The sequence below is a fragment of the Rhodococcus sp. B10 genome (assembly GCF_011770055.1).
Classification (GTDB): domain Bacteria; phylum Actinomycetota; class Actinomycetes; order Mycobacteriales; family Mycobacteriaceae; genus Rhodococcoides; species Rhodococcoides kyotonensis_B.
Genome location: NZ_JAAFYV010000008.1, coordinates 1 through 57120, shown reverse-complemented (window position 1 = coordinate 57120; position 57120 = coordinate 1). Strand labels below are relative to the sequence as shown.

Sequence of the window (57120 nt, the reverse complement as noted above, 5' to 3'; positions counted from 1 at the left end):
CGAAGCAGACGGCGTCGCCCGGGCGATCAAGCGCTTGATCGCCAAAGGCGTCGAACCCGCCGAGATCGCCGTGCTGTATCGCATCAACGCGCAATCCGAGGTGCACGAGCAGGCGTTGACCGACGCGGGTATTCCGTACCAGGTTCGCGGCGGGGAAGGCTTCTTCAACAGACCCGAAGTACGCCAAGGTATTTCGGCATTGCGCACTGCGTCCGGCCGCGACGACCTACCCGAGGAATCGAAGTCGGGTGCAGGCCTGCCGTCGCTGGTGCGTGCCGTGCTCGCGCCGCTCGGGTTGACGGCCACGGAGCCGACCGGTGCCCAAGCGCGGGAGAAGTGGGCGTCACTCGGCGGTCTCGTGCAGGTCACCGAGGAGTTGATCGGTCAGGACCCCGAGCTCGATCTCGGTCGTCTGCTGCACGAGCTCGCCGCTCGTGCCGAGGCGCGTCACCCACCCGTCGTGCAGGGCGTGACGTTGGCATCGCTCCACGCGGCCAAGGGCCTCGAATGGGACGCGGTGTTCCTCGTCGGGCTCGCGGACGGCACGCTGCCCATCACGCACGCGCTCGGCAACGACCCCAGCGCCGACAACGAGGCGGCCGTCGAGGAAGAGCGTCGACTCCTCTATGTCGGCGTCACCCGCGCTCGTGAGCACCTGCAGCTGTCGTGGGCACTGGCACGCAACCAGGGTGGCCGCAAGTCGAGGCGCAGGTCGCGGTTCCTCAACGGGTTGATTCCGGACGACTCGCCCGCGTCGCGCATCGCAGCGCCTGCAGCCAAGAAGTCCGGCCCCAAGTGCCGCCTGTGCGGTAAGCCGTTGATCGGAACGGGCGCCACCATGCTCGGGCGGTGCGAGTCACACCCGTCCGACGTCGACATCGCGCTTCTCGACGCGTTGAAGTCGTGGCGTCTCGACAAATCGCGCGAGATGAAGGTCCCGGCGTACGTCGTCTTCAGCGATACGACGCTCACGGCCATCGCGGAGCAGCAGCCGCAGGACGACCGTGGGCTCGTCGCCATTCCGGGTATCGGTGCCAAGAAGTTGGAGCGGTTCGGAGAGGACGTTCTCGCCGTCGTCCGGGAATCGTCGACCAGGTAGTCGAAGTGGTGCCTCGATGACACGAAACCGCAGGTAGAAAATAACTTGTGCGGTGTCGATCACGGGGTTTAGTCTGTTTTCACCGCTCACGGGAAGCCGCGAGCATGCAGTGTGTCCGTGTCGAGTCGAGATGAGGAGGTGGAGAATCGTGAAGAATTCGATCGTTGCCCAGTACGCAGGCGTTGTCGCTGCTGACCTGTCCACGTGGATGGTTCAGGATTCCGCTCACCTCCTCGCGTCCGGTCGCGTCGCACCCGCAGCAGCCAGCACGGCTGTCGTAGGCACCGCCGCGTTCGCCGGCACCGCAGCAGCAGCGAAAAGCGCAATTCCAGCTACACGTCTCCGCCGCGCATACAGCGCGTCCGTGATCGACAGATATCGAGAGCATTCTCGGTAGACCACGTCGATTCAGCCACCACAGGCCACGGACCCGCAGACGCGGACCGTGGCCTTTTTCGTTCGATGAGTCCCCTCGGATTCGAACGTTCGGCCTCCGGGTTCGCACCAGTTTCAGAAACCGTGAATACGCCGCACGAAAAGTAGAGGAGACCGACGTGTCAACCGCCACGATCCGGACGACATGCCGATTCGAGACCGAGAACACCACCGCGACAACGGTTTCGATCACGTCGCTGACCATGGGCGCGCAGCGCGGAACACGCCCCGCCGACGAGATGGCCGTTCCGTGCCGAGCGGCGGATCCCGACCTGTGGTTCGCCGAAACCCCGGGGGAACTCGAGCAGGCCAAGGCACTGTGTGCCGACTGCCCGATCCGCCGGACCTGTTTGAGCGCGGCCCTCGATCGGGCCGAGCCGTGGGGCGTGTGGGGAGGCGAGATCCTCGATCAGGGTGTCGTCATCGCACGCAAACGCCCGCGTGGCCGCCCCCGTAAGAACAGGGCCGATCAGCAGGTTGCGTGATGCGAGTCCACTTGTGATGCCCGGCTTTTCGACGACGATCGGGAAGATCAGACGTCGTCGGTGAAGCCGGGCATCCATTCCGTCAGGATGGCCATGTAGGGGGCGTACGCGTCGAGCTGCGCACAGATGCCGACGAGACCTCCGAGTACCCGGAAGATCATGATGTGTTCGGCGGGCATGTTCAGAGCTCGCGCCGTTCGGAACTGCGCGCTGTCGAAGTCGGCTGCTGTTCCCGCCGCTTTCTGTAGCCACGACCGAGTGAAGTGGAAGGAATCCGTGCGGATCGGGTCCGTGAACGGGCGCAGATAGTCCGCGATCTCCTTCGCGGTGACCGTCCGGCCGGGAATGACGAATCCGCTCTCCACGCACAGTGCGACCAATTCGTCGAACCGTTCCTCGCGTGCGAGTCGCACCATCCTGCCCAGAACGGGAGGTAGCCCGTTCGGCATCGGCGCCGTAGCTCCGAAGTCGATGACGCCGAGGCGTCCGTCGGGCAGCAACATGAAATTCCCTGGATGCGGGTCCGCGTGCAGCAGACCGGCGCGAGCAGGCGCAGCGAACGCGAACAGCGCGAGCAGGGCGCCTGCGTCGTTGCGCTGGTCGGCGGTTCCCGACGCGATGATCGACGACAGGGGGGTACCCGTCATCCATTCGCTGACGAGCACCTTCGGAGCACTCGCGACGACACGGGGAATCGCGAACTGTGGGTCGTCGGCGAACTCTTTCGCGAATGCGCGCTGACTGTCGGCCTCGATGCGATAGTCGAGCTCGTCCTCGGTCCGTGCGATCAGCTCGTCGAGCACGGGCTTGACGTCGGCGCCGGTGAAGATCGCGCTGAAGGTGCTCGCGAAACGTGACATCGTCTTCAGATCCGCGCGCAGTGCGTCGTCGGCGCCCGGGTATTGAATCTTGACGGCGACATCGCGACCGTCCGTCCACACCGCGCGGTGGACCTGCCCGATACTCGCCGATGCGACAGGGGTGTCGTCGAACGACTCGAACCGTGATCGCCAGGCCGTGCCCAGCTGGCGATCGAGCATGCGATGAACCTTGGCTGCCGGCAGTGGCGGCGCGGACGACTGAAGCTTGGTCAGTGCTTCCCGATACGGCTCGGCGAACTCCTCCGGAACGGCCGCCTCCATGACGCTCAGCGCCTGGCCGAACTTCATTGCGCCGCCCTTGAGTTCGCCGAGAACCGAGAACAGTTGTTCGGCGGCCTTGGCCGCGAGATCCGAGTCGATCTCCTCGCGATTGCCACCGGCGAGCTTCTTGCCGAAACCGACCGCGGCCCGTCCTGCGATACCGATGGGGATTCGAGCGAGCTTGGCGGTTCGGGCTGATCCCCGACGAGGAATGTCTGGCACGTACCCATCATGGCTGACGGACGACCATCTCGCCCATAGTGCAGGTAAGAGCGCCGGCACTCGGACGAACGCCCGTCATTCGTGCGCGCAGTCGCACCTGGGGTGGCGGGACCATCGCCGCGTCGTCGTACGGTTCGACGCGAGGTCGATCTCGAGCGTCGTGTCGATCATCGGCGTCGAGTCACGCTTCGTGCAGGCGTCGATCTGAGCCAACGCGAACGCCGCGGTGGCGAGAACGGTCGGTCCGCTCGCGTCTCCCGTGCGTCCGAGCAGCTGCGCCGACACGTAGGGCCACTGCGGATCCAACGCGCTGCGGGTGAGTTCCAGACAGCGGAGGCACGTCGATACTCCGGGTAGGACGAACGGCCCGACGATCCCGACCCCGTCGCGCAACCGAATCTGCAGATGGGGGGTGCGCGTCGCAGCCAGCGCCGTGATCGTCTGCGGGTCCGCCACGAGATCGTCCGCGAGCACGACGAGATCGTTCTGCCAGTGGCCCTCGTCGTAGCGCAGAAGACGACGAGGAGGGTTCGACGATCGTGTCACGGCGATCGTCGACGCGGTGAGACCGTGCTGGACGGCGTCGGCGAGCGGGCCACGTCCCACGATGTGCAGTGTCGACACTCGAGGTTCGGGGGTTGTCGCGCAGTCGACGAGAAGCCCGAACTCGGCGAGTTCGGCCAGAAGCGTGGATGTCGTGGGCGCGGACATTCCCCGCGTTCCGGCGTACCAGACGATGTTCGCTCGCGAGGCTTTGCCGTCGAGGCGGGACAGAACGTCGAGGACGACGTCGGGCGGCACGGTGGGAAGAGCCGTGAGCACGTACGAGCGATCGGGATTCAGCCCGAGCCGGATGGAGCCGTCTCGGAGGACGAACGCGCCGACACGCAGTTTCGGTCTGCGCACGAGTGCACCTATGGACATGAAAGAACGATGACACGGTGGTGCTCGGCGTTTCCGCCCTACGACACGAGTTGTCCACAGGCAGCCAACCCGCTGACCTGGCATTCCATCGAAAAAGAGGGGTGGATCCGACAACGTCGGATCCACCCCTCTTCTTCCTGCGATCAGGCCTGTTCGTCGCCGCCGTCGCGCTTGTCGCGTTCGGAGCGTTCCTGCTCCTCCGTCGCCTTCAGCATCGCGATGGGATCGTCGAACTCGCTGGTTCCGCCGCCGACGACACCGTCGATGAACGATGCCGGATCGTCGAGGTCGGACGACGTCGGAAGCAGGTCCGGGTGGGCCCACACGCCGTCGCGTCCGTCGATGCCTGCCGCTGCAGTCAGTCGGCGCCACAGTTCGCTGGCTTCACGAACGCGACGAGGACGCAGTTCGAGGCCGATGAGTGTCGCGAACGTCTGCTCGGCCGGACCGCCGGACGCGCGCCTGCGGCGGATCGTCTCGCCCAGCGCCACGGCACCGGGGAGTCGTTCGCCGAGAGCGTCCGCGACGACGACCTCGACCCATCCCTCGACGAGGGCGAGCATGGTCTCCAGACGTTCGAGTGCCAGCTTCTGCTCCGGGGTGGTCTGCGGTTCGAACGCACCCTGCTGGAGAATCTCCTCGATCTTCGACGGGTCCGTCAGCGACGCCGGATCCAGTCCGGACGCCGCTTCCTCGATCGCCGAGAAGTCCATCTTGATGCCACGCGCGTACTCCTCGACGGTCGCGAGCACCCGTTGACGCAGCCACGGAACGTGGCTGTAGAGACGCTGGTGGGCGGCTTCACGTGCGGCAAGGAAGACGAGGACTTCGCGTTCGGGCTGCTCCAGCCCGTCGGTGAAACTCGCGATGGCGTCGGGAAGCAACGCGGCGACACCGCTGGGCCCGAGCGGAATTCCGATGTCGGTCGAGGTCAGAACCTCTTTCGACAGCTGCCCGAGCGCCTGGCCGAGCTGCGACCCGAACGCCATTCCGCCCATCTGCGTCAGCATGCCCATCATGGGACCGGCCATCTGCTGCGCCTCGGCGGGCATTCCGGACGTCCACATGCTCGAGATCTGGGCTGCCACCGGGTCGCACAGACGCTTCCAGGTGTCGATGGTGTTGTCGAGCCAGTCGCCCGGCGTCCAGGCAACGGTGCGCGACGCACCCGCGGGAAGCGTCGTCGATCCGTCGAGCCAGAGCTCGGCGAGATGTGCCGCGTCGGCGATCGCGTCGGTCTTGCCGGCCGACACGGGAGACACCGTGCCGATCTGCTGTCGGGCGAGCTGGGTGGCCAGGTCGTAGTTCACCGGGCCCGCGCCCGCGGAACCCGCGGTGCCCATGCCGCTCAGCATCTGACCGAACTGTGTGAGCATCTGGCCCAGCGCGGCGGGGTCGAAGCCTTCGGCGCCGAAGCCGAAGCCGCCCGGCATGCCGGCCTGGCCGCCGTCTCCGCCCTGATCCTTCTTCTTGTCCGGATCGTCGTCGGGGCCCTGAAAACCGAAATTGCTCATGGTTCAACGGTACAAGGCATGCAGGCCGGTGGCACCGCTGGTTCTCACGCTGACCGCGAACACGATTGCCGCTGCGAAACACCGCCTGGCACGCCAGTGGGAGGGGTCTCACATCCGCTGCACAGACATCGGTTCTAGTCTTTGTCGGGTGAATCGTAGGATCGCCACTCTCGTGGCCGCTCTCGTGCCGGTCGTCGTACTCGGCGTCGCAGGAACCGTCGTCACCGTCCCGTTCGCTGCGCTCGGCCCGGGACCCACCTACAACACTCTCGGCGACGCGGACGGTCGCCCGGTCGTACAGATCGACGGCACCGACGTCGACCCCACCACCGGGCATCTGAACATGACGACCGTGGCGGTCCGCGACCAGTTGAACATCTTCGAGGCGTTCGGCTTCTGGGCGAGCGGACGGCAGGGCCTCGTTCCTCGCGAAGAGGTGTACCCGCCGGACAAGTCGAAGGAAGAGGTTCAGCAGAGCAACCAGGCGGACTTCGAACAATCCGAGGACAGCGCCGAACTCGCCGCACTGCGACACCTGGGCTATCCGGTGGTGCTGACCGTCGGAACCGTGGCGCCCGACGGTCCTGCCTCGGGCTTGCTGAACGAGGGCGACCGTGTGGTGTCGATCGACGGCGCTCCGATCGACACCGTCACGGGGGTGCGCGACGTCGTCAGCGCCCACTCTCCGGGCGACGTGATCGTCGTGCGGGTGTCCACCGACGGAGTCGAACGCGACGAGTCCGTCACGTTGGGCGCCCGGCCCGACGACGCCGAGAAGGGGTACCTCGGTGTGACACCGACCGAGGAACCCGACGTTCCGTTCGACGTCACGTTCAACCTCGCCGACGTCGGCGGGCCCTCGGCGGGCTTGATGTTCAGCCTCGCCGTCGTCGACAAGCTGAGTCCGGGGGAGCTGAGCAACGGTGAGTTCGTCGCCGGCACCGGCACGATCGCCGACGACGGGGCGGTCGGACCCATCGGAGGCATTCCGTACAAGTTGATCGCCGCGCGTGATGCGGGTGCGACGACATTCCTGGTGCCGTCGCAGAACTGCGACGAGGCCAGTGCGAACACGCCCGACGGTCTGCGTCTGGTGAAGGTCGACTCACTCGACGGCGCGATCGACGCGCTCGAATCGATCGGAGCGGGCGGCGACGCGCCGTCGTGCAGCTGACCGCTTGCGAATCAGGCGGCGTCGTCAGTCATCGGATTCGTTGTCGAAAGTCGCGTACAGGGCCTGCACGATGTTCGGCGCCAGATCCTCGTAGGTGAGCAACTCGGCGGCACCGAACGGGTCTGCGTCGTCGTCGGGCTGCATCTGCAGCAGTGCCAACGACGGACCGTCCTTGACGACGGCCGCGATCAGACGGCCGTCCTTCCGTTCGGGATGCGCGTGTGCAGTCAACCGGGCGGCCTCGTCGGCTGCGTCGCGATCGGCGAGCAACGGCGTCAACGCCTCGTCGAGGTCGGACTCCGCCGTCGGCGGCAGCACGACGATCTCCTGAACGAGCGCGCAGCCGACGACGCCGTCGGGCCAGCTGGTGGTGGCGAGAAATTCCTCGAGCGCGGGTGAACCGCCCTCGATGTCCTCGGGAAGCGAGTGCTGCTGGATCGGCGTCAACGCCGAGCCGTCGGCGATGTCGTCGAGCAGGCCCGGCTCCGCCGCGGCGAGGACGGACGTCGGCACGAGGGCGAAGATCTGCGGAGATTGGCCCCACCCCTCGGCGTCGACGAAATCCGCGACCTCGCGCGCACAACGCGCGAGTGCCGCCTCGAGCTCGTCGGGGCTCATGTCCATGTCACTGCCGTCGAATCGGTGGTCGTCGAAATCGCTCACCTGCTCATCCTCGCATCGACGTGCCGATCGACGTCCCCCGGCCACTGCCGACAGGACGGGTGTGGCCGGGCGACCGAGCGGTTCCGTACAGTGGTTCACAAATCGGACAGGCGACGCACGTTGTGCGTCGCCGAAGCCATCTGCGGTACACGCTGTATCGCCCGAAGTTGGAGTGTGGCACGTGGGCATGAGGGCCCCCACCGGTCTACCGTCGTTGTCGCGGCGGAGCCGGATTCTGCTCGTATTGGCATTGGTCCTCGCAGCGTTGCTGCTTGTCGGTCCGCGCCTCATCGACACCTATACGAACTGGCTGTGGTTCGGGGAAGTCGACTTCCGCCAGGTGTACACGACGATGCTGGTCACCCGGGCGTTGTTGTTCCTGATCGTCGGCGTGCTCGTCGGCGGTGTCGTGTTCCTGGCACTGCTGCTGGCGTATCGCAATCGCCCGGTGTTCGTACCCGTTGCAGGCCCGAACGATCCGATCGCTCGGTACCGGACCACCGTCATGAGCAGGCTTCGTCTGTTCGGAATCGGAATCCCGGTCGCGTTCGGCGTCATCTCCGGTTTGATCGCGCAGACCAATTGGGTTGTCGTGCAACTGTTTCTGCACGGCGGCGACTTCGGTCGCGTCGATCCGCAGTTCGGTCTCGACGTCAGCTTCTACTCGTTCGATCTGCCGTTCTACCGCTTCGTGCTGAACTGGTTGTTCGTCGCGACACTCATCGCGTTCTTCGCCAATCTGTTGACGCAGTACGTCTTCGGCGGAATCCGCCTCGCGGGACGCGAAGGTGCACTGACGCGTGCTGCGCGCGTACAGCTCGCAGTCCTGGCGGGCGCCTTCGTTCTGTTCAAGGCCATCGCCTACTGGCTGGACCGCTACTCGTTGCTGTCGAGCAGCCGTAAGGAACCGACGTTCACCGGCGCAGGCTTCACCGACATCAACGCGGTCCTGCCGGCCAAGCTGATTCTGCTGGCGATCGCATTGATCTGTGCTGCAGCGTTTTTCGCTGCGATCTTCCTGCGTGATCTACGCGTCCCCGCGTTGGCGACGGCGTTGCTCGTGCTGTCGTCGATCCTCGTCGGTGCCATCTTCCCGCTGCTGATGGAGCAGTTCTCGGTGCGCCCCAACGCGGCGGAGAAGGAAAGCGCCTACATCGAGCGGAACATCGCCGCGACGCGGGACGCGTACGGCATCGGTGACGACGTCGTCGAATACCAGGCCTACTCGGGAGAGGGTTCCCAGAACCCACGCGAGAGTCAAGCCGACATCACGACGATCGCGAACACCCGGCTCCTCGACCCGAACGTGTTGTCTCGCACGTTCACTCAGCAGCAGCAGCTGAAGAACTTCTTCGGCTTCCCGGCGACGCTCGACGTCGACCGGTACGAAATCGACGGCCAGCTGCAGGATTACATCGTCGCGGCTCGTGAGCTGTCGCCCGAGAGCCTGACGGGCAACCAGACCGACTGGATCAACAAGCACACGGTGTACACCCACGGCAACGGCTTCGTCGCTGCTCCGGCGAACCGCGTGAACGCGGCCGTGCAGGATCCGACGGCCGAGGGCGCCAACAGCAACAGCGGTTACCCGATCTACACCGTCAGTGACATCGCGTCGCAGGGAACCGAACAGGTCATCCCCGTCGATCAACCGCGCATCTACTACGGCGAGGTCATCGCACAGTCGGATCCCGACTACGCGATCGTCGGCACCGGCGGCGAGGGCGAGGACCGTGAATACGACACCGACACCTCTCGCTACACCTACACCGGTGCGGGTGGCGTGTCGGTGGGCAACTGGTTCAACCGGTTGGCGTTCGCTGCGAAGTACGCCGAACGAAACATCCTGTTCTCGGGTGCGATCGGCGACAATTCGAAGATTCTGTTCAACCGCGATCCACGTGAGCGTGTACAGAAGGTCGCTCCCTGGTTGACGACGGACAGCGACTCCTACCCGGCAGTGGTCGACGGCAAGATCGTGTGGATCGTCGACGGCTACACCACGTTGAAGGACTACCCGTACGCGCAGCGCGCGTCGTTGGACGGCCTGACCGTCGACAGCTTGGAACCCACTACCGGTCGCCCGCTTCCGAAGGAAGAGGTGTCCTACATCCGCAACTCGGTGAAGGCCACGGTCGACGCCTACGACGGAACCGTCACGCTCTACCAGGTCGACGACAAGGATCCGGTGCTGAACGCGTGGATGGGAGTGTTCCCCGACTCGGTCAAGCCGTCGTCGGAGATCCCGGACGATCTGCGGTCCCACTTCCGTTACCCGGAAGACCTGTTCAAGGTCCAGCGCGAGATGCTCGCCAAGTATCACGTCGACGACCCCAACGAATTCTTCACCAACAACGCGTTCTGGTCCGTCCCGAGCGACCCGACGGTCGACGGTGGAACGGATCTGAATCAGCCGCCCTACTACGTGCTGATCGGTGATCCGGAGACCGGTGAACCGTCGTTCCGGTTGACGAGCGCGATGGTCGGCTTCAACCGACAGTTGCTGTCCGCGTACATCTCGGTGCGATCCGACCCGGAGAACTACGGCAAGTTCACGGTGTTGCAGCTACCGACGGACACGCAGACACAGGGTCCTCAGCAGGCGCAGAACTCGATGACATCGGACTCTCGTGTGGCATCGGACCGAACTCTGTTGCAGCAGTCCAACAACATCCAGTACGGAAATCTGTTGACTCTGCCGATCGCAGACGGCGGAATCCTGTACGTCGAACCGCTGTACACCGAACGCAACACTGCGTCGACGTCCACGTTCCCGCAGTTGACGAGAGTGCTCGTCAGTTACCGGGAACCGGGAGCCGGGGGAGGCGTGCGCGTCGGGTATGCGGCGACGCTGTCCGAGGCGCTCGACCAGGTGTTCGGTTCCGGCACCGGCTCCGCGGCGACCGCACCGGGTGGTGACGCGTCGAATCCGCAGTCCACGGAGGAGGAGCCGACACAGTCGGGCACGCAGGCGACCACTCCACCGCCTGCCAACGCGCCGACGCAGAGTCAGCCGCCGAACTCCGATGCGGTGCAACGACTCGACGCTGCGTTGACCGAGGTGCGCTCCGCTCAGCAGAGTGGTGATCTGGGACGGTTGGGTACCGCGTTCGAGGCGCTTCAGCAGGCGATCGACGCGTACCAGAACGGCCGCTGACTCTGCGCCCGGGAAGCTCGGTATTTCACTGAGCTGCAACCGAACACGACAACTGAATTGCGAAAACCGAAGCGGCGCCGTCACTGTCTTCCACAGTGACTGCGCCGCTTCGTCGTCGGATCGTCGACGCGATCCGAACTGCGGTCAGCCGAGAAGATGTCGGCCGAACGTGTTACCGGCCGAACGAAGCCAGCGCCGGCTGTGCGGCGGCGACTGCCTGATCGAACTGCGCGCTGAGCCCGTACTGGCTCGCCAGTGCCGAGGCCTGGTCGAAGCCGTGCTGTGCGACAGCGGTGGCGTGATCGATGTACTGCTGAGCGGTCGCCTGGTACTCGGGTGCGACGGGCAGCTGCGGTGCTGCGGGTGCCTCGACTGCCGGGGCGACGGGTGCGGGCGCCTCCTGAACGGGGGCTTCCTCGATCGCGGCCGCCGGTGCGACGGACGTGGACTCGCCACTGGTCAAGTGCTGACCGCAGACGGGCCATGCGCCGACGCCCTGGGTCGCGAGGACGTTCTCGGCGACGCGGATCTGCTCGGCCTTCGATGCGCCTGCGGGTGATCCCGAGCCGCCGTTGGCCTCCCAGGTGCTCTGCGTGAACTGCAGACCGCCGTAGTAGCCGTTTCCGGTGTTGATGCTCCAGTTGCCGCCGCTCTCGCACTGTGCGACGCCATCCCAGTTGTGCCCGGCAGCGTTCGCGGTGCCCATGGAGACGCCGAGGGGAATCGCAACGACGGCGCCGGTCACGGCAGCCCATCCCAAAGCACGCTTGCCGAATGATGTGTGTGTGGTCATGCGGGTGAATCCTCTCCGCGCTAGCCTGCGCATCTCGTAAGACGAACATCGATCGATGTGTCTCGCGTCGGTGTACGAACGGTCACGGGTTCGTACTTCTCGCGCCTCTGCCCCCGTGCCAATCGGGGAACCGGTCCCCGCGGGGCAGAGAGTCGCAGCGGCGGGGGCGGTTTCGGCCCTGGTTTCTAGGACCGATCGTGAAGGTAGTCCAGTAATCTGGTGACGTCACACAGAGATTTGGTGGCTGGCTTGTCCACATGTTGAGACAAAGAACGGCGTTCGCGCAGGTCGATCCGGGTTGCGACGGATTCGTTTCCGCTTCGTTACACCGTTGTGATGTGACGCAGATCACCGGTAAACCGTGATGCAGCGCACCCATTTCTGTGCATTTTCGACGATGACGCGAGGCCGTTCGGCACCGACGGCGATCGGGAAGCAGGCCCGGGCCGTGAATTTGCTTATCCTCGACACCGTCCTGTAACTTTGCGTTCGCAACGCGGGGTGGAGCAGCTCGGTAGCTCGCTGGGCTCATAACCCAGAGGTCGCAGGTTCAAATCCTGTCCCCGCTACCACCCACAAGACCGGCACTCGCGCGAGTGCCGGTCTTGTTCGTTTTCGGGCGGTCAAATGCGTGCTCATGTGCGCACATAATTGGCTAGTCTGATTCCGTGCCTCTTGCCGACTCGCGGTTCCGACGCCTGTTCACCGCCCAGATCCTGGCTCTGATCGGTACCGGGCTGACGACGGTTGCACTCGGACTCGCGGCATTCGACATCGCCGGATCCGACGCGGGTGCCGTCCTCGGCACGGCCTTGGCCGTCAAGATGGTCGCTTACGTCGCGGTGTCACCCGTCGCGTCGGCCCTGACCGCACGCGTGAACCGTACGACGGTTCTGGTCGCCGCCGACGCGGTGCGTGCGGCGACCGTGCTCGTACTTCCGTTCGTCGACCATCCCTGGCAGATCTACGCGCTCGTGTTCGTCCTGCAGTCCGCGTCGGCGACGTTCACTCCTGCGTTCCAGTCGACCATTCCCGCGCTACTGAGGGAGGACGTCGCGTACACGAAGGCATTGTCACTGTCCCGGCTCGCGTACGACCTCGAGTCGATCGTCAGTCCGATGGTCGCGGCAGCTCTGCTGACCGTGGTTTCGTACCACGTGCTGTTCGTCGGAACGGCTGCCGGCTTCGTCGCGTCGATGAGTATGGTCCTGAGCGCCCGGCTACCGTCGATGAGATCGGTCGACCCGGTGCCGTTTCGCACGCGAATCACGTCGGGCACACGCAACTTCGCGACTCGAGCACCGCTGCGGGGAGTGGCAGCGATGAACCTCGTCGCGGCCGCGGTGACGAGTGTCGTCGTCGTCGACACGGTCGTGTACGTCCGTGCGCGGCTCGGTGGGTCTTCGGATCAGGTAGCGCTGCTGTTCGGCTGCTTCGGCGCAGGCTCCATCGCCGTTGCAGTATGCCTTCCCCGTCTGCTGAAGCGGGTCTCGGACCGCACCGTCATGCTGACGGGATGCGCGGTAGCAGCGCTGACGACCGTCTGTACGGCGATCTTCGCTGTCGTCGTCACCACCGGCCCGACCGCCTGGATCTGTCTCGCCGTCCTGTGGGTGGCTGCGGGAGCAGCGGCGTCGGCAGTAGGCACTCCGACGGCCCGCGTGATCCGTCGCTGCGCCGCCGACGACGAGCTGACAGCGTTGTTCACGGCTCAGTTCTCGCTGTCACATGCGTGTTTTCTTCTGACGTATCCGATCGTCGGGTGGGTCGGTGCGGCAGCGGGACAATCGGTCTCGACGGCGATCTCGGCCGTGCTCGCTACACTGGCGACGATTGCAGCCTCGTTGCTGTGGAGGTCGAGTGAGGGAGGTGGCGATGACCGAATCGGTGCCGACTCGAAGTCCGAGTCTCGACCACGGGACGAACCCGGACCGCGTCCGGCTGGAATCCGCCAGTGACATCTTCCGCATGTTGGCCGATCCCACACGGCTTCACCTGCTGTGGATTCTGTCGCACGACCCGTCCGACGTGTCGGCTCTGACAGAGGCTACCGGTGCGTCGCGGACAGCGGTCAGTCAGCATCTCGCGAAGTTGCGCTTCACCGGAATGGTCGAGACGACCCGGGACGGCCGACGCGTCGTGTACCGGATCGTCGACGGGCACCTCGCACGACTGGTTCGCGAGGGCTTCAACTATGCGGATCACCGGGTGACCGGCGAACCGCCGCACCGGTGACGCGCAGAAGGACAGCCGGATTCTGGAGCAGCAGAAGGGCGACGCTTACGTCGCCGCCCTCCTCGCAGCGGTGAAGATCTAGTTCTTCTCGGACGTGTCGGTGTCGACCGCGTCGGAATCGGCATCGGTCTCGTCGGCTGTCAGGTCGACGGTGTCGGCACCCTCGAGTGCGGTCAGCTCTTGCTCGGCCTCGGCGATCAGACCCCTGGCCTCGTCCTTGATCTTCTTCGTCCATTCGGACATGTTCACTTCTCCTCCGCTACCCGTCGAGCATTCGACGCACGTGTACCCGATACTCCGCCAACCATTCTCGGCCCAGTCGACGCCTGCGGGCTAGTCAGGGTCGGAAAGTAGACGTCGGAGGACCTTGCCGGTCGCGTTGCGCGGTAGGTCGTCGACGAACACGACGTCACGAGGGACCTTGTGCCGCGCGAGATGTGCCTTCACGTAGGTCTTGATGTCGTCGGGATCTCGATGGGACGCGGGCGTGGGCACGACGTACGCCCGGAGTCGGTGTCCGAAGTCGGGATCCGCGACACCGACGACGGCGGCCTCGACGACGTCGTCGCGGTCGGCCAGTAGGTTCTCCACCTCGATCGGGTAGACGTTCTCGCCGCCGGACACGATCATGTCGTCGTCACGACCGTCGACGAAGAGCAGTCCGCGTTCGTCGAAATGTCCGAGGTCACCGGTCGACAGCATCCCGTCGATGCGTTCCTTGTCTCGTCCGTCGGTGTAACCGGAGAAGCTGAGGCCACTGGAGACGAAGATGCGTCCCACGGTTCCTGCGGTCGTCACGGGTGTGTCGTCGTGATCGAACAATTGAACGCGGCACGTCACCGGTGGTCGGCCCGCCGTGCCGGGAGCCTGCTCGAGCTCGTCGGGTGTGGCCACCGTCGCCACGGCGACTTCGGTCGATCCGTACAGGTTGTGCAACACCGGGCCGAAGGCGCGGGCGGTCCGACGCGACAGATCCGGCGAAATCGACGAGCCCGCCGCGAAAATGACGCGCAGAGCGGATGTGTCGAACCGATCGAGAACGTCCGGACCGAGGTCGACGATGCGCTGCAACATCGTGGGTACCAGCACGAGCGTGTCCGCCTTGTGCTGTGCGAGCAGTTCGACTGTGTTCTTCGGGTCGAACTTGCGATGCATCACGACGGTGTCGGCCAGCGCGAGTGCGAGCGCGAACTGGGACAGACCGGTGCCGTGGAAGATCGGTGCCGCCATCACCATGGTCTTGTTGCGGCGCAACGGCACTCGATCGAGGAACTGCGCCGACGCCAGCGGCGACGTGTGATCCCGAGGAGCCCCCTTCGGCGCGCCCGTCGTTCCGCTGGTCAGCAGTACGAATCCCCCCTGGATCTTGGGTGCCGGCACTGCCGCGGTCGATTCTCGCTCGATGATCGACGCCAGCGTCCGCAAGCGCGGGCTCGCCGTGTCGGTCCATGCGAGATATGTGGTGACTGCGGGGGAGAGGGCGGCGGCGACGTCCGAGAATTCCTCGTCGAAGACGAATGCGCCGACCTGCTCCCTGGCTGCCACGTCGGCCAGCTGCGGGGCGGCGAAGCCGGTGTTCATCATGACGAGCCGGACGCCTCCCTTGGCCGCCGCGAGCATCGTCGTGACCAGGAGTCGGTGGTTACGCGCCATGGCACCCATGACCGATCCGGCTCCGATACCGTCGGCGCGCCACCCTCGGACGAGCGCATTCGACATCCGCTCGAGGTCCGCATATGTGAGGCTGCCCGCCTCGTCGATCAGCGCGACGGTGTCGGCATCGGTGTCCGAATGTGCATGCGCGTGAACGGGACCGGCGAACGGCCCGTACTTGCGCACGGCTCGGAGAGACGCGATCCCCTGATCGATTCGGGGGAACGGGAGAAGCCCCGAGCGGTTCATCACGCGTACCGCGCCCAGACTGTCGACGATGTGCGTCAGCGTGCGGTGGCGTTCGACTCTGTGTCGTACCGACATGATCGTCTCCCCCGAGAACGTTCCGGTGATCCAGCAGTGTTCGTCGAGAAACGATGGTAGTGAACGATCACAAAGCTCGGGCGGAAAGCGCGAACGGGGGTTCAGCCCTCCGCGAATCGTGCGTCGATGATCCGCCGTCGCATCAGATCTCGTTCCGGGTTCGAGCCGGCCAGGTCGAGAGCCCGTCGGAACTCTGCGGCAGCCTCGGCGTTCCGGCCCGACCGCAACAGCAGGTCGCCACGGGCTGCGGCGTACGGAAAGTAGTTCGCCAGCATCGGCTCGTCGGCGATGTCGTCGAGTAGTGCAAGTCCTACCTCGGGGCCGTCGCGCATCGCGACGGCCACCGCACGGCCCAGCGAGACGACAGGAGACGGTGCGACGACGGACAGTACGCCGTACAGGGCGACGATCTGTGGCCAGTCGACGTCGTCCGGGGTGCGCGCCTCGTCGTGCAGCGCAGCGATGGCGGCCTGCACGGCATACGGCCCAGGGGTATCTCCGGACAGTGCCTCGACGACGAGAGCAGTCCCTTCGTCGATCATGGCCTGGTCCCACAGCGTGCGATCCTGTTCCTCCAGCATCTCGATGGCACCGCCCGGGCCGGTGCGAGCGGCACGCCGTGCATGGGTCAGCAGCATCAATGCCAGCAACCCGGTCGTCTCGCGCTGACTCGGTAGCAGCGCGCGAAGAATGCGGCCGAGGCGTATCGCCTCGTCGGCGAGGTCGGTGCGCATCAGATCGTCACCGGTCGATGCGGCGTACCCCTCGGTGAAGATGGAATACACGACCTGCAGCACCCCGGGGAGGCGGTGGGGCAACTCGTCGACGCCGGGGACTCGGAAGGGGATGCGCGCGTCGCGAATCTTCTTCTTCGCCCTCGTTATTCGCTGACCTGCGGTGGTCGGAGTGACGAGAAACGCTCGCGCGACCTCGTGCGTCGTGAACCCTGCCAGGCACCGCAACGTCAGCGCGACGCGGTCGTCGGGTCCCAACGCTGGGTGCGAACACGTGAAGAACATCTGCAGACGGTCGTCGGGAAATTCGGCGTCGGTCACGTCCGGCGGCGACGAGTACTCCGCCCGGTCGCGATCCACGTGCAGCAAGGCCAGCTTCGACGCGTAGGTCGAGTCCCGACGAAGACGATCGACGGCTCGACGCCTTGCCGTCGTCAGAAGCCAGGCGCCGGGAGCTTTCGGGACGCCGTCGACCGGCCAGTGCACCAGGGCGGCTTCGATCGCGTCCGACGCCACATCCTCGGCGAGGTCGAGATCGCCGTAACGACGCACGAGTGTGGCCAACAGTCTGCCGTGTTCTTCGCGGAACACCGCGTCCAGGGAACTGTCCACGCCCGTGCGCCGCACGAGGTCAGTACTCGGCGATCGGGCGAACGACGACGGTCCCGCCGCCCTGCGAACCGGGGCACCGAGCGGCCCAGTCGAGGGCCGCGTCGAGGTCGGGGACGTCGATGACCTCGAAACCACCGAGTACTTCGCGTGTTTCGGCGAACGGCCCGTCGGTGATGCTGCGGCGTCCGTCGTCGTCGACCCGAACGGTGGTGGCGCTCGTCAGATCGGCCAGCGAGTATCCGGTGACGAAGACGCCTTCGTCCTGCATCTCCTTGCCGAACTGGATCCAGTCCTCCGGCGTGCAGCCGTTGTCGAAGTCGGCGCTCGGTGCGTTGATCAGCAGCATGTACTTCATGGTGTCTCCTCGGTCGTTTCTCTCGGCTTACATGATGACGACGAACAGATTGCTGCGCTTTCGACACGGCCGAGAAAAAACTTCGGAGAAACGACGAGAGCCCGCGGCACGGATGCAGCGGGCTCTCGTCGGTCGATTCTGCTTACTTCAATTCGGCGGACGTCTTACCGAGTACGCGACGGGCGACGATCAGCTGCTGAATCTGCTGCGTGCCTTCGAAGATGTCGAGAATCTTGGCATCGCGACTCCACTTCTCGAGCAGAAGTCGTTCGGAGTAGCCGTAGCTGCCGGCGAGTTCGACGGCCTTGAGCGTGATCTCGGTGGCCGACCGTCCCGCCTTGGCCTTCGCCATGGACGCCTGCAGAGAGTTGGGCTCCTTGTTGTCCGCCATCCAGGCGGCGCGCAGGGCAAGAAGGTGCGACGCCTCCCAGTCGGCTTCGAGACGCAGGAATTCGGCTGCCGCTGCGTGCTGGTTGTACGCGGGGGTCGTGTACGAGATCTCGACACCGGCCTCGTCGAGAATGGACCGGAGCTCCTCCAGGGCCGCACGCGCGACACCGATCGCCATGCCTGCGACGAGCGGGCGCGTGTTGTCGAACGTCTGCATGACGCCCGCGAAGCCCTTCTCGGTGTTGACCTCGGCCGATCCGAGCAGGTTGTCCTTCGGGATACGGCAGTTCTCCAGCAGCAGTGCGGCGGTGTCGGACGCCTTGATGCCCAGCTTGTGCTCGAGTCGCGCGACGCTCAGACCAGGAGCGTCCCGCGGGACGACGAACGACTTGATCGCCGCGCGGCCCTTGGACCTGTCGACGCTGGCCCAGACGACGATGTGGGTGGAGCGTTCGCCGGCGGTGACGTAGATCTTCTCGCCGTTGAGCACCCATTCGTCGCCGTCGAGCTCGGCGGTGGTGGTGACGGCGGCCGAATCCGAACCGAAGCTGGGTTCGGTGATCGCCATGGACGCCCACACCTTGCCGAACCGCTCGAGCTGTTCGTCGGTGGACACTGCAGCGATCGCCGAGTTACCGAGGCCCTGGTAGGGGATGGACAGCGTCAGGCCCACGTCGCCCCAGCATGTTTCGATGACGTTGACGAGTGCGGACATGTTGCCGCCGTTGGCATTTGCCGTCTTGCTCGGCTTCGGGGCGGATTCGCTGTCCCTCTCGCGTCCGCCTGCGGCCCCGCCGATCTCGTTGCCCGCGTCGGACATGCCCTCGACCATGGACGCCATCGTGTCCAGCTCGACAGGATAGGCGTGCTCGGCCAGGTCGTACTTACGGGAGATGGGCCGGAAGATCTCGGCTGCGACCTGATGCGCCTGATTCGCCTGTGCCCGAAGCTTCTTGGGGAGTTCGAGATTGATCATCGTGTGTCCTCGAGTCTTTCGTTCGCGCGTTGAGACGAATCAGATGAGTACGATGCCCTCGGCAACGCCGACGGCGCGGAGATCGCGGTACCAACGCTCCACCGGGTGCTCCTTGGTGAAACCGTGGCCGCCCAGCAACTGCACTCCGTCGGAGCCGATCTGCATGCCCTTCTCGGATGCAAGGCGTCGTGCGAGTGCGGCCTCACGGGCGAACGACTTGCCCTGCTCCGCCCGCGATGCGCCACGCAGGGTGACCAGACGCAGACCGTCCACCTCGATCGCGATGTTCGCGACCATGAACGCGACTGCCTGTCGGTTGCTGATCGGTTCGCCGAATGCCACGCGCTCGTTGACGTAAGGGATCACGTAGTCGAGGACTGCCTGGCCGGTGCCGACGGCGAGAGAGGACCAGCCGAGCCGAGCGAGGCTGATGGCGTCGGCGTAATCGAGCGCACGCTGGTCGGCGTCACCGCCACCCAGCAGGGCCGATTCGGGAACGGCGACATCGGTCAGATGCAGCCGTCCGAGTCCTGCGGCACGCAGACCCATGCTCGGATCCGCCTCGACGACAAGGCCTTTGGAATCCGATTCGACGATGAAGAACGACGGCCGTCCGTCGAGCTCGGCGGCCACCACGAACAACTCGGACGAGCCCGCGGCAGGCACGACGCTCTTGACTCCGTTGAGCTTGTATCCGCTGGGGGAGCGAACAGCCTTGGTCTGCAACGAGAACGGATCGAAGAGTGCGCGAGGTTCGTTGACGACGACCGCCGCGTTCGGGACCTTCTCGCCGACGAACGCCGGGAGGTAGGTCTGCTGCTGAGCGTCGGTTCCCCACTGCGTCAATGCAATTGCGACGCCGCTCGGAGCGAGAATCGGAAGCGCGAGACCCATGTCGCCGTGTGCGAGGGCCTCGGCGACGAGCGCGTTCGTCACCGCGCCACGCTCACTGGCGGCGCCGTCGAGCTCCTCGGGAACGTTGATGAGCGTGATGCCCAGCTCGGCGCTACGGCGAACCAGATCCTCGGGTGACGACGCGGAGGCGTCGGCGTCGTGCGCGGCAGGGCGCAGGATCTCGTCGGCGAATTCCTTGACCGTCTCGACGATCATGCGCTGCTCGTCGTCCGGCGTCAGGTCGAAGTAGTCGAGGTTCTTGACCGCGGCGTCGTCGAGGCGCTTGGGCTTGCCGCCACCGGTGACTTTCGCGAAGGTACGCGTGGCCGCGCCGAGTGTCTTGAACCCGGACTTGGTGCCCTCGTACGTGACGCGATCGATGGTCTGCCGGATCTTGTACTTCTCCGCCAGCTCCGATCCTGTGATGGCCGTGAGCACGCGCATGGCGGTGCCGATGGCATCTCGCTTGATCGGGTTCAGGCCGATTGCGGATGTGTCGCGAGGCGTCTTGCGCTTCGTCTCGATCACACTGTCTTGCTTGCTCATGATCACCAGCTGTTTCTCGGTGTCGGGCTCGGACTCCGCCAACCTTACTCCCGAGTAAGATAGCTGTCTACTCCCCGGTAAGAACGGGAACATCCGCGCACGTCAACGCCGATATGGCACGATTTCCTACCGTGCCGATACTCGCCCAGATCTTTGCCGCACTCGCGGCCGTGCTCCACGTCGCCATCTTCGTCATGGAAAGCGTCCTCTGGACCAGGCCCACGGTGTGGAAGCGGTTCGGAGTCGCCAGCCAAGCCGACGCCGACACCGTCCGGCCGATGGCCTTCAACCAGGGCTTCTACAACCTCTTCCTCGCGCTCGGGATCGTCGGCGGCCTGATCGTCGGAGGATCGGCAGGCCACGCCGTCGTGATCTTCGCGTGCCTGAGCATCGTCGGCGCGGCCGTCGTTCTCGCGACGGGTGGACGCACGTACTTCCGAGCGGCGGTCACGCAGGGCGTCACTCCGCTCGTCGCCCTCGTGATCGCGGCTCTGTTCTGAGCGTCAGCCGTGCTGCAGCGCGGCCAGGACCTCGTCGTGCAGCAGTCCGTTCGTCGCGACCGCGCTGCCGCCGTGCGGTCCGGCGGTGCCGTCGAGACCGGTGAAACGCCCGCCCGCCTCGCGAACGAGAACGTCGAGTGGGGCCAGGTCCCACAGTGAGACCTCGGGCTCGGCGGCGATGTCCAGCGTGCCCTCGGCGAGGAGGCAGTAGGAGAAGAAGTCGCCGTACCCTCGCGTCCTCCACACGGTGTCGGTCAGAGCGACGAACTGCTCACGGATTCCGCGGTCCTTCCAACCGCTGAGGCTGGCGAAACTCAAACTCGCAGAACTCAAGTCACGCACCGACGACGTCGTGATCGCGCGGGCGTCGCCGCCGTCGTACGACGTGAACGCGCCCATGGAGTCGGCGGCCCACCACCGCCGGTTCAGGGCTGGTGCGCTGATCACTCCGACGACCGGCACGCCGTCCTCGAGTAGTGCGATGAGCGTCGCCCAGATCGGCACTCCTCGTACGAAGTTCTTGGTGCCGTCGATGGGATCGACGACCCACTGCCTGCCCTCGAAGACCGCGTCGCCGCCGAACTCCTCACCGAGGACGGCGTCGTCCGGGCGCTGTTCGGCCAGCACGGCGCGCACATGGCGTTCGACCGCGAGATCGGCGTCGCTGACCGGGCTGAGGTCGGGCTTGTCGTCGACCTTCAGGTCCAGCGCGAGAAATCGATCGCGGGTGATGACGTCGGCCTGGTCGGCGAGGGACAGTGCGAGTTGCAGGTCAGCGGCGGAGAAGGTCACCAGGAGAGCCTAGACAGGGTGACAGTCGCGTCGTCACCCCGTCCCGGGCCGGAACCAGCAGTGACCACGACTCGAGTTCGACCACGATCGGTGTGCCGGTAACCTTGTATCTCGTGCATCCTGACGTCTCCGCAGATCTGAACGAACTCGACATCACCCTCACCACCATCGAGTCGGTGCTCGATGTCGAGGAACTGCGTCGCCGGATCGACGAACTCGAACACCAGGCCGCGTCTCCGGACCTCTGGAACGACCAGGAACACGCGCAGCAGGTGACCAGTCAGCTGTCGCATGCGCAGGCCGAGTTGCGTCGCGTCGAAGAGCTTCGTCAACGGCTGGAGGACATGCCGGTTCTGTACGAACTCGCGGAGGGCGAGGAGGGCGACGCGCAGGCGTCGGCCCTTGCCGACGCGGACACCGAGCGCGCGTCGCTGCGCGAGGACATCGCGGCGGCCGAGGTGCGGACTCTTCTGTCCGGTGAGTACGACCAGCGCGACGCGCTCGTCAACATCCGGTCCGGTGCAGGCGGGATCGACGCGGCCGACTGGGCCGAGATGCTGATGCGTATGTACATCCGCTGGGCGGAGAAGCACGGCTACGGCGTCGAGGTGTACGACACGTCGTACGCGGAAGAAGCAGGCATCAAGAGCGCGACCTTCGCGGTCAAGGCGCCCTACACGTACGGAACGCTGTCGGTGGAACAGGGCACGCACCGCCTCGTTCGCATCAGCCCGTTCGACAACCAGGGTCGGCGTCAGACGTCCTTCGCCGAGGTCGAGGTACTTCCCGTCGTCGAGACGACCGATCACATCGACGTCCCGGAAGGCGACATTCGCGTCGACGTCTACCGATCCAGTGGACCGGGCGGACAGTCGGTCAACACGACCGACTCGGCGGTGCGCCTGACGCACATTCCGACCGGCATCGTCGTCACCTGCCAGAACGAGAAGTCGCAGTTGCAGAACAAGGTGTCCGCGATGCGCGTCCTCCAGGCCAAACTGCTCGAGGTCAAGCGCAAGGAAGAGCGCGCCGAGATGGATGCCCTCAAAGGCGACGGCGGCAGCTCCTGGGGCAACCAGATGCGGTCCTACGTGCTGCATCCGTACCAGATGGTCAAGGATCTGCGGACCGAGTACGAGGTCAACAACCCGTCCAGCGTCCTCGACGGCGACATCGACGGTTTCCTCGAATCCGGCATCCGCTGGCGGATGCGCGGCGAAGAGTAGGTCACCCCGGTGAACTCGGCACTCGACTTCGGCGTTCCGCTCTACCTGCGTCTTCGTGGGCTCGAAATAGTGCTGTTCGTTCTGGGCGGCGTGCTGCTGGCCCGGTTCATCTCCTGGCTCGGTTCGCGCATCACGTCTCGGATCGACGCCAACTATCAGCACAGCGACGCGCTCGTGCGTACCGAGGCGGCCAAGCATCGGCACGCTCTCGCGCAGGTGATCACGTGGGTCGCCGTGACGATCGTCTACATCCTCGTCACGATCGAGGTGCTTCGGCGACTCGGCTTCGCTGTCACCGGACTCGTAGCTCCGGCGACGGTCCTCGGTGCGGCGCTCGGCTTCGGTGCGCAGCGCATCGTGCAGGACATTCTCGCGGGCTTCTTCATCATCACCGAGCGGCAGTACGGGTTCGGTGACGTCGTGCAGATCGCGGTCACGGGGTCGGCGGAGGACGCCGTCGGCACGGTCGAGGACGTCACGCTGCGCGTCACGCGGATCCGTAGCGTCGACGGCGAGGTCATCACCGTTCCCAACGGGCAGATCGTGAAGGCCATCAACCTGTCGAAGGACTGGGCCCGGGCCGTCGTCGACGTCCCGGTGCCGTCGGTCGCCGACCTCAACCGTGTCAACGAGGTGCTCCGACGCGTCGGGCACGCGGCCTACGAGGACTCGAACCTGCGGCCGTTGTTGCTCGACGAGCCGACGGTCATGGGTGTGGAGAGCATCGAGGTCGATCAGGTCAACGTCCGTCTCGTGGCCCGAACACTGCCGGGCAAACAGTTCCAGGTCGGCCGTGAACTACGCGTCCGCGTCGCCGCCGCGCTGCAGCCGGAAGGCATTCGCGTCACACCCGACGTGTCGACGGCAGGGGTGGCGGCCGAAGGGCGCAGTCGTAACGAAGGTGAGCCGTTGTGACCGAGAACCCTGTCGCCGAGCCCGAGGAGCGGTCGTCGTGGCGAGCCTGGCGGCCGCCGGCGAAACTGTTCGGCCGCATCCGGACGTCGACGGCGATTCTGTCACTGTGTTTCGTGTTGACGGGCCTGCTCTACAACCAACTGCAGGAGGGCAACGACGCGCCGGCCGCAGGACCGACGGCCGTCGACCCCGGGCTGGTGAGTCCCGGACCGAGCGCCCAGCAGGAGTACACCGAGCAGTACACGACGACGACTCCGCCCGCCCCGACGACGACGGTCTCTCCGACGCCGACGGACGTGCCCACCACGACATCAGGGGTTCCTGGCGCGCCGGGAACGGGCACCAGCGACACGGGTACGTCGACGACCACCGCCCCCACCTATCTCCCCGGATTGACGGTGCCGCCGGAGCTGCGATCGCTGCTACCTGCGCCGCCGAGCGCGACGGGCACGCCCTGAGTGAGCCTGGGACGGTTACCGGCCGGTAGGGGCTACACTGGCGACCCGTGATCAGCACGACGAAACTGTCCAAGTCCTACAAGACGTCGACCAGGCCTGCTCTGGACGACGTGACCGTATCCGTGGACAAGGGCGAGTTCGTCTTTCTCATCGGTCCGTCCGGTTCGGGCAAGTCCACGTTCATGCGGCTGCTGCTCAAGGAAGAGACGCCGACGTCGGGTGACATCCACGTCGCCGATTTCCACGTGAATCGACTGTCGTCGCGCCGCGTCCCTCGTCTGCGCCAGAGCATGGGGTGCGTGTTCCAGGACTTCCGGTTGCTGCAGAAGAAGACGGTCGTCGAGAACGTGGCCTTCGCGCTCGAGGTGATCGGCAAGCCCCGCTCGGTGATCAAACGTACGGTCCCCGAGGTGCTCGATCTGGTCGGTCTCGGCGGCAAATCCGACCGGCTTCCCACGGAACTGTCCGGCGGAGAACAGCAGCGTGTTGCCATCGCACGCGCGTTCGTCAACCGCCCGTTGGTCCTGCTCGCCGACGAGCCGACCGGAAACCTCGACCCGGATACGAGCCAGGACATCATGATGCTGCTCGAACGCATCAACCGCACCGGTACGACGGTGTTGATGGCAACCCACGACAACCACATCGTGGACTCGATGCGTCGACGTGTCGTCGAGTTGGACAACGGACGAGTGGTGCGCGACGAGGCCCGCGGCGTCTACGGCGTCGGCAGGTAGAGACGTAGGACCGACTCCCGCCGACATTCTCGTTCTGCACTACCGAAGGGCCCGATACCGCGATGCGCGCCAGTTTCATCACCAGTGAGGTTCTGACCGGACTTCGCCGCAACATCACCATGACCATTGCCATGATCCTGACGACCGCGATCTCGCTGGGGTTGTTCGGCGGGGGACTGCTCGTGGTGCAGATGGCAGGGAAGACCCAGCAGATCTTCCTGGACCGCGTCGAGGTGCAGATCTTTCTGACCGACGACATCTCGTCGGGGGACCCCGACTGCGCGCAGGACACCTGCCGCACGCTGCGGTCCGATCTGGAGCAGACGCCGTCGGTCGAGACCGTGCAGTACCTGAACCGCGACGACGCGGTGAAGGACGCCACCGAGCGCGTGTTCAAGGATCAGCCCGAACTCGCGGAGTTGGTCAGTCCGGACAGCTTCCCGGCGTCGTTCAAGGTCAAGCTCAACGACCCCGAACGCTTCGGCGTCATCAACGACAACTTCGGCAGCAGGCCCGGCGTGCAGAGCGTTCTCAACCAGCGCGACCTCGTCGAGCGGTTGTTCAGTGTCCTCAACGGTGTGCGCAACGCGGCGTTCGCGATCGCGGTCGTGCAGGCCATCGCCGCGATTCTTCTGATCGCCAACATGGTGCAGATCGCCGCGTTCACCAGGCGCACCGAAGTCGGCATCATGCGGCTCGTCGGCGCGACCCGCTGGTACACGCAGCTGCCGTTCCTGCTGGAAGCCGTCGTCGCCGCGTTGATCGGATCGGTGCTTGCCATCGCCGGACTGTTCACCGCCAAGAACCTCTTCATCGACGACGTGCTCTCCGAGGTGTACGACGCCAACATCCTTGCCCGTATCTCCAACAGCGACGTACTGCTCGTCTCGCCCTTCCTGGTGCTCGTCGGCGTCGGCATGGCAGCAGTCACGGCGTACATCACCCTGCGCTTGTACGTGCGGGAGTAAATCCACTTGCCGTGCAGTTCTATGCTGGAGCGGTTGTGCACGACGCGTGCACGACCTCGAGGCGCTCGGAAGGAAAGGGCCCTGCAGTGAAGGAAAAGGGCCGCAAGGCCATCGCGACCAATCGTAAGGCGCGACACAACTATTCGATTCTCGATGTCTACGAGGCCGGCATCGCGCTGGTCGGCACCGAGGTGAAGAGTCTGCGAGAGGGCAAGGCGTCGCTCGCGGATGCGTTCGCGACCGTCGACGACGGCGAGATCTGGCTCCGCGGGCTGCACATCCCCGAGTACACGCAGGGCAGCTGGACCAACCACGCCCCGCGTCGCACCCGGAAGCTGTTGCTGCACAAGCGTGAGATCGAACGCCTCGTCGGCAAGGTCAAGGAAGGCAGTCTCACCCTCGTGCCGCTGTCGATGTACTTCTCCGACGGCAAGGTGAAGGTCGAACTGGCGTTGGCCAAGGGTAAGCAGGACTACGACAAGCGTCAGGATCTGGCGCGTCGTACCGCCGAGCGCGAAGTGACCCGCGAGCTCGGGCGTCGCATCAAAGGTATGCGCTGACCGCCGTTCTGCTCGCTCTGGTCGCAGCTGTCGGATACGGGGTCAGTGATTTCGTCGGCGGTGTCGCGTCCAGGCGAGTGGCAGCTCTCCGGGTCGTCATCGTCTCGTACCCGTTCTCGCTCGTCGTCGTCCTCCTGATCGCGCCGTTCGTCGGAGGGACGCTTTCGTGGACGCCGATCCTGTGGGGTCTCGCGTCGGGCGTGGCGGGTGCACTGGCCGTCTGGTGGTTCTACCTGGCACTCGCGACCGGGCCCATGGCCGTCGTGTCGCCGTTGACCGCGGTGCTCGTCGCGGGCATTCCCGTCGTCGCCGGATTCGCCATCGGCGAGCGACCCGGCGCGCTCGCCTTCGTCGGAATCGCGTTGGCGCTCGTCGCCGTCGTTCTCGTCAGCAAGGAGTCGCCCGACGAGACCACCGGCGAGGTGGCGGGCGGCCGCGAGATGAAGTTCACCCGTTCGGTCGCATGGTTGACGATCGGGTCCGGGGTGACGTTCGCGATCGCGTTCATCTGTCTCCACCAGATCGAGGACGGTACGGGCCTGTGGCCGCTCGCGGCGTCGCGGGCGTCGGCCACCGCGGTCGTCTGGTGCGTCGCTTTGGCGTCCCGTCACTTCGTCCTGCCCCACGGCAGTGTGTTGAAGTTGGCCGCATTCGTCGGTGTGCTCGACGTCGTCGCGAATGCCGCACTGCTGTACGCCTATCAAGGTGGGTTGCTGTCGCTCGTCAGCGTCATCGCGTCGCTGTACCCGGCGGCGACCGTCATGCTCGCGATGGTCATGCTCGGCGAGCGCGTCGGTCGGTTGCAGCAGGCCGGAATGCTGTTGGCTCTCGGGGCGGTCGGGCTGATCGCCGTCGCCTAGTGCCGCGGCGCGCACGCCCGGTTGAACCGGGCTCGGCGAGGGTATCGACCCGCAATGACCGCCGAACAGACCCCACGACCATCCAGAGTTCTCGTCACCGGTGCGACGGGCTATCTGGGTGGCCGGCTCGCCCCACGCCTGCTCGACGCCGGCTACACGGTGCGAGTTCTGGCCCGTAACCCCGACAAGCTTCGTGGCGTCCCGTGGGCCGAGAAGGTCGAGGTCGCGCAAGGCGATCTCGGAGATCGTGATTCGCTGAAGTCGGCGTTCGCCGACGTCGACGTCGTCTACTACCTCGTGCACTCCATGGGGACGTCCGGTCACGACGACTTCGCGAAAACCGAACGGGAAAGCGCGGAGAACGTCGCGGCGGTGGCCGCCGATGCGGGCGTCGGCCGCATCGTCTATCTCGGCGGGTTGCATCCGCAGACCGGCGATCTGTCTCCACATCTGGAGTCGCGCGCAGAAGTCGGCCGAATTCTCATGGAGTCCCCGACGCCGACGCTCGTGCTGCAGGCAGGTGTCGTCATCGGGTCGGGTTCGGCGTCGTTCGAGATGATCCGGCACCTGACGAATCGCCTCCCGGTCATGACGACACCGCGCTGGGTGCACAACCGAATTCAGCCGATCGCGGTACGGGACGTGCTGCACTATCTCCTCGGCGCTGCCGAGGCGAAGCTGCCGCAGAGTCGTGCGTACGACGTCGGAGGACCGGATGTCATGGAGTACGGCGAGATGATGAACATCTACGCCGACGTCGCGGGGCTTCGCCAGCGACGCATCCTGGTTCTACCGGTCCTCACCCCGCGGCTCGCCGGGCATTGGATCGGGTTGGTGACCCCGATGCCGCGTGGACTCGCTATGCCCCTCATCGAGTCGCTCCAGTACGACGCCGTGGCACACGAACACGACATCGATGACGTCGTCGACCGGCCGGAGGGAGGTCTCACGCCCTACCGCGAGTCCGTTCGCCTTGCGTTGCGCAACATCGAGGAAGGGGAGACGGAATCGTCGTGGGCGGATACGGTCACCGCACCCTCGGATCCGCTCCCGTCGGACCCGCACTGGGCGGGGGAGGTCGTCTATTCGGACGTCAAGGGTGCATTCCTCGGAACGGAACCCAGCGTCATTCGTCGCAGGCTGGGGGACGTGATCCACTCCGACGACACGAGAGGCTGGCGGCTCGACGACGACGGATCCGACGACGTTCGGTTGCGTTCGACCGCGCGGATCGCAGGCACCGCATGGCTCCGTTACCGCGCGACCTCGGCAGGAGGGGGAACACGTGTGGAGCAGCGCATCGACTACTTTCCCCGCGGTCTCGCCGGCCGGGCGGTCTGGTACGGGTCCTTCCCGCTCCGCAAGGTGCTGACCGGACGCATGTTGGCTCGGGTCGTCGGCGACATCGACCGGGCCTGACCGGAGACGAAGGCCACGCCGAGATATCGGGATGATTCTTCGTGGGTCGCTTGTTACACTGAAGAGCCCGAGCAAGGTGCTGGGGACGTACGGGGCTGAACGGTTTCGACTCTGTATGTTGAGTCAGGGGAAGCGTGTCGGTGCAGGCGAGAGACCACCGTAAGCGTCATCGCAAACATATAAGCGCCGATTCCAATCAGCGCGACTACGCACTCGCTGCCTAAGTAGCGACTGCGTGTCTGTCAGTCCGGATTCGCCCTCGGTCCGGGTACTGGCATCAGCTAGAGGGCTTACCGAATCACTCGGCTACGGAGTGGTGAGGAACATCAAACAGTGGCTGGGATCGTCATCCTGACTTGTTTGCGAGATCGGGAGATCCAAGTAGAGGCATAGCAAACTGCACACGGAGAAGCCCTGCCGATACAGCGGAGGACCCGGGTTCGATTCCCGGCAGCTCCACTGAAACAGCCGGGCCGGAGAGCGAAAGCTCACCGGCCCGGCTTTTTCGTGCGTAAGGGTTCGTTGTGTGTCTCCACAGACGTAGCCCACGTCACATCGGTACAGAACCCAACCCGGGGCCGCCTCGGTGCCGAATAGCGGATATGAGCAACAGCCCACGACCGAGATTGTGGACGGGTCCGTCACCGAAGTCATCGACACCGGTGACGTGTGTCGTACTGGTTCTGCACGGCGGAAAGGTGTCGAGCGTCAGACGCAGCCGGCCGTGGCATCTGTCGGGAATTCGCATGTGGCAGTTCACGTGCGCGCTTCGACGCGCAGGCCGGTCCGAGGGCGTCGTCGTCGCTCAACTCCAGTACCGATTCCGCGGATGGAACGGGGTGGAGCAGAGCCCCGTCCAGGACGCGCGGTGGGCGCTTCGGGAGATTCACCGTGATCACCCGGACGTTCCCGTCGTGGTGGTCGGCCATTCCATGGGCGGCCGGACGGCTGCCGCCGTCGCCGACGATCATCTGGTGAGTGGCGTGGTCGCGTTGGCGCCCTGGTGGCCCGACGGAGGTGAGCTGAACGCGATGCGAGCGAACCAGGTCGTGCGCGTCGTGCACGGCGCCGACGACACGTGGACCGACCCGGTGCGGGCGCGCCGCGAAACCGAGGCTGCCGCCGAGCGGGGTGTCGACGCCCGATTCGTGTCGATGCCGGGCGGGCACTTCATGATTCGCGGTGCGCGCCGATGGGTGCGCATCACGCAGGAGTTCGTCATGGCCGCCGCCGGACGGTCGACCGCGGACCGTGACGAGGCGACGCGATGACCACTCGTTCCATCGCCGTCGTCGGTAGCGGCGTGGCGGGACTGACCGCTGCGTACGTGTTGACCAAATCGGCGCGAGTGACGTTGTTCGAGGCCGACTCCCGGCTCGGTGGGCACGCGGACACGCACATGGTCGACGGTCCGGACGGGCCGACCGCAGTGGACACCGGCTTCATCGTGCACAACGACCGCACGTACCCGACGCTGCTGCGGTTGTTCGCCGAACTCGAGGTGCCGACGCAGGAGTCGGACATGAGCATGTCGATCCGATGCGACGGCTGCGGCCTCGAATACTCGGGCGGACAGGGACTCCGCGGGATTCTGCCGTCGGTGCGCACGGCGACGCGCCCGCGCTATCTCGGAATGCTCGTGGAGGTCAAGCGATTTCACCGCGAGGCGACGGCTGTGCTGCAGTCCGATTCGCCGGACCGTGACGAGACGCTCGACCGGTTTCTTCGTCGCGCCAAGTTCTCCGAGTACTTCACGTCGCACTTCATGGCGCCGTTGGTGTCGGCCGTGTGGTCGTGTGACCCGGTCACCGCACTGAACTATCCCGCGCGTTATCTGTTCTCGTTCCTCGACCACCACGGAATGCTCAGCGTCTCCGGGTCGCCGGTGTGGAGGACGGTCACCGGCGGATCGGTCGAATACGTACGGCGAGTGGCGGAGCGCATCGACGAGATCCGCGTGTCCACGCCGGTCCGAGCCGTCTATCGCCACGACGACGGCGTCGACATCAGGGACGACGGTGACGAGCTACGACGGTTCGACGCGGCGGTCGTGGCGGTGCATCCGCAGCAGGCCTTGAAGATTCTGGCCGAGCCCACTGCACTCGAACACGCGGTGCTCGGCGCCATGCCCTACTCGGTCAACCGAACTCAACTGCATTCCGACGAATCGGTACTGCCGACGACGGAGCGGGCGCGTGCGTCGTGGAACTACCGAATTCCCGATTGTGGTGCCGCACCGGACACCGTTCTGGTCAGCTACGACATGACTCGACTGCAGCGACTCGGCGGACCGCGTCGATACCTGGTGACGTTGGGTGGATCTCATCTCGTCGATCCTCGGAAGGTGGTGGACGAGATGACCTACGAGCATCCGCAGTACACGCCGGAATCTCTTGCGGCGCAGCGACGGCTTCCCGAACTGGACAGCGACACCGTCGCGTTCGCGGGTGCCTACCACGGCTGGGGTTTCCACGAGGACGGCGCCAGATCGGGGCTCTCCGCGGCGGAACGGCTCGGCGGACGATGGACGTGACGGCGTCGAACGCCATCTACTCGACCACGATCGAGCACGTACGGACAGGGCCGCTTCGGAACAGGTTTCGATACAGGAGCTACAGCTGGTTCGTAGACCTCGACGACCTGCCTCGCTTGCATCGGATGGCGCGGCCGTTGGCGGTGTTCGATCCCCGCGACCACATCGGCGACCCGACGAAGTCCATCCGCGCGAACATCGACGCGTTCCTCGCCGAACACGACATCGATCTACGCGGCGGACGAATCACGATGTTGGCCAACGCCCGGGTGCTCGGGCACACGTTCAACCCGCTCAGTGTGTTCTGGTGCCACGACCCGGAGGGGAACGTGAGGTGTGTCGTCGCCGAAGTGCACAACACGTACGGCGAACGGTACGCATACCTGCTCCACACGGACGCCACCGGCCGTGCGCGTACGCGCAAGGAGTTCTACGTGTCTCCGTTCAACGACGTCGACGGTGAGTATCGGATGAGGCTCCCCGAACCCGACGACGCGCTTCGGCTGTCGATCGTGCTCGAGCGAGAAGGGTCGCCGCCCTTCGTCGCGACCGTCACGGGCTCGCGTCGTGAAGCAGATACCCGTGCAGCCGTGAAATCCGCAGCCGCAGTACCACTAGCGCCGCTGCGGGTGGTGATGCAGATACGACTTCAAGGAATTCGTCTGTGGGCGAGGGGACTTCCCATCCGTCCACGCCCGCGTGTTTCGACAGTAGGAAAGGCAATCCGATGACGACAACGCTGACGCGACACGTCTCGACCATCGACCGCGACGTGTGGCCTGGGATCGCGTGTGCCCCTGCCGGGGTGAAGGCCACGGTTGCCGGGCCCATCGCGGATGCTCTGTTCCGCCGTGCGGTGAACCGCCTTCCGATCAGGGTCCTTCTGGAGGACGGCACGCTGATCGGTGGTGGTACCGCGGAATCGCCGCTGATGACGATAAGGCGGTCGGCGGACTTCGCCGCCCGTGTCGGAGACAGTGGACTCATCGGGTTCGGCGAGGCGTACATGGCGGGGGACTGGGACGCCGAGGACCTCACTGCCGTTCTCGAGGTCTTCGCGACGCGCATGGCCACCCTGATTCCGACGTCACTGCAGCGCCTCCGAGGACTGTACGTTGCGAAACCGCCACGCACCGAGCGCAATACGACGAAGAACACGCGGTCGAACATCTCGCGGCACTACGACCTGTCCAACGATCTGTTCGAATTGTTCCTCGACGACACGATGACGTACTCGAGTGCGCTCTTCGCCTCTACCGGGACCGTCGACGACGGGGAATCACTCGCCGACGCCCAACGTCGCAAGATCGATCGGCTACTGGACAAGGCCGGAGTGGGCGAAGGAACCCGTGTGCTGGAGATCGGCACGGGGTGGGGCGAACTCGCGATCCGTGCAGCTCGGCGCGGCGCGACGGTGCGGTCGGTCACGCTGTCGACCGAACAGAAAGACCTGGCGGACAAGCGCATCGCAGCGGCCGGATGTGCCGAGCGTGTTCAGGTGGATCTGCTCGACTACCGGCTCGTCGACGGAGAATACGACGCGGTCGTGTCGGTCGAGATGATCGAGGCCGTCGGACATCAGTACTGGGGCACGTACTTTCGGACGATCGACCGCGTTCTCGCGCCGGGCGGACGCGTCGCCATTCAGGCGATCACGATGCCGCACGATCGCATGCTCGCCACCAGGAACACCTACACGTGGGTGCACAAGTACATCTTCCCTGGCGGATTCCTGCCGTCGATCCGGGCGATCGAGGAGGTGACCGAGCAGCACACGAGCTTGCGTGTGCGCGAACGATTGTCGATGGGGGATCACTACGCTCGCACGTTGCGTCACTGGGATCGAGCGTTCGGCCGCAAGTCCGAGCACGTCGCCGAACTCGGATTCGACAGCGTGTTCGCCCGAATGTGGCATTTCTATCTGTGCTATTCCGAGGCAGGCTTCCGGTCGGGGTACCTCGACGTCCAACAAGTCGTGCTCGATCGAAGGAGAGGCGAATGAACACCACTGCACCGACCGGCGTCGCGCCACGTCTGGCCGACCTTCTCGCGCCGTTCGTGGGGGGCGAGCTTCCCGTTCACCTCGAGGCGTGGGACGGCAGCGTCGCGGGTCCGGAGAGCGCTCCGCACGTTCGCGTGAACAGTCCGAGCGTCCTGCGTCGATTGCTGTGGAGCCCAGGGGAACTCGGGGCCGCGCAGGCGTACGTCACCGGGGAACTCGACGTCGACGGCAGTATCGCCGACGCGCTGGATCACGTGTGGTCCGAAGTGCGTTCGCGTGATCTGACGGCTGTGCGTCCCACGCCTGCGGCGCTGGTGAAGCTGGCGAAGCTCGCGAAAGACCTGGGCGCGCTGGGAAAGCCGCTCGCACCCCCACGCTCGCAGGCCGTCGTCAAGGGGCGACTGCACTCGTTGCTGCGCGACCGGGCCGCGATCAGTCACCACTACGACCTGTCGAACGACTTCTACGAGTTGGTTCTCGACTCGCACATGGCGTACTCGTCCGGCTACTGGACGTCCGATGCACCGGACTACACCCTCGACGACGCCCAGCGGGACAAGCTCGATCTGGTCTGTCGCAAGATCGGGCTCGACGCCGCACCGGGGCAGCGGTTCCTCGACGTCGGATGTGGTTGGGGGTCACTGAGTCTGCATGCCGCCGAGCACTACGACGCACGCGTCGTCGGCGTCACGATTTCACGGGAGCAGAAAGCGTTCGTGGACAAGCGCATCGCGAACCGCGGACTGCAGGACCGTGTCGAGATCAGGATTCAGGACTACCGCGAGATCCCGGACGGCCCGTTCGACGCCGTCGCGTCGATCGAGATGGGTGAGCACGTCGGCGAGAAGAATTATCCGACGTACGCGGCTGCGCTGTTCTCCAATGTCCGACCCGGCGGACGTGTGCTCGTGCAGCAGATGTCGCGCAAGGAGGGGGACAACCCCGGAGGCGGCGCATTCATCGAATCGTTCATCGCACCGGACATGTACATGCGACCGGTGGGACGAACGGTCGCGATGATCGAGGAATCCGGACTCGAGGTACGCGACGTCCACGCGATGCGGGAACACTACGTTCGCACCGTCGACGTGTGGACCGAACGGTTCGAGGCTCGCTGGGACGACGTCGTCGCGCTCGTGGGGGAGGAGGTCGCCCGGGTCTGGCGCCTCTACCTCGTCGGCGGCGGCATGGCGTTCCGGGACGGTCGCATGGGCGTCGACCAGATTCTCGCGGTGCGACCGGATGAGCGTGGGCACGTCGGCATCGACATGGTGCGCCCACAGTGGGTGGGCGCGAGACCGTGACGTCGTTCGAATGGTCCGATTTCCTGGTCGTCGCGCTGAGCAGTGCTGCTGCGACCGCGGTGCTGATGATCGTGACTGCGGTGATCGGGTCCCGCATCGGTCGGCACAACGTCGTCGACGTGACGTGGGGCGCCGGCTTCGTGCTCATCGCGGCCGTCGCGGCTGCGGTCGGCACGGGTGAGCTGTGGCGCCGGCTCGTGCTGGCTGCCGTCGTCGCACTCTGGGGACTGCGACTGGCGTCGCACATGTTCCAGCGCTCACGCGGGAAGGGCGAGGACCCGCGGTACGAGGAGATGTTGTCGAAGGCGTCCGGCAACCGCACCCTGTATGCGCTGCGCAAGATCTATCTGACCCAAGCCCTCGCGTTGTGGTTCGTGTCGCTGCCGATCCAGGTGTCCTCGGTGGCACACGGCTCGGTCGTGGTCATTGCACTCGTCGGAATCGTCCTCTGGGCCGTCGGGCTCACGTTCGAGGCGACGGGCGACGCGCAACTGAAGGCGTTCAAGGCCGACCCGTCGAACAAGGGCAAGATCATGGACCGCGGTCTCTGGTCGTGGACGCGTCACCCCAACTATTTCGGCGACGCGTGCGTGTGGTGGGGCATCTACCTGATCGCGGCGTCGGCGTGGCCGGGCGTCGTCACGGTGCTGTCACCCGTGGCCATGACGTACTTCCTCGTCTTCGCAACCGGTGCCCGGTTGTTGGAGAAAAGCATGTCGCAGCGGCCCGGATACGAGGAGTACCAGCAGCGGACCAGCTACTTCCTTCCGCGCCCTCCGAAGTAGCCGTTCCGCTCTCGGGACGCCACCCACGAGAAAGTCGGTGCGGGCAACTAGTGTTGACCGCAGGCGAATCGAGCAAGGCAGAGGGAGGCGCATCGTGGCGCACGACAGAGCAGGAACCGTGGCCCTACCGGAGGATCTCGTCGACCTTCCGCACCTGGTGACGGCGTACTACTCGCGCACGCCCGACGTGTCCGACCCGGGTCAACAGGTCGTCTTCGGTACCTCGGGACACCGCGGTTCCAGCCTGGACGGCGCATTCAACGAGGCCCACATTCTCGCGACGACACAGGCAATCGTCGAGTACCGGGCATCGCAGGGCATCACCGGCCCGTTGTTCATCGGCCGCGACACCCACGCGCTGTCCGAACCTGCATGGACGACGGCCTTGGAAGTGCTTGCCGCCAACGACGTCTCGGTTCTCGTCGATTCCGGGCAGGGATACACTCCGACGCCCGCGGTCAGTCATGCGATCCTGCGACACAACGCATCCGGGCCGTCGGCCCAGGCCGACGGCATCGTCGTCACTCCATCGCACAACCCGCCGCGCGACGGTGGGTTCAAGTACAACCCTCCGCACGGCGGTCCGGCCGACAGCGACGCGACGAAGGTCATCGCGGAACGTGCGAACGCACTGCTGAAGAACGATCTGGCCGGAGTGAAGCGAGTATCGCTCGCCACGGCGCTGCGTACGACGGTGGGCGAGTACGACTACCTCGGCAGCTACGTCGACGATCTGCCGGGCGTCGTCGATCTCGACGGCATTCGGGCTGCGGGCGTTCGCATCGGGGCCGATCCGTTGGGCGGTGCCAGCGTCGACTACTGGACCGCGATCGCCGAACGTCACAACCTCGACCTCACCGTGGTCAATCCGCTCGTCGACGCCACCTTCCGGTTCATGACGCTCGACACCGACGGCAAGATTCGCATGGATTGCTCGTCGCCGAACGCGATGGCGTCGCTGATCGCGGCGCGCGACAGCTACGACATCGCGACGGGTAACGACGCCGACTCCGACCGTCACGGGATCGTCACACCCGACGGTGGTCTGATGAACCCCAACCACTACCTGGCCGTTGCCATCGACTACCTGTTCACCCACCGGCCGGGCTGGTCGCCCGCGACGAAGGTCGGCAAGACGCTGGTGTCGTCGTCCATGATCGATCGCGTCGTCCAGGGGCTCGGCCGGTCGTTGATCGAGGTCCCGGTCGGCTTCAAGTGGTTCGTGTCCGGGCTCGTGACCGGTGATCTCGGTTTCGGTGGCGAGGAAAGCGCCGGAGCGTCGTTCCTGCGCACCGACGGCAGTGTCTGGACCACCGACAAGGACGGAATCATCCTCGCGCTGCTGGCGTCGGAGATCACCGCGGTCACCGGCAAGACCCCGTCGCAGCGCTACAGCGATTTCACCGCGCAGTACGGCAATCCGGCGTACGCGCGCGTCGACGCGCCCGCCACTCGCGAGCAGAAAGCAGTTCTGGCCGCGCTGTCTCCCGACCAGGTCACCGCGACCAGTCTCGCCGGCGAGAAGATCACCGCCACCCTGACCGCAGCGCCCGGCAACGGAGCGGCGATCGGCGGATTGAAGGTGACGACGGAGAATGCGTGGTTCGCGGCGCGACCGTCGGGGACCGAGGACGTGTACAAGATCTACGCAGAGTCCTTCCACGGTGAGAAGCACCTGGCCGAAGTTCAGTCCGCCGCGAAAGAACTCGTGTCGCAGGCTCTGAAGGAATCGTGACGAGTTCGAACCCTTCGAGCTCTTCGGAACGCACGGATCGACTTCCCTCCGAGATCTGGGTCCTCGTCTCGGCGAGCTTCGTCATCGCGCTGGGATTCGGCATCGTCTCGCCTGCGTTGCCGCAGTTCGCTACCGAGTTCGGCGTCGGCGTCGTCGCGGCGTCGGCGGTCATCAGCACGTTCGCCGCGATGCGATTGGTGTTCGCGCCCGCGAGTGGAGCACTCGTGCAGAAACTCGGCGAGCGGCCCGTCTACCTGACGGGCCTGCTCATCGTCGCCGCGTCCACGGGTGCGTGCGCGGTCGCTCAAACCTACTGGCAGCTTTTGATCTTCCGTGGCCTGGGCGGTATCGGATCGACGATGTTCTCGGTGTCGGCGCTCGGCCTGCTGATTCGTATGAGTCCGCCGCAGAGCCGTGGCCGGGTATCGGGCATGTACGCGACGAGCTTCCTGATGGGGTCGATCGGGGGCCCGCTGGTCGGCGGCGCTCTCGTCGACTTCGGTCTGCGCGTGCCGTTCGTCGTCTACGCCGTCGCTCTCGTCGTCGCCGCGGCGGTCGTCTTCTTCAGTCTCGGAAAGGACGCCGGACGACAAGACGAACACGACTCGGCCGTGCCGGTGATGTCTCTGCGGGCTGCGTTGAAGGTGCCCGCGTACCGAGCCGCGCTCTCGTCGAACTTCGCTATAGGGTGGGCGGTCTTCGGCGTACGTGTCGCGCTGATTCCGTTGTTCGTCATCGAAATACTGGACCGGTCCGCTGCCGTGGCTGCGATCGCGCTCGCGGTGTTCGCGGTCGGCAATGCGCTCGTCCTGATCGGGTCGGGTCGTCTGTCGGACGTACGCGGGCGGAAGCCGTTCGTCGTACTCGGTCTCGTCGTCTCGGCGGCAGGCACAGCGGCCATCGGTCTGACCGACCACATCGTCCCGTTCATGATCGCATCGTTCGTGGCGGGCGTCGGATCCGGAGCGATGACGCCGCCGCAGCAGGCGTCGGTCGCCGACATCATCGGTTCGAAGGCGCGCGGTGGTCCCGTGCTGTCGACCTTCCAGATGGTGGCGGACGTCGGCGCGATTCTCGGTCCGGTGATTGCAGGCGCCGTCGTCGAACATTATTCGTACGGAGCGGCTTTCGTCATGTCCGGCGTGATTCTGTTCGTCGCGGCGGTGTGGTGGATGTGCGTTCCCGACACCCTGGATCGATCGAAACCGGCCGAACGCGCGTCGTGACGAGTCGTCGACGCACGTAGATCCGTACTATTCGGACTGTGAGTCAGAAGAGACCGTCCAGCGTCAAGCACACGCCGCAACCCACCTCCAGCACGTCCACCTACATTCTGGCGGGCGTCGCGCTCGTCGTCGTGGTGATCGTTGTCGTCGTCGCAATCCTGTGGCAGCGCGGCGGAGACGAACCACGCAACGACGGATACGGTTCCGTCAAGAACGCCGACGTGGCGCTGACGGTGCAGGACGGCGGGGTCGTTCAGCTCGCACGGCCGGGCGCAGCCACGACGGTCGATCTCTTCGAGGACCCGATGTGCCCGTTCTGCGGCCAGCTCGAGATCAAGCACGGTCAGGAACTCGCGCAGAAGATCGACGAGGGCGCCGTCGCCGTCCGCTATCACATGGTCGTTCTGCCGGGCCTCGACGCGGTGTCGGCGAGCGGCAACTATTCGAGCCGCGCAGCGGCCGCGTCGCAGTGCGTTGCCGCCTCGGAGAACGCGGTTGTCTATTCGGCGTTCCATTCAGGGCTTTTCGCGGCGGATTTCCAGCCCGAGGAGAACGCGGACTCGGACCGGTCCGATTCCGAGCTCGCCGATCTCGCGCGTCGCAGTGGCGCGTCGGATGTCACGGCCGAGTGCATCACGTCGGGCGCGATGACCGAGCAAGCGGCAGCCGACGCCGACGGTGCCCGTGAAGCTCTGGCGGCAACCGGGGCTGCGGGGACCCCGGGCGTACTCGTCGATGGTTCGCTCGTCGACGCGCTCCGGGACTCCGGCTGGGTCGAGTCGATCGGCTGACGGCGACCGCGGCTCCGACCAGCTGATTTGTAGCTCCAAGTCGGCATGGTGTAACTTCGTTCAAGCAAACGCACTGCGGTGCGGGAGCGAAGTACGGGGCTATGGCGCAGCTGGTAGCGCACCACACTGGCAGTGTGGGGGTCAGGGGTTCGAGTCCCCTTAGCTCCACTCGAACACAAGCTTCACCGAAAAGGGAGTCACCGCGAGGTGACTCCCTTTTCTGGTCTCACGCTCGTCTCGAACTGCAGAGACGTCGGCGATCCCGCACCCCTGTCGTCGACGCCTCCGAGTCCGACCCGAGTCGGGTGGCTACGTCAGTGCGCTGCGTCGAAAGCGTTCTCGACGTCGGCTGGAATTCGGCCTCGCGCCGAGATCGCGTAGCCGTTCGCTTTCGCCCATTCTCGAATTGCCTTGGTCTGATTGGCGGCGCGTTTACCGCCCGCAGTCGCCGTCCCGACCGACTTCTTGGTTCGTTTTCCACCGACCCGCGCCGAGTGATCGATGTAGTAGTTCAGTTTGCGGTGAAATTCTTTCGCGTTCTTGTCGCTCAGGTCGATTTCGTAGTCGACGCCGTTGACGGAGAATGCAATGTGTTCGCCGCCCGACTCGATGGGCTTGTCATCGATATCGTCGACGAGTTGAACATAGACTTTCTTGGCCATTTCCGAAGTTCTCCAATGATGTTTTCGGGGTGCGTCGGTGCGAACGAAACGACTATACGACTGCGATCCCGAATAATCCATGCACGGTCTCCGTCAGAACGTTTTTCTTTCCGACGCGCGATCCGAAATAGCAAGATCGCGGAACGGAACAATTGCGAATCAGTAACGATCGGTACGGTCGCGCACAACGGCAGAACGAAAGTCGTCGACTCCGACGTACTTGATGCGTGGGCGGCCGTGCTCTGCGCCCGCGTTTCTTTCCGCTTCGTCGATTCGCGACCAGTCCGAGAAATCCAGCGCGTCAGGGCATTTCTCGGCGAGCATCGCATCGAGTTCGACGCGTCCGTGCGGGGCGCGCGGAATGGATTCCGCGGCAATGTCTTCGAGAATGGCGGCGACGGTATCCGCGGCGCACTTTCTGTTGGTCCCGATGACACCCGACGGTCCTCTTTTGATCCACCCGGTGACGTAGACGCCCGGGACCGTCGATCCGTCGTCGTCGATCACACGTCCGTCTCGATTCGGAATGATTCCTCGGGTGTGGTCGAAAGGTACCGATTCGACAGCGCGGCCTCGATATCCCACCGAGCGAAGCACGAGACCGGTGTCGATCGTTTCCTCCTCGCTGGTCGGTTCGGTCGTGACCGTTCCGTCGTCGTGCACGGTCGACGTCGCACGCACGAACCGGATGGCGGAGACGGATTCGTCCCCGAGGATCTCGGCGGGAGACAACCCGAACCGAAGAATCAGCCGTTTCTTCGCCTCGTCGACCGGGTCCGATGTCGGGCGAGCAGCTATCTCCTGTGCCAGAGCCACTTTCATCACCGTCGTCGCTTCTGCGGAACCGGCGTCGATCGCAGTCCTCGTCGCCTCGTCCGTGGTGACGTCGTTCTCGGGCGTGTGGAGGTCGATCCACGGCGATGCCATGATCTCGAGCAACTCGGGCCCGGTGTACGCGGCATGCGAGGGACCTCGTCGTCCGACGACGACGACCTCGCGAACGGCACTCGAACGCAACGCCTCCAGTGCGTGATCGGCGATGTCGGTCTTCTCCAGTTCCGTGATGGGTGCCAACAGGATTCGGGCGACGTCGAGGGCGACATTGCCGTTGCCGACCACCACGGCACGGGGCGAACTCAGATCGTAGGTGCGATCTGCGTACTCGGGATGGCCGTTGTACCAGGCGACGAACTCGCGGGCCGAATGGCTGCCCGACAGTTCTTCGCCCGCAATCCCGAGGGTGCGGTCGTCGGCGGCTCCGGTCGCGTACAGAACGGCGTCGTGGTGGGCGATCAGGTCGTCATGGGTGAGATCGGAACCGATCTCCACGCCGAGGTGTAGCCGCACGGATTTCCGGCCCGCAACGCTGCGGAAGAGGTCCGTCACGGCCTTCGTGCCCGGATGATCGGGAGCGACGCCCGAACGTACGAGGCCGTACGGCGTCAGAAGTCGGTCGTACATCTCGACTTCGATGCCGCGAATGCCGGCCAATTCCGTCGCCGCATAGAACGCGGCAGGCCCGGTACCGACGACGGCGACGCGTCGGCCGGAGAAATCCACTCCCGCCCAGTTCCGTGGTTCGTCGTAGACACGGGCTCCCGACGGGTGCAACTCGAACCAGTCGGCATTCAGATCGAGATACCGACCCTGGGTGGCGTCGAGTTCGTGATCGGCCCGAATCGCGTCGACCGGGCATTCGTCGACACACGCGCCGCAGTCGATGCAGACGTCGGGTTCGATGTGCAGCATGTCCGACGTCATGAATTCCGGTTCGTCGGGAGTTGGATGAATGCAGTCGACGGGACAGACATCGGTGCACGACGCGTCGTTGCAGCACTGCTGGAGGATCACGAACGTCATGTAGTCGTTCTACCGCTCGGGTCACTCCGCCCGTGTCGAGATCGGAGGAACCTCGACAACAGTTCGGTCACGGCATGCTCACGATCGGTCATCGAAACTCGGCGGGCTGGTGTGGCTTCCGCACGTCTGTTTCACTTGGTGCGCAAGTGCCTGCTGTTGCCCATGTTCGCCGCAGTGGCTGTCGAGGTTCGAATCCGGAAGGGGAGCGGCTCATCGGCGACGGTCGATGGGTCCACATCGCGATGAAGAGAACTGCGCTGCTCGGCGTGTGGTCCGCGGGCGTGGTCGCCGCTGCGCTTCTGGCACCGGGCGTTGCCGCTGCCGAACCCGCCACCGGCACCGAATTGGCAGGCAAGACTGTGTTCCTCGACCCCGGGCACCAGGGAACGAGCCACAGCGAGAATCTCGGCAAGCAGGTCGACGACGGCCGCGGCGGTACGAAGGATTGCCAGACGACCGGTATGACGACGGTGAACGGCGTCGCCGAGCACACCATCAACTGGAACGTGGCGAAGCTGGTGCAGTCGAGCCTCGAAAGCCTCGGAGCGACCGTCGTTCTGTCGCGTGACGACGATTCCGGATGGGGCGGATGCGTCGACGACCGAGCGAGAGCGGCCAGCGCGTCCGGAGCCGACGTCGCCGTCAGCATCCACGCCGACTCCACGTCCACCGGATCCGATCCGGGCAAGCGCGGATTCCACCTCATCGTTCCGACGCTGCCGATTCCCGACGCGGCGGCGAACGCCGCGCAGTCCGCGGGTGGTCGCGCGGCGTCGAACGCGATGCGCGACGCGTACACCAGGGCCGGTTTCTCGCCCGCGAACTACGCCGGAGCGGTCGACGGCATCCAGGAGCGCTCCGACGTCGCGGGACCCGCCCTGACGAGCGTTCCGCTGGTGTTCGTCGAGATGGGCAACGGCTCCGACCCGGACGACGCGTCGGTGCTCGAAAGCTCGGAGGGGCAGCTGAAGCACGCGATCGCACTGTCGACGGGCGTCATCGATTATCTGCTCGGTCCCGACGCCGGATCCGACGAGTCGTCGCTGGAGTCCGAGACACCCGACGTCGTCGCGAAAAGCCCGGCAGCGTCGGTGTCTCCGTCGACGACCGCGTCTCCGTCCGCGGGTGCCACCGTCGGCGAGAGCGCGCTGTCGCGAGTGCTCGCCGGGATCGCGCCCTACATCGATTCCGCCGGCGTCGACGGGCTGACCGACCTCGTGACCGAGGACAACGTCGGTGCCGTCTCCACCTTCGCTCAGGGTCTGCTCCAGCAGATACTGGCACCCGAGTAGCGTCTTCGTGCGTGGCACGCGCGCGAGAAGACCGTCAGATCCCCGTCGTTCTCGTTTCGGGCTTTCTCGGTTCAGGGAAGACGACGCTGCTCAATCACCTGCTGCGCAACAACCGCGGGATCCGAATCGGCGTGGTGGTCAACGACTTCGGGTCGATCAACATCGATTCCATGATGGTCGCGGGTCAGGTCGACTCGATGGTGTCCCTCGGCAACGGGTGTCTGTGCTGCGCCGTCGACGCGGCGGAGATGGACACGATGTTCGACGCCTTGGCGAGCAGCGCGTCGAACATCGACGTCATCGTCGTCGAGGCCAGTGGTCTCGCGGAGCCGAGAAACCTGATCCGCCTCGTCCTGGCCAGCGAGAACCGTCGCATCGTCTACGGTGGCCTGGTCGGTGTCGTCGACGGAGTCGAGTTCGCCGGCACTCGTCGGTCGCACCCCGAGATCGACCACCATCTCCGACTCGCAGATCTGGTGGTGCTCAACAAGATCGACCGCCTGGACAGCGCAGAGCGTGCGGTCGTGCGAGACGTGGTGCGCGACATCGTCGGGGAGGTGCCGATCCTCGAGACCGCACACGGACGCGTCGACGCGCAACTGTTGTTCGACGTTCCCGAACGGACCGTCGACCGCACCGCGGCTCGTCAGCTGTCGTTCGACGAGCTTCTGTACGAGGAGGACGACCACTCGTCGCATCTCCACGCCGGCTATTCGACCACGACGTTGTTCAGCGACGAGCCGATGGATCCTCGTCGGTTCGTCGAGTTACTGGAGAATCCGTCGGGTGACGTCTATCGGAGCAAGGGTTTCGTGCACTTCGATGTCGACGGGTACCGCGGCAAGTACGTGCTGATCACGGTCGGACGACATATCCGACTGAATTCGGCGCGATGGGATCCGGGTGAGGTCGAGGCAACGCGGATCGTGCTGATCGGCACCGACATCGACGCCGAGTACGCCGAGGTGCGTTTCCTCGATTGCGTCCGCAGGCCCGGCGACGCGACCGATGCGTCGGCGATGCTGCCGGTGCATCGATACACGTCGCAGAACTGACCTACAGTCCGACCCATTCGGACGTGCCCGCGGCGAACTGCTGACGCTTCCAGATCGGCACCTCGGATTTGATGCGCTCGACGAGCGTCGCACAGGTGGCGAAGGCCTCGGCGCGATGCGCGGACGCAACCGCGGCCACGAGCGCGATGTCGCCGACGACGAGATCGCCGACTCGATGTACCGCGGCCACGGGTAGCCCGGACTCCGATGCGACTGCCGCGCAGCATCGTTCGAGGAATTTCTCCGCGTCGGGATGCGCCTGGTACTCGAGTGCCGAGACCGATTGTCCGCCATCGTGGTCACGCACCACCCCGGAGAAGACGACGACGGCTCCGTGTTCCGGGCCGGACACGGCGGCTTCGACGGCCGCGGCGTCGAGCGGTTCGGACGAGATCCTGGCGAGCATGAACTTCACTGTCCTTCTGTGTCGTCGTGGAGACCGCCGCCCGCTACCTGAGCCAGCAGGTGGTCGACGATCGGATCCAGTACTGCGAGACCGTCTTTCACGCCACCCGGGGATCCCGGGAGGTTGACGACGACGGTCGACCCGGCCAGGCCTGCGAGCCCTCGGCTGAGATTCGCGTGCGGGGTGACGTGGGTGCCCTTCGACCGAATGGCGTCGGCAACGCCGGGAAGCTCGCGGTCGAGAACGGCCGCGGTGGCCTCGGGTGTCGCGTCCGTGGGCGACACTCCGGTACCCCCGGTGCTGACGATCAGCGAGGGCCGCGTCGACAAGGCGTCGTCGAGGCCGGCTGCGATGTCTGCGTCGGCATAGACCAACGGTCCGCGCACGGTGAAGTTGCGCTCGGACAGCCATCGTGCGATCGCCGGGCCGGTCGTGTCCTCGCGGGTTCCGCGCGCGCCGCCCGTCGATGCGACCAGAACGACGGCCGACCGCGGCCCTGCCGGTTCCGACGTCGCGGCTGCGGCGTCGTCGCGCGACCAACGGCCGCGTTTGCCGCCTTCCTTCGTCAGTAGTCGGACGCCGTTCATCGTCGCGGCGGGGTCGACGGCTTTCACCATGTCGTGCAGCGTGAGCCCGGCGACGGCGACAGCGGTCAGTGCCTCCATCTCCACGCCGGTCGCCCCCTTCGTCTTGGCGGTGGCCTCGACGGTGATGGTGGTGTCGGTGAACCCGAACCGGACATCGACGGACGACAACGCCAGCTGATGGCACAGCGGAATGAGCTCGGAGGTCTTCTTCGCGCCCGAGATCCCGGCGATGCGCGCGGTGGCGAGCACGTCGGCCTTGGGCATACCGTCGGCGCGTACGAGAGCGACGACTTCTGCCGTCGTCGCCAATTCTCCTGCGGCGACGGCGATTCGGGTGGTGTCGGACTTCGACGAGACGTCGACCATGCGTGCCCGGCCCTCGGAGTCGAGGTGAGAGAAGCCGCTCACAATGCCACCACCGATACCTCGGTGCCCGCATCGAGGGCAGTGACGTCGGCGGGGACGTCGACGAGCACGTCCGCCCATGCCATCGCGGCGACGAGGTGTGAGCCCGGTCCTGCGACGAGCGAGACATGACCGTCCTGCACGCTGCCGCGGAGGAACTGTCTCTTTCCCCGGATCGAGTCGATCGAATTCTTCAGTGGCACGGTGTGTTTCGGGAGCGGCGACAGTCCGGCCGCCTCGCGGACGATGTCGCGCGCGAACACCACGAACGAGACGACGGTGCTGACCGGATTTCCCGGGAAGTTCAGCACCGGTACACCGTCGACGACGGCTGTGCCCTGTGGTCCGCCGGGTTGCATGCGTACGGATCCGAACGTGCCGCCCATGGGCTCGAGTGCGTCCTTGACGACCTCGAAATCGCCCTTCGAGACGCCGCCGGACGTGATGACGAGATCGGCTGCGGTGACGGCGCTCGCCAGAACACCTCGGAACACCTCGGGGTCGTCGGAACTGCGCAGGACCGCGACGACGTCGGCACCGTTCGCGCGAAGGTGCGCTGCGAGCGTGATTCCGTTGGAGTCGTAGATCTGTCCGGGCTGCAGGTCGCTGCCTGCGTCGACGAGTTCGGCTCCGGTGGTGATCACCGCGACGCGCGGCCGCGAGACCACGTCGACGTGCGACAGTCCGACGGCGGCGAGGACGGCGACGTGCCGGGGCGCGAGCAGTTGTCCCGCGCGTACCAGCACCATTCCTCGGCGGACGTCGCTGCCCTGCTGACGGATGTACTCGCCGGCCTCACGTGACACGTCGATGGTGACGTCGTCGCCGTCACTCGTCGTGTTCTCGACGGGCACGATCGCGTCGGCGCCGTCGGGAACGGGAGCGCCCGTCATGATCTTCAGCGCGGTACCGGGCTGAAGAGTGCGATCGTGCGCACCGCCCGCCGCGACGGTGCCGACGACGCGCAGAACCGCGGGCACCGAGGCGATGTCGGCAGCACGTACGGCGTACCCGTCCATCTGAGAGTTCTCGAACAGTGGCAGATCCACCGGCGACGCGACGTCGGTGTGCGCGACGCGGCCGACCGCGTCGGCGACGGTGACCGATTCGGCGGTCCGATTCGTCATCGGTTGCAACAGTTCGCGGACGTGGGCTGCGTGGTCCTCGACCGAGGCCGCGCTCACGCCGGACACGTCCTGGCAGTCCGAGCAACACATTTCGTCATGTGACCGATCCTAGGCCGGGAGTGGAGCCTGCAGGAACGACCCTATGGTGCCGGGAGTAGAGCCTGCAGGAACGACCCCATTCTGCCGGGAGTGGAGCCTGCAGGAACGACCCCGTTAGGGGGAGCGATCGTCGAGGCTCCGAAGGGAACGGCATACTGGAAGAAGTTTCGACGACCACGTCTGCGTGGAAAGAAGGTGTGCATGACCGTCAGCAGCGTCGTCGGGCTCGGCATCCCTTCGGTGAAGAACACCGCGGTTCCGACTACCGACGATCGACCGAACGTCCCTGGTTTGTTGGACCGTTTCGGGCGTGTGGCTCGCGATCTTCGCGTGTCCATCACGGAGAAATGCTCGCTGCGCTGCACGTATTGCATGCCGGAGGAAGGCCTGCCACCGATCCCGGCGCCCGACTTGCTCTCGGCCGAGGAGATCGCGCGTCTGGTCGGTATCGCCGTCGCCCGCCTCGGCGTCGAGGAAGTGCGGTTCACCGGCGGCGAGCCGTTGATGCGCGCCGATCTCGCGGACATACTCGCGCAGACCTCCGCCCGTGCACCCGGCGTTCCGCTTGCGATGACCACCAATGCGGTCGGCCTCGAACACCGTGCCGAGCGCCTTGCCGCCGCCGGATTGCACCGCGTCAACGTGTCGCTCGATTCGATCGACCGAGCACATTTCGCGGAGCTGACTCGACGCGATCGGCTTCCGTCGGTTCTCGCGGGAATCCGCGCCGCGAAGCGGGCAGGCCTGACGCCGGTCAAGGTGAACGCGGTGCTCATGCCCGAAACACTGCATGGTGCAGCCGATTTGCTCGAATGGTGTCTGAACGAGGGAGTCCGGCTCCGTTTCATCGAGCAGATGCCGCTCGACGCCGATCACGAGTGGGCACGTTCGCGCATGCTCGACGCGGCTCGATTGCTCGACGTTCTGTCCGCCCGATTCGATCTGCGCGAGGTGGGCCGTGAGGATCCGTCGGCGCCTGCCGAGGAGTGGGCTGTCGACGGCACTTCCGACACCGTCGGAATCATCGCGTCGGTCACCCGCTCGTTCTGCTCGGAGTGCGACCGCACGCGTCTCACCGCGGAAGGAACTGTCCGGTCATGCCTGTTCAGCGATTCCGAAACCGACCTGCGTGCGGCGCTGCGCGGGGGAGCGTCGGACGAGGACATCGCAGATCTGTGGCGCGGTGCAATGTGGAACAAGTGGGCGGGCCATGGAATAGATGCGGACGATTTCGTGCCGCCGGCCAGAAGCATGGGAGCGATCGGTGGTTGAGGTTCGGTACTTCGCAGGAGCAGCCGACAAGGCGGGATGCGCGAAAGAGACGTTCGATCTGCAGCCGGGCAGCACGATCGCAGAGCTGAAAGCGGCTGTGGCACACCGGCACGGCGACGTCATGGCGGATGTGCTGCGCGTCTCGGCGTTTCTCGTCGGTGACGACCTCACGCGCGAGGAGACCGCCACGTTCGGCGACAGGGTGGATGTCCTGCCGCCGTTCGCGGGGGGCTAGAGAGCTCGGTCCGAACGGTTCAGTTCTCGGTGGTCCACCAGTCGTCGAAGGGTGTGACCGGTACGGCTCGTTTGTGCCGGGTGTTCAAGAACATTCGCTCGAGCTTCTCGGCGACGTCGTCGTCGACCTCCTTGCCTTCGAGGTAGTCGTCGATCTGGGTGTACGTGACGCCGAGGGCTTCCTCGTCGGGCAGGGCCGGGCGGTCGTCCTCCAGATCGGCAGTCGGTACTTTCTTCCACGTACTCTCGGGCGCTCCGAGTTCGCGCAGCAATGCCGCGCCCTGACGCTTGGACAGCCCCGTCAACGGAGTGATGTCGACGCCGCCGTCGCCGAACTTGGTGAAGAATCCGGTGATCGCTTCGGCTGCATGGTCGGTACCGACGACGACGTAGCCGAGCTCCCCGGCCAGCGCGTACTGCGCCACCATGCGCTCGCGGGCCTTGATGTTGCCGCGCACGAAGTCTCGTGTCGCCTCGGTGCCCAACGCCCGTGCCGCGGCCACCGCCGACGCGTCGGCAGCGTCCTTGATGTTGACCGTGACCGTGCGGTCGGGATCGATGAACTTCAACGAGACCTCGGCGTCGGCTTCGTCGGCTTGTACCCCGTAGGGCAGTCGGACGGCGAGGAACTCGGCCTCTGCCCCCTCGTTGCGCAGCTCTGCTGCGGCTCGCTGACACAGCTTGCCCGTGAGGGTGCTGTCCTGGCCGCCGCTGATCCCGAGAACGAAGCCCTTAGCGGGCGTCGACCGGAGGTACGCCTTGAGGAAGTCGACGCGTCGGGTGATCTCGGTGGCGGGATCGATGGTGGACTGGACTGCCAATTCGCGTTGGATACGCGTACGCAGCTCGGAACGGAGAAGGGCCATCGGGCCATCCTAAGGCGGTCGGTAGGCTGGTGCGCGATGTCTGCCGATACGTATTCGAAGACCGATCGCAGTGCACACCCGGATTTCTTCGCTGCGGAAGCCGCTGGCTTGCAGTGGCTTCGCGACGGGGGAGCAACCGTGGTGGACGTCCTGGACGTCGATCGAACTCACATCGAACTGGAACGGCTGATTCCGACGTCGCCCACCGGCGACGCCGCCCGCAGGTTCGGAGCCGAGCTTGCCGGCGCACACGATGCAGGCGCGCGTCAGTTCGGTTGTCCGCCGGAGGGTTTCACGGGTCAGATGTTCATCGGCGCTCGGCCGATGTCCAGCGTCGAACATCCCTCGTGGGGTGCGTTCTACATCGCCGAACGTGTTCTTCCGTTCCTCCGAACCGCGGTCGACGCGGGCAACATCTCCACCTCGGACGCGGCCGACGTCGAGCGCGCGTGCGGTCCGGTGGCCGACGGGGTGTTCGACGACGCCGACCCGCCCGCGCGCATTCACGGCGACCTGTGGACGGGAAACGTCGTGTGGACCGCATCGGGTGTCGTCATGATCGACCCGGCCGCGCACGGCGGCCACCGCGAGACCGATCTCGCGATGCTCCCGTTGTTCGGTGCGCCGTTGCTGGACGACATCGTCGACGGATATCGGTCGGTGCACCCGCTGCGGGACGGTTGGAAACAGCGCGTACCACTGCATCAGCTGCATCCACTCGCCGTGCATGCCGCCGGCCACGGACCCTCCTACGGAGTTGCTCTACGACGGGCTGCCGACGCCGTCGCACGACTCTCCTGAACCACGTCAGTTGCGAGTAGCCCTCCGCACCAATGCTTCCCATCCGTCGGCGAGGCGTTCCATGGACATTCCGAGGTCGCGGAACTGGTGGAGTACGAGAGTCGCCTCGAGCGGGGTCAACAATGCGTACGCGAGAAGTTCGAGATCGCCGTCGACGCCCGCCGCGCGCAACAGATTCAGCACGTGGGTGTAGTTGACCATGTGGGCAGGCGCGGAATAGCGCAGTCCCGGGGAATTCTCCGCCGCTCGCATCACCTCGCCCTGAACATGGACGAAATCCAGGCGAGCGCGGCCGAAGGCCACGAGGCGGTCGATGGGATCGGCCCCGGGGCCGAGTGGGGGAGGGCCGAACAGAAACGCGGCCTGCAGATCCTTCTCGGTGTGGTCCAGGAGTGCCTGCATCAGGCCCGATCGGCTTCCGAACCGCCGGAAGACTGTGCCCTTGCCCACACCGGCCTTGGCGGCGAGGCCGTCCATGGTCACCGCGTCGGCGCCGACGGTCGCGACCATCTCTGCAGCTGCATCCAGCAGAAGGCGTCGGTTGCGGGCCGCGTCGCAGCGCTCGGTCTCCTCGCCTGCGATGGGGAGCATGAAGTCGGTCACAACGGACAGTCTACCCGGTTGGGAATGAAAGTGGACCGCGGTCCGGTTGAGTGGTAGGAATTGATCGAACACCGGCTTTCACCCATACATCGAAGGAAGATCGTCATGAGCAACGCTCAGGTACTCGCACTTGTCGGAAGCCTCCGCGCCGACTCCGTCAACAAGCAGATCGCCGAGACCGCGGCATCGCTGGCCCCCGAGGGCGCCGAGGTGGTCGTCTACTCCGGCCTGGCCGAGGTTCCGTTCTACAACGAGGACATCGACGTCGACGGCAAAGTTCCCGCCGCTGCTCTCGAGCTGCGCGCCGCCGCCGAGAAGTCCACTGCATTCCTGTTGGTGACGCCCGAGTACAATGGCACGATCCCTGCCGTTCTGAAGAACGCCATCGACTGGCTGTCGCGCCCGTACGGCGCGGGTGCCGTCGTCGGCAAGCCTGTTGCCGTCATCAGCGCGTCCCCCAGTGGCAACGGCGCGAAGTGGGCGCACGACGACGCCCGCAAGGCTGTCGGCATCGCAGGCGGCAAGGTGCTCGAGGACGTCGAACTCACCATCGGCGGCACCATCGACAAGTTCGGTACGGGACACCCACGGGAGAACGCCGAGGTGGCCGGTCAGATCTCCACGGTCGTCACCGAGCTCGTCAAGGCGTCGAACGAACTGGTCAGCGCATAACGACAATCGTTTTCAGGTAGGGTTGTCGCATGAAGGTACGCAACTCGCTGAAATCGCTGAAAGACAAGCCGGGCGCCCAGGTCGTGCGACGTCACGGCAAGGTGTTCGTCATCAACAAGAAGGAGCCTCGCTTCAAAGCGCGTCAGCGCTGAGACGTGGAAGCGCGTCAGCGCTGAATGGGCTTCCTCTGCCGGACCCCCGAACTCGCGAAGTTCGGGGGTCTCGCACGTTTCGGGCCGGGTGAGCTCGGGGCACTCCAGTGAGACGGTGCGGACGGAGAGAAGGCAGTTTTCACCCTTTGTGTGTGGCGTGTCGGCTTGCGTGCCGACGGCGGGCGGCAGTCGTCGTCTTCTGTGTTCGACGTCACCGCGAGCCTGTGATCTGCGACACGCTGACGTGACCACGACGTTCCGAGATGCGTAGGGCTATGACCAGGAATTTCATCAATGTTGTTCGCAACATCTCGTGTTGTAGGTATATGTCGGCCACTAGGTGTAGTGTTTGAACCGTCGAGAGGCCACAACGCGACAAGCCGCTGATCCCACCGGGCGATGGGCTTGTGCAGCGGGTGGAACTCCTGCCGAGATCGCGGAAATTGTGAACGTTCACGGGTCTGGGCAAGTCGACGAGTTCGAAGACGAACGCGTCGGCTCGAACGCTCGACAGAACACGCAGCGCATATCGACATCTCGGACACTTACCGCGATTTCGGCCAGGGAGAAGGGACCCCTCATGAGCATCACCGTCTACACCAAGCCCGCCTGCGTTCAGTGCAATGCCACCTACCGCGCCCTCGACAAAGAGGGCATCGAGTACACCGTCGTCGACATCTCGCAGGACCCCGAGGCCCGTGACTACGTCATGGCGCTGGGCTACCTGCAGGCTCCCGTCGTCGTCGCCGGTGACGAGCACTGGTCGGGCTTCCGCCCCGACCGCATCAAGGCGCTCAGCGCGAGCGTTGCTTGAACAGAAAATGGAGATGAGCAGGTGTGACTTCCGCTCTCACTCCCCGGTCGACGCATCCGATCGTGTACTTCTCGAGTGCGTCCGAGAACACGCACCGATTCGTCGTCAAGCTCGGTCTTCCGGCCAGTCGGATTCCCCTGCATCATCCTGAGAACTTCGTGGTGGATCAGCCGTACGTGCTGATCGTGCCCACCTATGGCGGGGGAATGACGTACCTGGGACGTGACACCAATTACGTTCCCAAGCAGGTCATCAAGTTTCTCAACCAGAAGCACAACCGATCTCTGATCAGAGCGGTCATCGCAGCGGGCAACACCAACTTCGGTGACTCGTTCTGCTTTGCAGGCGACGTCATTTCACAGAAGTGCGCAGTTCCGTATCTCTACCGATTCGAGCTGATGGGCACGCCCGAGGATGTTCACCGAGTACGCGATGGGCTCGAGGACTTCTGGGAACGCGAGTCCCGCCGCGCAGAACAAATTCACTAGTCACACACCGGAACACACGAGGAACTGGAGCGATCGCCGTGGCACCGACCATCACAGAGGCAGCACCCGTCAAGGCCGATCGGTCGGCGAGCGACCTGGACTATCACGCGCTGAACGCGATGCTGAATTTGTACGGACCCAACGGCGAAATTCAGTTCGACAAGGACCGCGAAGCGGCCAACCAGTACTTCCTGCAGCACGTCAACCAGAACACGGTGTTCTTCCACGACCTCGACGAGAAGCTCGACTACCTCGTCGAGGAGAACTACTACGAGCCCGAGGTGCTCGACCAGTACTCGCGCGAGTTCGTGAAGTTCCTCATCAACCACGCGTACTCGAAGAAGTTCCGGTTCCCGACGTTCCTGGGTGCGTTCAAGTACTACACGTCGTACACGCTGAAGACGTTCGACGGTAAGCGCTACCTCGAGCGTTTCGAGGATCGTGTGTGCATGGTCGCGCTGACGCTTGCCGCCGGCGACGAAGCTCTCGCAACCGATCTCGTCGACGAGATCATCGCCGGTCGGTTCCAGCCGGCCACGCCGACGTTCCTGAACTCGGGAAAGAAGCAGCGCGGAGAACCCGTGTCGTGCTTCCTGCTGCGCATCGAGGACAACATGGAGTCCATCGGTCGTTCGATCAACTCGGCTCTGCAGCTGTCCAAGCGCGGAGGCGGAGTTGCGTTGCTGCTGAGCAATATTCGCGAGGCCGGCGCGCCGATCAAGCGCATCGAGAACCAGAGCTCCGGCGTCATCCCGATCATGAAGCTGCTCGAGGACTCGTTCTCGTACGCCAACCAGCTCGGTGCGCGTCAGGGAGCGGGTGCGGTGTACCTGCACGCCCATCACCCCGACGTCTACAAGTTCCTCGACACCAAGCGTGAGAACGCCGACGAGAAGATCCGTATCAAGACGCTGTCGCTCGGAATCGTCATCCCGGACATCACGTTCGAGCTGGCGAAGAAGAACGAAGAGATGTACCTGTTCTCGCCGTACGACGTCGAGCGCATCTACGGCGTCCCGTTCGCCGACATCAACGTCACCGAGAAGTACTACGAGATGGTCGACGACAGGCGAATTCGCAAGACCAAGATCAAGGCACGCGAATTCTTCCAGACGCTCGCCGAGCTGCAGTTCGAATCCGGCTACCCGTACATCATGTTCGAGGACACCGTGAACCGGGCGAACCCGATCGAGGGCAAGATCACGCACTCGAACCTGTGCTCGGAGATCCTGCAGGTCTCGACGCCGTCGCTGTTCAACGACGATTTGTCGTACAGCCATGTCGGCAAGGACATTTCGTGCAACCTCGGCTCGCTGAACATCGCGAAGACGATGGATTCGCCCGACTTCGGCAAGACGATCGCCGTCGCGATACGCGGATTGACGGCCGTCTCCGATCAGACGCACATCTACTCGGTGCCGTCGATCGAGCAGGGCAACAACGACTCTCACGCCATCGGTCTCGGCCAGATGAACCTGCACGGATACCTCGCTCGAGAGCGCATCTACTACGGCTCGACCGAGGGCATCGATTTCACGAACATCTACTTCTACACGGTGCTGTTCCACGCGATCCAGGCGTCGAATCAGCTCGCCAAGGATCGAGGGTCGTACTTCAAGGGCTTCCCGCAGTCCAAGTACGCGTCGGGTGAATTCTTCGACAAGTACACCGATCAGGTGTGGGAGCCGAGCACGGCGCGCGTCGCCAAGCTGTTCGCCGACGCCGAGGTACACATCCCGACGCAGGACGACTGGACCGCGCTGAAGAAGTCGGTGCAGGAGTACGGCATCTACAACCAGAACCTGCAAGCCGTCCCGCCGACGGGGTCGATCTCGTACATCAACAACTCGACGTCGTCGATTCACCCCGTGGCGTCGAAGATCGAGATCCGCAAGGAAGGCAAGATCGGTCGCGTCTACTACCCGGCGCCGTACCTGACCAACGACAACCTGGACTACTACCAGGATGCGTACGAGATCGGCTACGAGAAGATCATCGACACGTACGCCGCGGCGACGCAGCACGTCGATCAGGGACTGTCGTTGACGCTGTTCTTCAAGGACACCGCGACGACCCGCGATATCAACAAGGCGCAGATCTACGCGTGGCGCAAGGGGATCAAGACGCTGTACTACATCCGTCTGCGTCAGATGGCCCTCGAGGGCACCGAGGTGGAGGGTTGCGTCAGCTGCATGCTGTAGTGAGCAGTGCTCACTGATCTAGACTGAGTCGAACCGACGCAAGGACATTTCATGACAGCAGCACCGCATTCGCCTGCGGACGGGGCGAAGATCAAGCTCATCGACCGCGTCTCCGCGATCAACTGGAACCGCGTCCCGGACGACAAGGACGCGGAAGTCTGGGAGCGGCTGACCAGCAACTTCTGGCTTCCCGAGAAGGTCCCGGTCTCGAACGACATCCCGTCGTGGCAGACGCTGACCGCTACCGAGAAGCAGTTGACGATGCGGGTGTTCACCGGCCTGACGTTGCTGGACACCATTCAGGGCACGGTCGGCGCCGTCAGCCTCATTCCCGACGCCGTCACCCCGCACGAAGAGGCCGTCTACACGAACATCGCGTTCATGGAGTCGGTGCACGCCAAGAGCTACAGCTCGATCTTCTCGACGCTGTGCTCCACGCGCGACATCGACGACGCGTTCCGCTGGTCCGAGGAGAACTCGAACCTGCAGCGCAAGGCAGAGATCGTTCTCGACTACTACAAGGGCGACGACCCACTGAAGCGCAAGGTCGCGTCGACGCTGCTCGAGTCGTTCCTGTTCTACTCGGGCTTCTACCTGCCGATGTACTGGTCGTCGCGCGCAAAGCTGACCAACACGGCAGACCTGATCCGTCTGATCATCCGTGACGAGGCAGTGCACGGGTACTACATCGGATACAAGTACCAGCGCGGACTCGAAAAGCTCACCGAGGCAGAGCGCGAGGACCTGAAGGCGTACACGTTCGAGCTGCTGTTCGAGCTGTACGACAACGAGGTCGAGTACACCCAGGACCTCTACGACGAGATCGGTCTCACCGAGGACGTCAAGAAGTTCCTGCGGTACAACGCCAACAAGGCGCTCATGAACCTGGGCTACGAGGGTCTGTTCCCGAAGGACGAGACCGACGTCAACCCGGCGATCCTGTCGGCGCTGTCGCCGAATGCCGACGAGAACCACGACTTCTTCTCCGGATCCGGCTCGTCGTACGTCATCGGCAAGGCAGTCAACACCGAAGACGAAGACTGGGACTTCTGATCCTCCGGTAGTTGTCGCGACGGGGACGACCCCCGGGCCGTCACGAGCCCGGGGGTCGTCCCTGTTTGCGTATCTTCTCCGCGTCCTTCGGCATTCGTCCCTGCTCCGTCAACGCTCGACGAAGCAGGAACTCGATCTGTGCGTTGGTGCTGCGGAGGTCGTCGGCGGCCCAGCGGGCCAGTGCGTCGTGCACCGCCGGGTCCAGCCGCAGCAACAGCTTCTTACGTTCGACTGCCATGGGTCACTGGTAGAGCGATCCGGTGTTCACCACGGGCTGAGTATCCCGGTCGCTGCAGAGGACGACGAGCAAGTTCGACACCATCGTGGCCTTTCGCTCCTCGTCGAGTTCGACGACGTGCTTCTCCTCCAGTCGCGACAGCGCCATGTCGACCATTCCGACGGCGCCCTCGACGATCTGCTGACGGGCTGCGATGACGGCGCCGGCCTGCTGACGTCGCAACATCGCCTGGGCGATCTCCGGTGCATAGGCGAGACGGTTGATACGCGTCTCGACGACCTCGACGCCTGCCGACCTGACCCGGGCGTGCACCTCCTCGGACATCGCCGCCGTGATCTCGTCTGCGTTCTCGCGCAACGACATTCGACCTTCGGCGTCGTACGGATAGCTGCCGGCGATGTGCCGCACCGCCGATTCGGTCTGCACGGCCACGAATTCTTCGTAGTCGTCGACCTGGAACGATGCCAATGCGGTGTCCGCCACCTGCCAGACGACGATCGCCGATATCTCGATCGGGTTGCCGTCGGCATCGTTGACCTTCGACTGACCCGTCTCGTGATTGCGGATACGGGTGGAGATCGCTCTACGGATGGTCAACGGGTTCGTCCATCGCAGCCCAGGCGTGCGGAGCGTTCCGCTGTACGAACTGCCCAGAAGTTGCAGCACCCGAGCCTGATTCGGCTGCACCAGGGTGAGACCCATCAATGCCGTCAGCGCCACCAGAAAGATCACGACGCTGCCGATGACCCCCGGGATCGATTCGGACAGGATTGCAGGAACGAACACGGCGATGCTTCCGAGGAAGAGAAGGGTGCCGGCCCCGAGCATCCACCAACCGGGCAGATCCCAACCGGGGCGTTCGGCAATCGTCGTCGTGGGGGTGCCCGTCGGCTTCTCGGCGACGGTCGTGGGTGTGGACATTTCGGTCTCCCTGCGTCGTAGTGATACTAAAGTGATATCACATTTCCGCCGCACGTACCGACCGAATGTCACGTTCGGTCACTCGGAGTGAGCAAGGGACGCCCTCGGTCCGGCCGGGGTGGGGGCGGGATGCCAGCGAGGGGCGTCCCCTGCTCACTCCGAGTGACCGAAGGC

57 protein-coding genes, 2 tRNA genes and 1 other RNA gene (1 of these 60 only partly in view) are annotated in these 57120 nt (G+C 65.1%); 39 read left to right on the top strand and 21 right to left on the bottom strand.

Going from position 1 to position 57120, the window contains the following annotated elements; genetic code table 11:
* The 3 genes from RhoFasB10_RS07450 to RhoFasB10_RS07440 all read left to right on the top strand — a co-directional run.
* Positions 1 to 1099, top strand: the 3' portion of a protein-coding gene (locus tag RhoFasB10_RS07450; protein WP_068421420.1) for an ATP-dependent DNA helicase UvrD2. 1028 nt of this gene lie to the left of the window's left edge; the window shows 1099 of its 2127 coding nt (coding positions 1029-2127); the start codon falls outside the window, past its left edge; it ends in the stop codon at positions 1097 to 1099.
* A gap of 148 nt (positions 1100 to 1247) precedes the next feature.
* Positions 1248 to 1496: a hypothetical protein gene (locus RhoFasB10_RS07445; RefSeq protein WP_068421417.1), complete on the top strand. Its 249-nt coding sequence runs from the start codon at positions 1248 to 1250 to the stop codon at positions 1494 to 1496.
* 241 nt (positions 1497 to 1737) lie between these two features.
* Positions 1738 to 2019 carry a WhiB family transcriptional regulator gene (locus tag RhoFasB10_RS07440; RefSeq protein ID WP_114331607.1) on the top strand — a complete coding sequence of 94 codons (282 nt, stop codon included), beginning with the start codon at positions 1738 to 1740 and terminating at the stop codon, positions 2017 to 2019.
* Positions 2020 to 2066: 47 nt separating this feature from the next.
* Here the strand turns inward: RhoFasB10_RS07440 and RhoFasB10_RS07435 are convergent, their stop codons facing one another.
* The 3 genes from RhoFasB10_RS07435 to RhoFasB10_RS07425 form a co-directional block, all read right to left on the bottom strand.
* Positions 2067 to 3383: an AarF/UbiB family protein gene (locus tag RhoFasB10_RS07435; RefSeq protein ID WP_068421411.1), complete on the bottom strand. Its 1317-nt coding sequence runs from the start codon at positions 3381 to 3383 to the stop codon at positions 2067 to 2069.
* Between the two features lie 75 nt (positions 3384 to 3458).
* Positions 3459 to 4307 carry a hypothetical protein gene (locus RhoFasB10_RS07430; RefSeq protein ID WP_068421408.1) on the bottom strand — a complete coding sequence of 283 codons (849 nt, stop codon included), beginning with the start codon at positions 4305 to 4307 and terminating at the stop codon, positions 3459 to 3461.
* 143 nt (positions 4308 to 4450) lie between these two features.
* The gene (locus RhoFasB10_RS07425) at positions 4451 to 5821 is read right to left on the bottom strand and encodes a zinc-dependent metalloprotease (protein WP_167675830.1); all 1371 of its coding nucleotides are present in this window, start codon (positions 5819 to 5821) and stop codon (positions 4451 to 4453) included.
* 148 nt (positions 5822 to 5969) lie between these two features.
* Here RhoFasB10_RS07425 and RhoFasB10_RS07420 point away from each other — a divergent pair, with 148 nt between their 5' ends.
* Complete coding sequence (locus tag RhoFasB10_RS07420; protein WP_068421402.1) at positions 5970 to 6995, top strand: PDZ domain-containing protein; 1026 nt, start codon at positions 5970 to 5972, stop codon at positions 6993 to 6995.
* Positions 6996 to 7019: 24 nt separating this feature from the next.
* Here the strand turns inward: RhoFasB10_RS07420 and RhoFasB10_RS07415 are convergent, their stop codons facing one another.
* The gene (locus RhoFasB10_RS07415; RefSeq protein ID WP_068421609.1) at positions 7020 to 7619 is read right to left on the bottom strand and encodes a PPA1309 family protein; all 600 of its coding nucleotides are present in this window, start codon (positions 7617 to 7619) and stop codon (positions 7020 to 7022) included.
* Between the two features lie 220 nt (positions 7620 to 7839).
* On the opposite strand from RhoFasB10_RS07415, the gene RhoFasB10_RS07410 reads away from it, so the two are divergent.
* Positions 7840 to 10815, top strand: coding sequence for a UPF0182 family protein (locus tag RhoFasB10_RS07410; RefSeq protein ID WP_174551345.1), 2976 nt, complete (start codon positions 7840 to 7842; stop codon positions 10813 to 10815).
* A 172-nt stretch (positions 10816 to 10987) separates the two neighbouring features.
* Here the strand turns inward: RhoFasB10_RS07410 and RhoFasB10_RS26610 are convergent, their stop codons facing one another.
* The gene (locus RhoFasB10_RS26610) at positions 10988 to 11608 is read right to left on the bottom strand and encodes a transglycosylase family protein (protein WP_114331557.1); all 621 of its coding nucleotides are present in this window, start codon (positions 11606 to 11608) and stop codon (positions 10988 to 10990) included.
* Between the two features lie 495 nt (positions 11609 to 12103).
* Between RhoFasB10_RS26610 and RhoFasB10_RS07400 the strand changes: the two genes are divergently transcribed.
* The 3 genes from RhoFasB10_RS07400 to RhoFasB10_RS07390 all read left to right on the top strand — a co-directional run bounded on the left by RhoFasB10_RS07400 (position 12104) and on the right by RhoFasB10_RS07390 (position 13843).
* Positions 12104 to 12180 (top strand) — tRNA-Met (locus tag RhoFasB10_RS07400).
* A gap of 96 nt (positions 12181 to 12276) precedes the next feature.
* The gene (locus RhoFasB10_RS07395) at positions 12277 to 13566 is read left to right on the top strand and encodes an MFS transporter (RefSeq protein ID WP_167675828.1); all 1290 of its coding nucleotides are present in this window, start codon (positions 12277 to 12279) and stop codon (positions 13564 to 13566) included.
* Entirely contained in the window at positions 13484 to 13843 is a 360-nt protein-coding gene (locus tag RhoFasB10_RS07390; protein WP_167675826.1) for a metalloregulator ArsR/SmtB family transcription factor, read from the top strand. Before RhoFasB10_RS07395 ends, RhoFasB10_RS07390 begins: the two co-directional genes overlap by 83 nt.
* 78 nt (positions 13844 to 13921) lie before the next feature.
* Here RhoFasB10_RS07390 and RhoFasB10_RS07385 read toward each other — a convergent pair whose 3' ends face one another.
* The 6 genes from RhoFasB10_RS07385 to RhoFasB10_RS07360 form a co-directional block, all read right to left on the bottom strand.
* Positions 13922 to 14086: a hypothetical protein gene (locus tag RhoFasB10_RS07385; protein ID WP_165839602.1), complete on the bottom strand. Its 165-nt coding sequence runs from the start codon at positions 14084 to 14086 to the stop codon at positions 13922 to 13924.
* Positions 14087 to 14176: 90 nt separating this feature from the next.
* Positions 14177 to 15820 (bottom strand): acyl-CoA synthetase, encoded by a 1644-nt coding sequence (locus tag RhoFasB10_RS07380; protein ID WP_167675824.1) that lies wholly within the window; start codon positions 15818 to 15820, stop codon positions 14177 to 14179.
* 101 nt (positions 15821 to 15921) lie between these two features.
* A complete protein-coding gene (locus RhoFasB10_RS07375; protein ID WP_346764363.1) occupies positions 15922 to 17166 on the bottom strand; it encodes an RNA polymerase sigma factor in 1245 nt (414 codons plus the stop codon).
* 19 nt (positions 17167 to 17185) lie between these two features.
* A complete protein-coding gene (locus RhoFasB10_RS07370) occupies positions 17186 to 17521 on the bottom strand; it encodes a YciI family protein (RefSeq protein ID WP_068421386.1) in 336 nt (111 codons plus the stop codon).
* 142 nt (positions 17522 to 17663) lie between these two features.
* Positions 17664 to 18887 carry an acyl-CoA dehydrogenase family protein gene (locus tag RhoFasB10_RS07365; RefSeq protein WP_167675820.1) on the bottom strand — a complete coding sequence of 408 codons (1224 nt, stop codon included), beginning with the start codon at positions 18885 to 18887 and terminating at the stop codon, positions 17664 to 17666.
* A 39-nt stretch (positions 18888 to 18926) separates the two neighbouring features.
* Positions 18927 to 20333, bottom strand: a complete 1407-nt coding sequence (locus RhoFasB10_RS07360; RefSeq protein ID WP_167675870.1) for an acyl-CoA dehydrogenase family protein — start codon at positions 20331 to 20333, stop codon at positions 18927 to 18929.
* Between the two features lie 125 nt (positions 20334 to 20458).
* Here RhoFasB10_RS07360 and RhoFasB10_RS07355 point away from each other — a divergent pair, with 125 nt between their 5' ends.
* Positions 20459 to 20827, top strand: coding sequence for a DUF1304 domain-containing protein (locus RhoFasB10_RS07355; protein WP_167675818.1), 369 nt, complete (start codon positions 20459 to 20461; stop codon positions 20825 to 20827).
* 3 nt (positions 20828 to 20830) lie between these two features.
* On the opposite strand, the gene hisN is transcribed toward RhoFasB10_RS07355, so the two are convergent.
* Entirely contained in the window at positions 20831 to 21619 is a 789-nt protein-coding gene (gene hisN / locus RhoFasB10_RS07350; RefSeq protein ID WP_068421380.1) for a histidinol-phosphatase, read from the bottom strand.
* 113 nt (positions 21620 to 21732) lie between these two features.
* Between hisN and prfB the strand changes: the two genes are divergently transcribed.
* The 19 genes from prfB (at position 21733) to RhoFasB10_RS07255 (ending at position 39306) form a co-directional block, all read left to right on the top strand.
* Positions 21733 to 22845 (top strand): peptide chain release factor 2, encoded by a 1113-nt coding sequence (gene prfB / locus RhoFasB10_RS07345; RefSeq protein WP_068421593.1) that lies wholly within the window; start codon positions 21733 to 21735, stop codon positions 22843 to 22845.
* Between the two features lie 9 nt (positions 22846 to 22854).
* Complete coding sequence (locus RhoFasB10_RS07340) at positions 22855 to 23760, top strand: mechanosensitive ion channel family protein (RefSeq protein WP_068421377.1); 906 nt, start codon at positions 22855 to 22857, stop codon at positions 23758 to 23760.
* Positions 23757 to 24218, top strand: coding sequence for a hypothetical protein (locus tag RhoFasB10_RS07335; protein ID WP_167675816.1), 462 nt, complete (start codon positions 23757 to 23759; stop codon positions 24216 to 24218). Before RhoFasB10_RS07340 ends, RhoFasB10_RS07335 begins: the two co-directional genes overlap by 4 nt.
* A gap of 47 nt (positions 24219 to 24265) precedes the next feature.
* Positions 24266 to 24955 carry a cell division ATP-binding protein FtsE gene (ftsE, locus tag RhoFasB10_RS07330; protein ID WP_068421371.1) on the top strand — a complete coding sequence of 230 codons (690 nt, stop codon included), beginning with the start codon at positions 24266 to 24268 and terminating at the stop codon, positions 24953 to 24955.
* A gap of 62 nt (positions 24956 to 25017) precedes the next feature.
* Entirely contained in the window at positions 25018 to 25923 is a 906-nt protein-coding gene (ftsX, locus tag RhoFasB10_RS07325) for a permease-like cell division protein FtsX (RefSeq protein WP_068421369.1), read from the top strand.
* A gap of 86 nt (positions 25924 to 26009) precedes the next feature.
* Entirely contained in the window at positions 26010 to 26483 is a 474-nt protein-coding gene (smpB, locus tag RhoFasB10_RS07320) for an SsrA-binding protein SmpB (RefSeq protein ID WP_068421367.1), read from the top strand.
* 8 nt (positions 26484 to 26491) lie between these two features.
* Positions 26492 to 27343 (top strand): DMT family transporter, encoded by an 852-nt coding sequence (locus tag RhoFasB10_RS07315; RefSeq protein WP_068421364.1) that lies wholly within the window; start codon positions 26492 to 26494, stop codon positions 27341 to 27343.
* Between the two features lie 54 nt (positions 27344 to 27397).
* Positions 27398 to 28762, top strand: a complete 1365-nt coding sequence (locus tag RhoFasB10_RS07310; protein WP_068421361.1) for an SDR family NAD(P)-dependent oxidoreductase — start codon at positions 27398 to 27400, stop codon at positions 28760 to 28762.
* Between the two features lie 91 nt (positions 28763 to 28853).
* Positions 28854 to 29224: a transfer-messenger RNA gene (ssrA, locus tag RhoFasB10_RS07305) on the top strand.
* A 140-nt stretch (positions 29225 to 29364) separates the two neighbouring features.
* The gene (locus RhoFasB10_RS07300; RefSeq protein ID WP_068421358.1) at positions 29365 to 30033 is read left to right on the top strand and encodes an alpha/beta fold hydrolase; all 669 of its coding nucleotides are present in this window, start codon (positions 29365 to 29367) and stop codon (positions 30031 to 30033) included.
* Entirely contained in the window at positions 30030 to 31295 is a 1266-nt protein-coding gene (locus tag RhoFasB10_RS07295) for an FAD-dependent oxidoreductase (protein WP_206030611.1), read from the top strand. The genes RhoFasB10_RS07300 and RhoFasB10_RS07295 overlap by 4 nt, the downstream gene beginning before the upstream one ends.
* Complete coding sequence (locus RhoFasB10_RS07290) at positions 31286 to 32026, top strand: DUF1365 domain-containing protein (RefSeq protein WP_167675814.1); 741 nt, start codon at positions 31286 to 31288, stop codon at positions 32024 to 32026. The genes RhoFasB10_RS07295 and RhoFasB10_RS07290 overlap by 10 nt, the downstream gene beginning before the upstream one ends.
* Positions 32023 to 33297, top strand: coding sequence for a cyclopropane-fatty-acyl-phospholipid synthase family protein (locus RhoFasB10_RS07285; protein WP_068421349.1), 1275 nt, complete (start codon positions 32023 to 32025; stop codon positions 33295 to 33297). The genes RhoFasB10_RS07290 and RhoFasB10_RS07285 overlap by 4 nt, the downstream gene beginning before the upstream one ends.
* Entirely contained in the window at positions 33294 to 34601 is a 1308-nt protein-coding gene (locus tag RhoFasB10_RS07280; RefSeq protein WP_167675812.1) for a cyclopropane-fatty-acyl-phospholipid synthase family protein, read from the top strand. Before RhoFasB10_RS07285 ends, RhoFasB10_RS07280 begins: the two co-directional genes overlap by 4 nt.
* Entirely contained in the window at positions 34598 to 35386 is a 789-nt protein-coding gene (locus RhoFasB10_RS07275) for a DUF1295 domain-containing protein (RefSeq protein WP_167675810.1), read from the top strand. Before RhoFasB10_RS07280 ends, RhoFasB10_RS07275 begins: the two co-directional genes overlap by 4 nt.
* 94 nt (positions 35387 to 35480) lie before the next feature.
* Positions 35481 to 37121: a phosphoglucomutase (alpha-D-glucose-1,6-bisphosphate-dependent) gene (gene pgm, locus RhoFasB10_RS07270; protein ID WP_167675808.1), complete on the top strand. Its 1641-nt coding sequence runs from the start codon at positions 35481 to 35483 to the stop codon at positions 37119 to 37121.
* Positions 37118 to 38347, top strand: coding sequence for an MFS transporter (locus RhoFasB10_RS07265; protein WP_068421340.1), 1230 nt, complete (start codon positions 37118 to 37120; stop codon positions 38345 to 38347). The genes pgm and RhoFasB10_RS07265 overlap by 4 nt, the downstream gene beginning before the upstream one ends.
* 38 nt (positions 38348 to 38385) lie before the next feature.
* A complete protein-coding gene (locus RhoFasB10_RS07260) occupies positions 38386 to 39138 on the top strand; it encodes a thioredoxin domain-containing protein (RefSeq protein ID WP_068421337.1) in 753 nt (250 codons plus the stop codon).
* Between the two features lie 95 nt (positions 39139 to 39233).
* A tRNA-Ala gene (locus RhoFasB10_RS07255) sits at positions 39234 to 39306 on the top strand.
* 146 nt (positions 39307 to 39452) lie between these two features.
* On the opposite strand, the gene RhoFasB10_RS07250 is transcribed toward RhoFasB10_RS07255, so the two are convergent.
* The gene (locus RhoFasB10_RS07250) at positions 39453 to 39800 is read right to left on the bottom strand and encodes an Lsr2 family protein (protein WP_167675806.1); all 348 of its coding nucleotides are present in this window, start codon (positions 39798 to 39800) and stop codon (positions 39453 to 39455) included.
* Between the two features lie 159 nt (positions 39801 to 39959).
* Positions 39960 to 41660 (bottom strand): FAD-dependent oxidoreductase, encoded by a 1701-nt coding sequence (locus tag RhoFasB10_RS07245; protein ID WP_167675804.1) that lies wholly within the window; start codon positions 41658 to 41660, stop codon positions 39960 to 39962.
* Between the two features lie 242 nt (positions 41661 to 41902).
* Here RhoFasB10_RS07245 and RhoFasB10_RS07240 point away from each other — a divergent pair, with 242 nt between their 5' ends.
* Both RhoFasB10_RS07240 and RhoFasB10_RS07235 read left to right on the top strand, forming a co-directional pair.
* Positions 41903 to 42952 (top strand): N-acetylmuramoyl-L-alanine amidase, encoded by a 1050-nt coding sequence (locus tag RhoFasB10_RS07240; RefSeq protein ID WP_167675802.1) that lies wholly within the window; start codon positions 41903 to 41905, stop codon positions 42950 to 42952.
* 11 nt (positions 42953 to 42963) lie between these two features.
* On the top strand, positions 42964 to 44007 hold the full coding sequence (locus RhoFasB10_RS07235) for a GTP-binding protein (RefSeq protein WP_167675801.1): 1044 nt from the start codon (positions 42964 to 42966) through the stop codon (positions 44005 to 44007).
* 1 nt (position 44008) lies between these two features.
* On the opposite strand, the gene RhoFasB10_RS07230 is transcribed toward RhoFasB10_RS07235, so the two are convergent.
* From RhoFasB10_RS07230 to glp, 3 genes are read right to left on the bottom strand one after another with little or no spacing between them, the layout of a single operon-like run.
* On the bottom strand, positions 44009 to 44422 hold the full coding sequence (locus RhoFasB10_RS07230; protein WP_157105206.1) for a molybdenum cofactor biosynthesis protein MoaE: 414 nt from the start codon (positions 44420 to 44422) through the stop codon (positions 44009 to 44011).
* Positions 44419 to 45408: a bifunctional molybdenum cofactor biosynthesis protein MoaC/MoaB gene (gene moaCB / locus RhoFasB10_RS07225; RefSeq protein ID WP_167675798.1), complete on the bottom strand. Its 990-nt coding sequence runs from the start codon at positions 45406 to 45408 to the stop codon at positions 44419 to 44421. Before moaCB ends, RhoFasB10_RS07230 begins: the two co-directional genes overlap by 4 nt.
* Positions 45405 to 46589: a gephyrin-like molybdotransferase Glp gene (gene glp / locus RhoFasB10_RS07220; RefSeq protein WP_346764362.1), complete on the bottom strand. Its 1185-nt coding sequence runs from the start codon at positions 46587 to 46589 to the stop codon at positions 45405 to 45407. The genes moaCB and glp overlap by 4 nt, the downstream gene beginning before the upstream one ends.
* A 243-nt stretch (positions 46590 to 46832) precedes the next feature.
* On the opposite strand from glp, the gene moaA reads away from it, so the two are divergent.
* A complete protein-coding gene (moaA, locus tag RhoFasB10_RS07215) occupies positions 46833 to 47903 on the top strand; it encodes a GTP 3',8-cyclase MoaA (protein ID WP_068421319.1) in 1071 nt (356 codons plus the stop codon).
* Positions 47896 to 48138, top strand: coding sequence for a MoaD/ThiS family protein (locus RhoFasB10_RS07210; RefSeq protein ID WP_068421316.1), 243 nt, complete (start codon positions 47896 to 47898; stop codon positions 48136 to 48138). Before moaA ends, RhoFasB10_RS07210 begins: the two co-directional genes overlap by 8 nt.
* 19 nt (positions 48139 to 48157) lie before the next feature.
* Here RhoFasB10_RS07210 and nadE read toward each other — a convergent pair whose 3' ends face one another.
* Entirely contained in the window at positions 48158 to 49003 is an 846-nt protein-coding gene (gene nadE, locus RhoFasB10_RS07205) for an ammonia-dependent NAD(+) synthetase (RefSeq protein WP_068421313.1), read from the bottom strand.
* 36 nt (positions 49004 to 49039) lie between these two features.
* Between nadE and RhoFasB10_RS07200 the strand changes: the two genes are divergently transcribed.
* Entirely contained in the window at positions 49040 to 49804 is a 765-nt protein-coding gene (locus RhoFasB10_RS07200; protein ID WP_068421310.1) for a fructosamine kinase family protein, read from the top strand.
* Positions 49805 to 49810: 6 nt separating this feature from the next.
* On the opposite strand, the gene RhoFasB10_RS07195 is transcribed toward RhoFasB10_RS07200, so the two are convergent.
* Positions 49811 to 50407, bottom strand: a complete 597-nt coding sequence (locus tag RhoFasB10_RS07195; RefSeq protein WP_068421585.1) for a TetR/AcrR family transcriptional regulator — start codon at positions 50405 to 50407, stop codon at positions 49811 to 49813.
* Positions 50408 to 50512: 105 nt separating this feature from the next.
* On the opposite strand from RhoFasB10_RS07195, the gene RhoFasB10_RS07190 reads away from it, so the two are divergent.
* The 6 genes from RhoFasB10_RS07190 to nrdF all read left to right on the top strand — a co-directional run bounded on the left by RhoFasB10_RS07190 (position 50513) and on the right by nrdF (position 55787).
* Complete coding sequence (locus RhoFasB10_RS07190; protein ID WP_068421306.1) at positions 50513 to 51079, top strand: NAD(P)H-dependent oxidoreductase; 567 nt, start codon at positions 50513 to 50515, stop codon at positions 51077 to 51079.
* Positions 51080 to 51108: 29 nt separating this feature from the next.
* Positions 51109 to 51231 carry a type B 50S ribosomal protein L36 gene (ykgO, locus tag RhoFasB10_RS07185; RefSeq protein WP_068421304.1) on the top strand — a complete coding sequence of 41 codons (123 nt, stop codon included), beginning with the start codon at positions 51109 to 51111 and terminating at the stop codon, positions 51229 to 51231.
* 580 nt (positions 51232 to 51811) lie between these two features.
* Positions 51812 to 52045 carry a redoxin NrdH gene (locus RhoFasB10_RS07180; RefSeq protein WP_068421582.1) on the top strand — a complete coding sequence of 78 codons (234 nt, stop codon included), beginning with the start codon at positions 51812 to 51814 and terminating at the stop codon, positions 52043 to 52045.
* Between the two features lie 23 nt (positions 52046 to 52068).
* Entirely contained in the window at positions 52069 to 52533 is a 465-nt protein-coding gene (gene nrdI, locus RhoFasB10_RS07175) for a class Ib ribonucleoside-diphosphate reductase assembly flavoprotein NrdI (RefSeq protein ID WP_243636881.1), read from the top strand.
* A gap of 38 nt (positions 52534 to 52571) precedes the next feature.
* A complete protein-coding gene (nrdE, locus tag RhoFasB10_RS07170) occupies positions 52572 to 54734 on the top strand; it encodes a class 1b ribonucleoside-diphosphate reductase subunit alpha (RefSeq protein WP_068421301.1) in 2163 nt (720 codons plus the stop codon).
* Positions 54735 to 54785: 51 nt separating this feature from the next.
* Complete coding sequence (gene nrdF, locus RhoFasB10_RS07165) at positions 54786 to 55787, top strand: class 1b ribonucleoside-diphosphate reductase subunit beta (RefSeq protein WP_068421299.1); 1002 nt, start codon at positions 54786 to 54788, stop codon at positions 55785 to 55787.
* 40 nt (positions 55788 to 55827) lie between these two features.
* Here nrdF and RhoFasB10_RS07160 read toward each other — a convergent pair whose 3' ends face one another.
* The gene (locus RhoFasB10_RS07160) at positions 55828 to 56025 is read right to left on the bottom strand and encodes a hypothetical protein (protein WP_068421296.1); all 198 of its coding nucleotides are present in this window, start codon (positions 56023 to 56025) and stop codon (positions 55828 to 55830) included.
* 3 nt (positions 56026 to 56028) lie between these two features.
* The gene (locus tag RhoFasB10_RS07155) at positions 56029 to 56946 is read right to left on the bottom strand and encodes an SPFH domain-containing protein (RefSeq protein WP_068421292.1); all 918 of its coding nucleotides are present in this window, start codon (positions 56944 to 56946) and stop codon (positions 56029 to 56031) included.
* Positions 56947 to 57120 lie beyond the last annotated feature (174 nt).

Bases quoted from the DNA above. Each gene is read 5' to 3' on its own strand.
- nadE (WP_068421313.1), bottom strand. From the start codon at position 49,003: ATGGCCCTTCTCCGTTCCGAGCTGCGTACGCGTATCCAACGCGAATTG.
- RhoFasB10_RS07370 (WP_068421386.1), bottom strand. From the start codon at position 17,521: ATGAAGTACATGCTGCTGATCAACGCACCGAGCGCCGACTTCGACAAC.
- RhoFasB10_RS07285 (WP_068421349.1), top strand. From the start codon at position 32,023: ATGACGACAACGCTGACGCGACACGTCTCGACCATCGACCGCGACGTG.
- RhoFasB10_RS07290 (WP_167675814.1), top strand. From the start codon at position 31,286: ATGGACGTGACGGCGTCGAACGCCATCTACTCGACCACGATCGAGCAC.
- RhoFasB10_RS07160 (WP_068421296.1), bottom strand. From the start codon at position 56,025: ATGGCAGTCGAACGTAAGAAGCTGTTGCTGCGGCTGGACCCGGCGGTG.
- moaA (WP_068421319.1), top strand. From the start codon at position 46,833: ATGACCGTCAGCAGCGTCGTCGGGCTCGGCATCCCTTCGGTGAAGAAC.
- RhoFasB10_RS07245 (WP_167675804.1), bottom strand. From the start codon at position 41,660: ATGACGTTCGTGATCCTCCAGCAGTGCTGCAACGACGCGTCGTGCACC.
- RhoFasB10_RS07190 (WP_068421306.1), top strand. From the start codon at position 50,513: ATGAGCAACGCTCAGGTACTCGCACTTGTCGGAAGCCTCCGCGCCGAC.
- ftsX (WP_068421369.1), top strand. From the start codon at position 25,018: ATGCGCGCCAGTTTCATCACCAGTGAGGTTCTGACCGGACTTCGCCGC.
- RhoFasB10_RS07310 (WP_068421361.1), top strand. From the start codon at position 27,398: ATGACCGCCGAACAGACCCCACGACCATCCAGAGTTCTCGTCACCGGT.
- RhoFasB10_RS07180 (WP_068421582.1), top strand. From the start codon at position 51,812: ATGAGCATCACCGTCTACACCAAGCCCGCCTGCGTTCAGTGCAATGCC.
- ykgO (WP_068421304.1), top strand. From the start codon at position 51,109: ATGAAGGTACGCAACTCGCTGAAATCGCTGAAAGACAAGCCGGGCGCC.
- RhoFasB10_RS07365 (WP_167675820.1), bottom strand. From the start codon at position 18,887: ATGATCAATCTCGAACTCCCCAAGAAGCTTCGGGCACAGGCGAATCAG.
- RhoFasB10_RS07390 (WP_167675826.1), top strand. From the start codon at position 13,484: ATGACCGAATCGGTGCCGACTCGAAGTCCGAGTCTCGACCACGGGACG.
- nrdF (WP_068421299.1), top strand. From the start codon at position 54,786: ATGACAGCAGCACCGCATTCGCCTGCGGACGGGGCGAAGATCAAGCTC.
- RhoFasB10_RS07240 (WP_167675802.1), top strand. From the start codon at position 41,903: ATGAAGAGAACTGCGCTGCTCGGCGTGTGGTCCGCGGGCGTGGTCGCC.
- RhoFasB10_RS07280 (WP_167675812.1), top strand. From the start codon at position 33,294: ATGAACACCACTGCACCGACCGGCGTCGCGCCACGTCTGGCCGACCTT.
- RhoFasB10_RS07295 (WP_206030611.1), top strand. From the start codon at position 30,030: ATGACCACTCGTTCCATCGCCGTCGTCGGTAGCGGCGTGGCGGGACTG.
- RhoFasB10_RS07440 (WP_114331607.1), top strand. From the start codon at position 1,738: ATGGGCGCGCAGCGCGGAACACGCCCCGCCGACGAGATGGCCGTTCCG.
- RhoFasB10_RS07425 (WP_167675830.1), bottom strand. From the start codon at position 5,821: ATGAGCAATTTCGGTTTTCAGGGCCCCGACGACGATCCGGACAAGAAG.
- RhoFasB10_RS07155 (WP_068421292.1), bottom strand. From the start codon at position 56,946: ATGTCCACACCCACGACCGTCGCCGAGAAGCCGACGGGCACCCCCACG.
- RhoFasB10_RS07430 (WP_068421408.1), bottom strand. From the start codon at position 4,307: ATGTCCATAGGTGCACTCGTGCGCAGACCGAAACTGCGTGTCGGCGCG.
- RhoFasB10_RS07200 (WP_068421310.1), top strand. From the start codon at position 49,040: ATGTCTGCCGATACGTATTCGAAGACCGATCGCAGTGCACACCCGGAT.
- RhoFasB10_RS07415 (WP_068421609.1), bottom strand. From the start codon at position 7,619: ATGGACATGAGCCCCGACGAGCTCGAGGCGGCACTCGCGCGTTGTGCG.
- RhoFasB10_RS07380 (WP_167675824.1), bottom strand. From the start codon at position 15,820: ATGTCGGTACGACACAGAGTCGAACGCCACCGCACGCTGACGCACATC.
- RhoFasB10_RS07250 (WP_167675806.1), bottom strand. From the start codon at position 39,800: ATGGCCAAGAAAGTCTATGTTCAACTCGTCGACGATATCGATGACAAG.
- RhoFasB10_RS07300 (WP_068421358.1), top strand. From the start codon at position 29,365: ATGAGCAACAGCCCACGACCGAGATTGTGGACGGGTCCGTCACCGAAG.
- RhoFasB10_RS07385 (WP_165839602.1), bottom strand. From the start codon at position 14,086: ATGTCCGAATGGACGAAGAAGATCAAGGACGAGGCCAGGGGTCTGATC.
- RhoFasB10_RS26610 (WP_114331557.1), bottom strand. From the start codon at position 11,608: ATGACCACACACACATCATTCGGCAAGCGTGCTTTGGGATGGGCTGCC.